51 protein-coding genes and 3 tRNA genes (2 of these 54 running past the window's edge) are annotated in these 57,068 nt (G+C 63.0%); 37 read left to right on the forward strand and 17 right to left on the reverse strand.

Going from position 1 to position 57,068, the window contains the following annotated elements; translation table 11 throughout:
- The 25 genes from GRI32_RS09370 to GRI32_RS09490 form a co-directional block, all read left to right on the forward strand.
- Positions 1-248: the final stretch of a hypothetical protein gene (locus tag GRI32_RS09370; RefSeq protein ID WP_160591558.1), read on the forward strand. The gene continues 313 nt to the left of window position 1, outside the view; only the last 248 of its 561 coding nucleotides appear in the window; the start codon falls outside the window, past its left edge; the stop codon is at positions 246-248.
- The gene (locus tag GRI32_RS09375; RefSeq protein ID WP_160591560.1) at positions 245-2,002 is read left to right on the forward strand and encodes a penicillin-binding transpeptidase domain-containing protein; all 1,758 of its coding nucleotides are present in this window, start codon (positions 245-247) and stop codon (positions 2,000-2,002) included. The genes GRI32_RS09370 and GRI32_RS09375 overlap by 4 nt, the downstream gene beginning before the upstream one ends.
- Positions 2,002-3,474: a UDP-N-acetylmuramoyl-L-alanyl-D-glutamate--2,6-diaminopimelate ligase gene (locus GRI32_RS09380; RefSeq protein WP_160591562.1), complete on the forward strand. Its 1,473-nt coding sequence runs from the start codon at positions 2,002-2,004 to the stop codon at positions 3,472-3,474. The genes GRI32_RS09375 and GRI32_RS09380 overlap by 1 nt, the downstream gene beginning before the upstream one ends.
- Positions 3,471-4,928, forward strand: a complete 1,458-nt coding sequence (locus GRI32_RS09385; RefSeq protein WP_160591564.1) for a UDP-N-acetylmuramoyl-tripeptide--D-alanyl-D-alanine ligase — start codon at positions 3,471-3,473, stop codon at positions 4,926-4,928. Before GRI32_RS09380 ends, GRI32_RS09385 begins: the two co-directional genes overlap by 4 nt.
- A 13-nt stretch (positions 4,929-4,941) precedes the next feature.
- Positions 4,942-6,012 carry a phospho-N-acetylmuramoyl-pentapeptide-transferase gene (gene mraY, locus GRI32_RS09390; RefSeq protein ID WP_160591566.1) on the forward strand — a complete coding sequence of 357 codons (1,071 nt, stop codon included), beginning with the start codon at positions 4,942-4,944 and terminating at the stop codon, positions 6,010-6,012.
- Entirely contained in the window at positions 6,009-7,364 is a 1,356-nt protein-coding gene (gene murD / locus GRI32_RS09395; protein ID WP_160591568.1) for a UDP-N-acetylmuramoyl-L-alanine--D-glutamate ligase, read from the forward strand. The genes mraY and murD overlap by 4 nt, the downstream gene beginning before the upstream one ends.
- The gene (locus tag GRI32_RS09400) at positions 7,361-8,584 is read left to right on the forward strand and encodes a peptidoglycan glycosyltransferase FtsW (RefSeq protein ID WP_160591570.1); all 1,224 of its coding nucleotides are present in this window, start codon (positions 7,361-7,363) and stop codon (positions 8,582-8,584) included. The genes murD and GRI32_RS09400 overlap by 4 nt, the downstream gene beginning before the upstream one ends.
- On the forward strand, positions 8,581-9,855 hold the full coding sequence (gene murG / locus GRI32_RS09405; protein ID WP_160591572.1) for an undecaprenyldiphospho-muramoylpentapeptide beta-N-acetylglucosaminyltransferase: 1,275 nt from the start codon (positions 8,581-8,583) through the stop codon (positions 9,853-9,855). The genes GRI32_RS09400 and murG overlap by 4 nt, the downstream gene beginning before the upstream one ends.
- A complete protein-coding gene (gene murC / locus GRI32_RS09410) occupies positions 9,852-11,267 on the forward strand; it encodes a UDP-N-acetylmuramate--L-alanine ligase (RefSeq protein ID WP_160591574.1) in 1,416 nt (471 codons plus the stop codon). The genes murG and murC overlap by 4 nt, the downstream gene beginning before the upstream one ends.
- On the forward strand, positions 11,264-12,244 hold the full coding sequence (gene murB / locus GRI32_RS09415; RefSeq protein WP_160591576.1) for a UDP-N-acetylmuramate dehydrogenase: 981 nt from the start codon (positions 11,264-11,266) through the stop codon (positions 12,242-12,244). Before murC ends, murB begins: the two co-directional genes overlap by 4 nt.
- Positions 12,241-13,206: a D-alanine--D-alanine ligase gene (locus GRI32_RS09420; protein ID WP_160591578.1), complete on the forward strand. Its 966-nt coding sequence runs from the start codon at positions 12,241-12,243 to the stop codon at positions 13,204-13,206. The genes murB and GRI32_RS09420 overlap by 4 nt, the downstream gene beginning before the upstream one ends.
- Positions 13,206-14,114 carry a cell division protein FtsQ/DivIB gene (locus GRI32_RS09425; protein WP_160591580.1) on the forward strand — a complete coding sequence of 303 codons (909 nt, stop codon included), beginning with the start codon at positions 13,206-13,208 and terminating at the stop codon, positions 14,112-14,114. The genes GRI32_RS09420 and GRI32_RS09425 overlap by 1 nt, the downstream gene beginning before the upstream one ends.
- Positions 14,114-15,403 (forward strand): cell division protein FtsA, encoded by a 1,290-nt coding sequence (gene ftsA, locus GRI32_RS09430; protein WP_160591582.1) that lies wholly within the window; start codon positions 14,114-14,116, stop codon positions 15,401-15,403. The genes GRI32_RS09425 and ftsA overlap by 1 nt, the downstream gene beginning before the upstream one ends.
- 118 nt (positions 15,404-15,521) lie before the next feature.
- The gene (gene ftsZ, locus GRI32_RS09435) at positions 15,522-17,219 is read left to right on the forward strand and encodes a cell division protein FtsZ (RefSeq protein ID WP_160591584.1); all 1,698 of its coding nucleotides are present in this window, start codon (positions 15,522-15,524) and stop codon (positions 17,217-17,219) included.
- 46 nt (positions 17,220-17,265) lie between these two features.
- Entirely contained in the window at positions 17,266-18,795 is a 1,530-nt protein-coding gene (locus GRI32_RS09440; RefSeq protein ID WP_160591586.1) for a tetratricopeptide repeat protein, read from the forward strand.
- A 174-nt stretch (positions 18,796-18,969) separates the two neighbouring features.
- Entirely contained in the window at positions 18,970-19,476 is a 507-nt protein-coding gene (locus GRI32_RS09445) for a type III secretion system chaperone family protein (RefSeq protein ID WP_160591589.1), read from the forward strand.
- A gap of 8 nt (positions 19,477-19,484) precedes the next feature.
- Positions 19,485-20,288 (forward strand): pyrroline-5-carboxylate reductase family protein, encoded by an 804-nt coding sequence (locus GRI32_RS09450; RefSeq protein ID WP_337190196.1) that lies wholly within the window; start codon positions 19,485-19,487, stop codon positions 20,286-20,288.
- A 119-nt stretch (positions 20,289-20,407) separates the two neighbouring features.
- On the forward strand, positions 20,408-21,199 hold the full coding sequence (locus tag GRI32_RS09455; RefSeq protein WP_160591595.1) for a Bax inhibitor-1/YccA family protein: 792 nt from the start codon (positions 20,408-20,410) through the stop codon (positions 21,197-21,199).
- 169 nt (positions 21,200-21,368) lie between these two features.
- Entirely contained in the window at positions 21,369-22,250 is an 882-nt protein-coding gene (locus GRI32_RS09460) for a hypothetical protein (RefSeq protein ID WP_160591597.1), read from the forward strand.
- Between the two features lie 112 nt (positions 22,251-22,362).
- Positions 22,363-22,438 (forward strand) — tRNA-Ala (locus GRI32_RS09465).
- A 233-nt stretch (positions 22,439-22,671) separates the two neighbouring features.
- Complete coding sequence (gene obgE / locus GRI32_RS09470) at positions 22,672-23,742, forward strand: GTPase ObgE (protein WP_160591599.1); 1,071 nt, start codon at positions 22,672-22,674, stop codon at positions 23,740-23,742.
- A gap of 46 nt (positions 23,743-23,788) precedes the next feature.
- Entirely contained in the window at positions 23,789-24,922 is a 1,134-nt protein-coding gene (gene proB / locus GRI32_RS09475) for a glutamate 5-kinase (RefSeq protein ID WP_160591601.1), read from the forward strand.
- Positions 24,919-25,827: an NAD-dependent epimerase/dehydratase family protein gene (locus GRI32_RS09480; RefSeq protein WP_160591603.1), complete on the forward strand. Its 909-nt coding sequence runs from the start codon at positions 24,919-24,921 to the stop codon at positions 25,825-25,827. Before proB ends, GRI32_RS09480 begins: the two co-directional genes overlap by 4 nt.
- A 175-nt stretch (positions 25,828-26,002) precedes the next feature.
- A complete protein-coding gene (locus GRI32_RS09485; RefSeq protein WP_160591605.1) occupies positions 26,003-26,512 on the forward strand; it encodes a hypothetical protein in 510 nt (169 codons plus the stop codon).
- Between the two features lie 102 nt (positions 26,513-26,614).
- Positions 26,615-27,805 carry a cupin domain-containing protein gene (locus GRI32_RS09490; protein WP_160591607.1) on the forward strand — a complete coding sequence of 397 codons (1,191 nt, stop codon included), beginning with the start codon at positions 26,615-26,617 and terminating at the stop codon, positions 27,803-27,805.
- A gap of 195 nt (positions 27,806-28,000) precedes the next feature.
- Here the strand turns inward: GRI32_RS09490 and GRI32_RS09495 are convergent, their stop codons facing one another.
- From GRI32_RS09495 to GRI32_RS09530, 8 genes are all read right to left on the reverse strand, one after another.
- Positions 28,001-28,798: a phosphoadenylyl-sulfate reductase gene (locus tag GRI32_RS09495; RefSeq protein ID WP_160591609.1), complete on the reverse strand. Its 798-nt coding sequence runs from the start codon at positions 28,796-28,798 to the stop codon at positions 28,001-28,003.
- The gene (locus tag GRI32_RS09500) at positions 28,791-29,237 is read right to left on the reverse strand and encodes a DUF934 domain-containing protein (RefSeq protein WP_160591611.1); all 447 of its coding nucleotides are present in this window, start codon (positions 29,235-29,237) and stop codon (positions 28,791-28,793) included. Before GRI32_RS09500 ends, GRI32_RS09495 begins: the two co-directional genes overlap by 8 nt.
- On the reverse strand, positions 29,230-30,864 hold the full coding sequence (locus GRI32_RS09505; RefSeq protein WP_160591613.1) for a nitrite/sulfite reductase: 1,635 nt from the start codon (positions 30,862-30,864) through the stop codon (positions 29,230-29,232). Before GRI32_RS09505 ends, GRI32_RS09500 begins: the two co-directional genes overlap by 8 nt.
- A complete protein-coding gene (locus tag GRI32_RS09510; RefSeq protein ID WP_160591615.1) occupies positions 30,864-31,160 on the reverse strand; it encodes a DUF2849 domain-containing protein in 297 nt (98 codons plus the stop codon). Before GRI32_RS09510 ends, GRI32_RS09505 begins: the two co-directional genes overlap by 1 nt.
- The gene (cobA, locus tag GRI32_RS09515) at positions 31,157-31,930 is read right to left on the reverse strand and encodes a uroporphyrinogen-III C-methyltransferase (RefSeq protein ID WP_160591618.1); all 774 of its coding nucleotides are present in this window, start codon (positions 31,928-31,930) and stop codon (positions 31,157-31,159) included. The genes GRI32_RS09510 and cobA overlap by 4 nt, the downstream gene beginning before the upstream one ends.
- Before the next feature lie 92 nt (positions 31,931-32,022).
- Positions 32,023-33,036, reverse strand: a complete 1,014-nt coding sequence (locus GRI32_RS09520; protein ID WP_160591620.1) for a mechanosensitive ion channel family protein — start codon at positions 33,034-33,036, stop codon at positions 32,023-32,025.
- On the reverse strand, positions 33,033-34,289 hold the full coding sequence (gene metC, locus GRI32_RS09525) for a cystathionine beta-lyase (protein WP_160591622.1): 1,257 nt from the start codon (positions 34,287-34,289) through the stop codon (positions 33,033-33,035). The genes GRI32_RS09520 and metC overlap by 4 nt, the downstream gene beginning before the upstream one ends.
- Positions 34,241-35,089: a sulfurtransferase gene (locus GRI32_RS09530; RefSeq protein ID WP_160591624.1), complete on the reverse strand. Its 849-nt coding sequence runs from the start codon at positions 35,087-35,089 to the stop codon at positions 34,241-34,243. The genes metC and GRI32_RS09530 overlap by 49 nt, the downstream gene beginning before the upstream one ends.
- A gap of 105 nt (positions 35,090-35,194) precedes the next feature.
- Here GRI32_RS09530 and queF point away from each other — a divergent pair, with 105 nt between their 5' ends.
- From queF to GRI32_RS09555, 5 genes are all read left to right on the forward strand, one after another.
- Complete coding sequence (gene queF, locus GRI32_RS09535; RefSeq protein ID WP_160591626.1) at positions 35,195-35,662, forward strand: preQ(1) synthase; 468 nt, start codon at positions 35,195-35,197, stop codon at positions 35,660-35,662.
- Between the two features lie 97 nt (positions 35,663-35,759).
- On the forward strand, positions 35,760-37,061 hold the full coding sequence (locus tag GRI32_RS09540) for a UDP-glucose dehydrogenase family protein (RefSeq protein ID WP_160591628.1): 1,302 nt from the start codon (positions 35,760-35,762) through the stop codon (positions 37,059-37,061).
- Positions 37,062-37,242: 181 nt separating this feature from the next.
- Positions 37,243-39,099, forward strand: a complete 1,857-nt coding sequence (locus tag GRI32_RS09545; protein ID WP_202386010.1) for a DUF3604 domain-containing protein — start codon at positions 37,243-37,245, stop codon at positions 39,097-39,099.
- Positions 39,100-40,020 (forward strand): peptidyl-prolyl cis-trans isomerase, encoded by a 921-nt coding sequence (locus GRI32_RS09550; RefSeq protein WP_160591630.1) that lies wholly within the window; start codon positions 39,100-39,102, stop codon positions 40,018-40,020. It begins immediately after the preceding gene.
- Positions 40,020-41,042 (forward strand): HupE/UreJ family protein, encoded by a 1,023-nt coding sequence (locus GRI32_RS09555; RefSeq protein ID WP_160591632.1) that lies wholly within the window; start codon positions 40,020-40,022, stop codon positions 41,040-41,042. Before GRI32_RS09550 ends, GRI32_RS09555 begins: the two co-directional genes overlap by 1 nt.
- Before the next feature lie 60 nt (positions 41,043-41,102).
- Here GRI32_RS09555 and GRI32_RS09560 read toward each other — a convergent pair.
- The 4 genes from GRI32_RS09560 to GRI32_RS09575 all read right to left on the reverse strand — a co-directional run bounded on the left by GRI32_RS09560 (position 41,103) and on the right by GRI32_RS09575 (position 44,614).
- Positions 41,103-41,178: transfer RNA gene (locus GRI32_RS09560), tRNA-Thr, on the reverse strand.
- A 20-nt stretch (positions 41,179-41,198) separates the two neighbouring features.
- Positions 41,199-42,068, reverse strand: coding sequence for a hypothetical protein (locus GRI32_RS09565; RefSeq protein WP_160591634.1), 870 nt, complete (start codon positions 42,066-42,068; stop codon positions 41,199-41,201).
- Positions 42,061-43,380 carry a replication-associated recombination protein A gene (locus GRI32_RS09570; protein ID WP_160591636.1) on the reverse strand — a complete coding sequence of 440 codons (1,320 nt, stop codon included), beginning with the start codon at positions 43,378-43,380 and terminating at the stop codon, positions 42,061-42,063. Before GRI32_RS09570 ends, GRI32_RS09565 begins: the two co-directional genes overlap by 8 nt.
- A 76-nt stretch (positions 43,381-43,456) precedes the next feature.
- Entirely contained in the window at positions 43,457-44,614 is a 1,158-nt protein-coding gene (locus GRI32_RS09575; RefSeq protein ID WP_160591638.1) for a glycosyltransferase family 4 protein, read from the reverse strand.
- Between the two features lie 96 nt (positions 44,615-44,710).
- Here GRI32_RS09575 and GRI32_RS09580 point away from each other — a divergent pair, with 96 nt between their 5' ends.
- Together GRI32_RS09580 and GRI32_RS09585 are read left to right on the forward strand one after the other, a co-directional pair.
- Positions 44,711-45,016, forward strand: coding sequence for a metalloregulator ArsR/SmtB family transcription factor (locus tag GRI32_RS09580; protein ID WP_160591640.1), 306 nt, complete (start codon positions 44,711-44,713; stop codon positions 45,014-45,016).
- Positions 45,013-45,675 (forward strand): SdpI family protein, encoded by a 663-nt coding sequence (locus tag GRI32_RS09585; RefSeq protein ID WP_160591642.1) that lies wholly within the window; start codon positions 45,013-45,015, stop codon positions 45,673-45,675. The genes GRI32_RS09580 and GRI32_RS09585 overlap by 4 nt, the downstream gene beginning before the upstream one ends.
- On the opposite strand, the gene typA is transcribed toward GRI32_RS09585, so the two are convergent.
- Positions 45,672-47,498: a translational GTPase TypA gene (typA, locus tag GRI32_RS09590; protein ID WP_160591643.1), complete on the reverse strand. Its 1,827-nt coding sequence runs from the start codon at positions 47,496-47,498 to the stop codon at positions 45,672-45,674. The genes GRI32_RS09585 and typA overlap by 4 nt on opposite strands.
- Positions 47,499-47,825: 327 nt before the next feature.
- Between typA and GRI32_RS09595 the strand changes: the two genes are divergently transcribed.
- The gene (locus GRI32_RS09595) at positions 47,826-50,522 is read left to right on the forward strand and encodes a TonB-dependent receptor (RefSeq protein WP_202386011.1); all 2,697 of its coding nucleotides are present in this window, start codon (positions 47,826-47,828) and stop codon (positions 50,520-50,522) included.
- Positions 50,523-50,591: 69 nt separating this feature from the next.
- On the opposite strand, the gene GRI32_RS09600 is transcribed toward GRI32_RS09595, so the two are convergent.
- A complete protein-coding gene (locus GRI32_RS09600) occupies positions 50,592-53,126 on the reverse strand; it encodes an ABC transporter permease (protein WP_160591645.1) in 2,535 nt (844 codons plus the stop codon).
- Positions 53,123-53,839, reverse strand: coding sequence for an ATP-binding cassette domain-containing protein (locus GRI32_RS09605; RefSeq protein ID WP_160591647.1), 717 nt, complete (start codon positions 53,837-53,839; stop codon positions 53,123-53,125). The genes GRI32_RS09600 and GRI32_RS09605 overlap by 4 nt, the downstream gene beginning before the upstream one ends.
- A gap of 57 nt (positions 53,840-53,896) precedes the next feature.
- On the opposite strand from GRI32_RS09605, the gene GRI32_RS09610 reads away from it, so the two are divergent.
- A complete protein-coding gene (locus GRI32_RS09610; protein WP_202386012.1) occupies positions 53,897-54,595 on the forward strand; it encodes an arylesterase in 699 nt (232 codons plus the stop codon).
- On the opposite strand, the gene recF is transcribed toward GRI32_RS09610, so the two are convergent.
- Entirely contained in the window at positions 54,592-55,677 is a 1,086-nt protein-coding gene (gene recF, locus GRI32_RS09615) for a DNA replication/repair protein RecF (protein WP_160591649.1), read from the reverse strand. The two genes, GRI32_RS09610 and recF, sit on opposite strands and share 4 nt — an antisense overlap.
- 223 nt (positions 55,678-55,900) lie before the next feature.
- Between recF and GRI32_RS10880 the strand changes: the two genes are divergently transcribed.
- The gene (locus tag GRI32_RS10880; RefSeq protein ID WP_272916792.1) at positions 55,901-56,029 is read left to right on the forward strand and encodes a hypothetical protein; all 129 of its coding nucleotides are present in this window, start codon (positions 55,901-55,903) and stop codon (positions 56,027-56,029) included.
- Entirely contained in the window at positions 56,026-56,238 is a 213-nt protein-coding gene (locus GRI32_RS09620; protein ID WP_160591651.1) for a PspC domain-containing protein, read from the forward strand. Before GRI32_RS10880 ends, GRI32_RS09620 begins: the two co-directional genes overlap by 4 nt.
- Positions 56,239-56,266: 28 nt before the next feature.
- Here the strand turns inward: GRI32_RS09620 and GRI32_RS09625 are convergent, their stop codons facing one another.
- A complete protein-coding gene (locus GRI32_RS09625) occupies positions 56,267-57,004 on the reverse strand; it encodes a queuosine precursor transporter (protein WP_160591653.1) in 738 nt (245 codons plus the stop codon).
- A gap of 59 nt (positions 57,005-57,063) precedes the next feature.
- Here GRI32_RS09625 and GRI32_RS09630 point away from each other — a divergent pair.
- Positions 57,064-57,068: transfer RNA gene (locus GRI32_RS09630), tRNA-Arg, on the forward strand (it continues 72 nt past the right edge of the window).

Raw genomic sequence — 57,068 nt, forward strand, 5'->3', positions numbered from 1 at the left:
CACCGATCCGCCTTGCCGGGCAGACCGCGCAGGACGAGGTGAAGCCGTTCCCGCGGCTGGTTTCTCCATTGACCGGCCGTCCGGTGGATGTCGCGCTGGTGGAAACTGGCGGCGGCGGCGCACCGCACACAACGCCGCTGGTCGCCCGCATCGCCCAGCAGACGCTGAGAATTCCGCTTAATGCCAATGCCAGTGCCAGCGCATCGGCTCCGGTAGTGAGAATTGCCCTGGGAGATACCGGGCAGTGAACGCCTATGCCGCCCCAAGCCCGCTGGGCACCGGGCGCATCCGCCTTGTCGATTATCGCCGCCGCTCGCTGCTGGTTGCGCGGCTGCGCGCGTTGCTGGTGCTGCTGGCGTTTCTGCTGATCGCGGTGACGGCGCTGATGCGCATTGCCTATCTCGGCGTTGTCCAGCCGGCCCCGACCCAGCAAAGCATGGCAGAGGCATTGCTGCCCCCGCGCGGGGAGATCACCGATCGCAACGGCGTGCCGCTGGCGCGCGCATTTCCCGCCTATGCCTTGTGGTATAATCCCGCAGCGATGGATGATGGCGGCCCGCCGCTGGTCCATTCGGCCGATGATGTCGCGCGCCGCCTGCATGCGATCTTCCCCGATCTGGACCCGGTCGATGTCGCGCAGAAACTGCGGGCCGGACGCAAGACCTATCTGCGCCGCAGGGTATTGCCCGAAGATGCCAACAAGGTGATGGAAATCGGTGAACTCGCGCTGGAACTGCCGCGTGAGAATGATCGTCATTATCCGCAAGGCTCTCTGGCCGCGCACGTGCTGGGCTATGTGAAGGATGGCCACGGCGCATTGGGCATGGAGGCTGTGCTGGATGATTATCTGATCGACCATGCGCAGCGCAGTGTGCCTTCGGCGCTGTCTATCGATGTGCGCGTGCAAGGCGCGCTGGAAGACGAACTGCGCCGCGGAATGCTGGCGGTGAATGCGGTGGGCGCAGCCGGAATTGTGCTGGATGTGGATACTGGCGAAGTGCTGGCCCTGGCCTCTCTGCCCGATTTCGATCCCAACCAGGTTACCCAGGCCGATCTGGTGCGCACCGAACAGATGGTGGCCAACGGTCAGATGCCCGCAGTGTTCAACCGCGTGACCAACCAGGTGTATGAACTGGGTTCGATCTTCAAGCCACTGACCGTGGCTGCGGCAATCGATGCGGGCAGCATCACCGACCTTTCCCGCACCTATCGCGCCGACCGGCCGATCGAGATGAGCGGCATGCGCATTCGCGACAGTCACGTTATTGGCACCTATCTTAACGCGCCGCAGTCGCTGATCCATTCATCCAATATCGTGACCGCGCAAATCGCCGATAATCTGGGGCCGGACAAGCTGCGCCAGTACATGATGGACCTGGGCATGAATGAGCGGCCCTATATCGAATTGTCAGGACGCGGCATGCCGCTGTGGCCCTCAGGCGACTGGTCGCGCCTTACCGGCATGACGGTTGGCTTCGGGCATGGCCTGGCGGTCAGCCCGCTGCATCTGGCCAGTGCCTATTCCGCCATGGTCAACGGCGGTATCTGGCGCCCGGCCACGTTGCGCCGGGTTGAACCGGGCAATGCCGCGCGCGGCCGCCGCGTGTTCAAGGCCAGCACCAGCGCGCGGATGAACCAGCTGCTGCGCATGATCGCGGTCTATGGCACGGGTCGAAACGCCAATGCGCCCGGCTTCCGCGTGGGGGGCAAGACCGGCTCCGCCGAAAAGCCCAAGAACGGCAGCTATGCCCGCTCCACGCTGGTTTCCACCTTTGCCGCCGCCTTCCCGATGGACCGCCCGCGCTATGTGGTGATCGCCATGCTGGATGAGCCGCAGGGCACGGTCGCCAGTTCATACCAGCGCACCGCCGCCTGGAATGCTGCCCCGATCGTGGGCAATCTGATCCCGCGCATCGGCCCGCAACTGGGCGTGTTGCCCGATGACAGCCGCGACATCGACCTGACAGATCTGCAACCGCTGGTCGCGGGCGAGGCGCACTGATGAAGCTTGCACAGCTTGCCGCAGCCATCGGTCAGGATGCAGGGGCGGCGGGTGAAAGCCGTGTCACGGGTTTTGCCATCGATCATCGCAAGGTCGCTCCCGGCAATATATTCGGCGCGTTCCAGGGCGTTAAGGTGAACGGCGAAGATTATATCTCTGCTGCCGTCGCCTCTGGCGCGGTGGCCGTTGTCGCGCGGCCAGAGGCGCAAGTGGTTGGCGCCGTACATCTGGCCGATCCACTGCCGCGCCGCGCCTTTGCCCGCATCGCCGCGCGTTTCTTCACCCCTGTTCCCGAAACCATCGTTGCCGTCACCGGCACCAATGGCAAAACCTCCACCGTGGAAATGACCCGGCAGATATGGCGCATGTGCGGATGCCGCGCGGCCTCGATCGGTACGCTGGGTGTGACCACTCCCGATGAAAGCGTCTCCACCGGACTGACTACGCCCGACATCGTGACTTTCCTGTCCAACATGACCGGTCTGGCGCGCGAAGGCGTGACGCATGTGGCCTATGAAGCATCGAGCCACGGCCTTGCCCAATATCGCAACGAAGGCCTGCCCGTGCGCGCCGGGGCATTTACCAATCTCAGCCGCGACCACCTCGATTACCATGCCGACATGGAGGACTATTTCGCCGCCAAGATGCGGCTGTTTTCCGAGATTGTGGACGATGGCGGCGCTGCCGTGATCTGGGCGGATGACGCATGGTCAGCGCGGGCGATAGAGGTCGCCAGCGCGCGCGGCCTGTCACTGTTCACTGTGGGTGAGGCGGGTGACCAGCTGCGGCTGATTACCCGCAAGCCCAGCCAGCTGGGGCAGGAACTTGAGATTGTCTATGAAGACAACAGCTACAAGGTTCGCCTGCCGCTGATCGGCGCATATCAGGTTGCCAATGCGCTGGTTTCTGCCGGTCTGGCACTGGCCACGGGCTCTCCCGTGGCGCAGGTGATGGATGCGCTGGGCCGGTTGCAGCCAGTGCGCGGGCGACTGGAACGCGCGGCAATCGCGCAGAGCGGCGCACCGGTCTATGTCGATTATGCCCATACGCCCGACGCGCTGGAGGCCGCGATTGCAGCCTTGCGCCCACATGTTACAGGCCGGCTGATCACCGTGTTCGGTGCTGGCGGAGACCGCGATACCGGCAAGCGTGCGCCGATGGGCGCTGCTGCCGTGGCCGGATCGGACATGGTCATCGTCACCGATGACAATCCACGCGGGGAGGACCCGGCGGCGATCCGCGCGGCCATCCTGCAGGGTGCAGCGGGGGCGCAGGAAATTGGCGACCGGCGTCAGGCCATCGCTGCGGCCATCGCTGCGGCAGGTGCGGACGATATCGTGCTGATCGCCGGCAAGGGACACGAACAGGGACAGATTGTGGGCACAGGGGACAATATGCGCGTTCTGGCTTTCGACGATGTGACCGTTGCGCGCGAATGCGCCGCACAATTGGCAGGAGCTGCCGGACAATGAATGCCGTTGCACAGATATTGCGCTGGCCCCAGGCCGATGCCGACCGCCTGCGCCTTGCGTTGTGGAGTGCGCAGGAAATCGCCCGGGCAACCGGCGGCAAGGCGAGCGGGGACTTTCAGGTCTCCGGCGTGGAAATGGATTCGCGCGATGTGCGGTCCGGCGATCTGTTCGTGGCGCTCAAGGGTGAGGCGATGGACGGACACAAGTTCATCGACAAGGCCTTTGCCAGCGGCGCCGCTGCGGCATTGGTGGAGCGTCCGATCGATCAGCCGCATGTGCTGGTAAAAGACACCTCAAGCGCACTTGAGCTTCTTGCCAAAGCCGCACGAAAGCGCGCTTCTGCGACAATTCTGGGGGTGACGGGATCGGTTGGCAAGACCGGCGTAAAGGAAGCGATATTCGCAGCCCTCGAACGTTCCAGCAAGGGCGCGGCGCACCGTTCCATAAGGTCATACAACAATCACGTGGGCGTTCCGCTCAGCCTTTCCCGCATGCCCCCGCGCAGCAGGTTCGGCGTGTTCGAGATGGGCATGAACCATGCCGGCGAAATCTCCGGCCTCACCGCGCAGGTGCGTCCGCATGTGGCGGTGATCACCACCATTGCGCCTGCCCATATCGAAAACCTTGGCAGTGAAGAGGCGATTGCCGATGCCAAGGCCGAAATCTTCGAAGGCCTGCAAAAGGGCGGCACTGCGGTGATCCCGGCAGACAGCGCGCATTTCGACCGGCTGCGAGATGCGGCGCTGGCCAAGGGCGCGAAGGTGATTTCCTTCGGGCGGGCGCCGCACGCAGACATGCGCCTGCTCGATGCCATTCCCATGGCGCATGGCGGGTCTCTGGTCACGGCAGCCTTTGGCGACCATCGCCTGTGCTTCAATGTTGCCGAGCCGGGCGATCACTGGATATCGAACGCGCTGTGCGTGATGGCTGCCGTCCATGCTGCGGGCGGAGACATGGGGTCCGCCGGGCTGGCTCTGGCGGAGATGGGCGGCCTGAAGGGCCGCGGGGCGCGTTTGCGCATTCCTGTTCCGGGCGGCCATGCCTTGCTGATCGATGAAAGTTACAACGCCAATCCCGCATCGATGCGCGCTACGCTGGCGCAATTGGGCCAGACCCCGGCCACGCGCCGTGTGGCGGTGCTGGGCGCGATGAAGGAATTGGGAGACTTTTCAGAGGGTTTCCATGCCCAGCTGGCAGAGCCTCTGCTGGCAGCCGATGTCGATTTCGTCGTGCTGGTGGGCGAGGAGATGACCGCGCTGGCACGTGAGTTGGGGAAAGGCCTTGCCAATGTGCTTGGCAAGCCCCTGCACTTTGCCCATTGCGAAAATACGGGTGAGGCGATTGCTGCACTGGAGGAATTCGGCATGGCCGGCGGAGACGCCGTGCTGGTGAAGGGTTCCAATTCGGTGGGCCTGTCGCGCCTGGTGGCGCATTTTGGCGCCAGGGAAGGCTGATTCAAGCGGAACAATGCTGTATTTTCTTGCACAATTACTGGATTTCGAAGGCCTGCTAAACCTGATCAGGTACCAGACCTTCCGTTCGGGTGCGGCCATGATGACAGCGCTGGTCATTGGTCTGCTGATCGGTCCCAAATTCATCGCCATGCTGCGCGTGCGCCAGGGCAAGGGACAGCCGATCCGCGCCGACGGCCCGGCCAGCCATCAGGCCAAGGTCGGCACGCCCACCATGGGCGGGCTGATGATCCTGATCGCCCTGATCCTTTCGATGCTGCTGTGGATGGACCTGTCCAACCCGTTCGTATGGGCCTGCCTGGCAGTGACTGCCGGTTTCGGCGTGATCGGCTTTGTCGATGATTTCGACAAGGTGACCAAGCGCAGCCACAAGGGCGTTTCGGGCCGTGTGCGGCTGCTGGCGGAATTCATCGTCGCCGGAATTGCCGCCTATCTGATTGTCGGGGAAATCAACACCAACCTCTATGTGCCCTTCCTGTCCGACCGATCAATTCCGCTCGGCTGGCTGTATTATGTGTTTGCCGCCACGGTGATTGTGGGCGCGGGCAATGCGGTCAATCTGACAGACGGGCTGGACGGCCTTGCCACCATGCCGGTGGTGATCGCGGCGGGCGCTTTCATGCTGATCTGCTATCTGGTGGGCCGCGTCGATTATTCCGAATATCTGGGCATTCCGCACGTTCCGCAAGCAGGCGAACTGGCGATATTATGCGCAGCGATCATGGGGGCAGGCCTTGCCTTCCTGTGGTTCAACGCCCCGCCGGCAGCGGTGTTCATGGGCGATACCGGCAGTCTGGCACTGGGCGGCGCATTGGGTGCGATTGCCGTGGCCAGTCATCACGAGATCGTGCTGGCCATCGTTGGCGGCCTGTTCGTTCTTGAAGCTGTCAGCGTCATCATCCAGGTGTTCTGGTTCAAGCGCACGGGCAAGCGGGTGTTCCGCATGGCCCCGATCCACCATCATTTCGAACAGCTCGGCTGGAAGGAATCGACTGTGGTGATCCGCTTCTGGATTATCTCGATCGTTCTGGCCGTTATCGGTCTTGCAACGTTGAAGCTCAGGTGATCACGGCCAACGCCTTTTCCGGAAAGAAATTTGCCGTCCTCGGCCTTGCCCGATCGGGAATGGCGGTGGCGGAGAGCCTGCTTGCCAGCGGAGCGCAGGTTACTGCATGGGACCGGCAGGATACGCCCCGCCGCAAGCTGGAAGGGCGCGCGACCATTGCCGATCCGATGGAGATCGAACTGGCACAGTTCGATGCCATCGTGGTCTCTCCCGGTGTCCCGCTCAACACCCATCCGCTGACCGAAAAGGCGCGCGCGGCCGGCGTGCCGATCATCGGCGACATAGAGCTGTTCGCCATGGCCCGCAGCGAATTGCCCGCCCACAAGGTGGTGGGCATCACCGGCACCAATGGCAAATCCACCACTACCGCGCTGGTTCATCACCTGCTCGATCAGGCCGGTGTTCCGGCGCGCATGGGCGGCAATATCGGCCTGCCCGTGCTGGGCAGTGATCCACTGCCTGTTGGCGGTGTCTATGTGCTGGAGCTTTCCAGCTACCAGATCGACCTGACCCGTTCGCTGGCCTGCGAAGCTGCTGCGCTGATCAATATCACGCCCGATCATCTGGACAGGTATGATGGCTTTGCCGCCTATGCCGCATCCAAGGCGCGCTTGCTGGCCATGCAGGATGAAGGCCAGTTCGCCGTGTTCGGCTGCGACGATGATGAAACGCGCGCGGTGCAGGCCGTGGAAGCTGGCCGCCGCGCTGCCGGACGCGCCGTGTGCGCTTCGGCCTCCGGGCTGGCACAGCATCAGGGTGACTGGCCCAGCCTGCAGGGGCCACATAATCTGCAGAACGCCGCCATCGCCGCTGCGCTGGTGGAGGAACTGGGGCTGACCCGCGCACAGGTGCTGGAAGGGCTGGCCAGCTTTGCCGGACTGCCGCACCGCATGGAAGTGCTCGGCACGTTCGATGGCGTGCTGGTGATCAATGACAGCAAGGCCACCAATCCTGCGTCCACCGCGCCCGCGCTGGCCGCCTATGCTCCGGGACCGGAACCGCGCATTCACTGGATTTGCGGCGGATTGCCCAAGGCGGACAATCTGGACGAATGCATACCGTTCTTCGGCAATGTCGTCGCCGCCTACACTATTGGCGAGGCGGGCGTGCTGTTCACCCAATTGCTGTCTCCGTACATGCCGGTGCACAATTGCGAGATGCTGTGCGAAGCCACCACGCGGGCACTGGATGCGGCCAAGCCGGGCGACGTTGTCCTGCTCTCGCCTGCCTGCGCCAGTTTTGACCAGTTCCGCGATTATGAAGTGCGCGGCGATACGTTCCGCGAAATCGTGGCCGGACTTACCGGCAGCGATCCTGCGAAAGCCGGATTTTCCGCGAGGTCCGCAGCATGACGACGGCGCGCCCGTATATTCCCCGGCCCGGCAAGCCTGCACCTCAGACCGCGCGCTTCCCGCGTGATCGCAAGCGCCAGTTGCAGGTGTGGTGGCGGGAGATTGACCGCGTGCTGCTGATGCTGGTGCTCGCCTTGATGACGCTGGGGACGATTGCCGTGCTGGCCGCATCTCCTGCCAGTGCAGACAGGCTTTCGACCGCAGATCAAACGCTGGACCCGCTGTATTTCTTCATGCGGCACATCATCTGGCAGGTGGCTGCGCTTGGCGTGATGCTGGGTACGTCCCTGCTGCCGCAGGATATGGCACGGCGTGAAGCCATCCTGCTGTCGGCAGCGATGCTGGTGATGCTGTTGCTGGTGCCGTTGATCGGGGTGGAGAAGAACGGCGCCACGCGCTGGCTCAATCTGGGAATCGTTTTCCAGCCCTCGGAATTCCTCAAACCGGCCTTTGCGGTGACGCTGGCGTGGATCTTGTCGTGGAAGATCCGCGATCCCAGCCTGCCCGTCATCGGCATTTCGGCGGCGCTGGTCGGCACCATCGTATTCCTGCTGATGGCGCAGCCCAATTTCGGCGAAGCGATCCTGTTTGTGGGCAGCTGGTTTGTGCTGGTGATGCTGGCGGGCCTGCCCCTGCAGCGCATCGGCATTCTGGCCGGTGTTGGCCTTGCGGGACTCGTGCTGGCCTACAGTTTCTATGAAAACGCCCGTAACCGCATCGATTCCTTCCTTGGCGGGGGCAGTGCCTTTGACCAGGTGGATCTTGCCAGCCGCACGCTGATGGGCGGCGGCTGGACAGGAACCGGGCTGGGGCTGGGCAGGCAGAAGATGAACCTGCCAGAGGCGCATACGGATTATATCTTCTCGGTCATCGGCGAGGAATTCGGCCTGCTTGCGTGCATGGTGATCGTCGCCCTCTATCTCGCCATCGTGGTGCGCGTTCTGGTGCGGCTGATGGATGAGGACCGGCTGTTCAACATTCTGGCCGCCAGCGGGCTGATTGCCCTGTTTGGCGGGCAGGCTTTCATCAATATTCTCGTCAACCTGCAACTTTTCCCGTCCAAGGGCATGACCTTGCCTTTGGTGAGTTATGGCGGATCGTCTACCATCGCCCAGTGCTTCACAATTGGCATGTTGCTGACCATTACCAGGCGCAACCCATATCTCAGCCGCGAAGCATTCGATCTGCGCGGCTCGCTGGAGAAAGAGACGAGGCCATGAGTTCGGTTAGCTGTCATTATGTTCTGGCCGCAGGTGGTACCGGCGGACATCTGACACCTGCCTTCGCGCTGGCGGCAGAGCTGGAGAAGCGCGGCCATCACGTGGCGCTGATCACGGACAAGCGCGGATCGGAAATTCCCGGAAAGCCCGATTTCCTGCCCGCCCATGTCCTGCCGGCGGGGCGTTTCGGCAAGAACCCGCTGCGCTGGCCGACGGGCATTTCCGCCGTGTTGCAAGGGCGCGGAATGGCAAAACGCCTGTATGAGACATTTCAGCCCAGCGCGGTGATCGGCTTTGGCGGCTATCCCGCCTTGCCCGCGCTGCTGGCGGCGAGTTCAGCCGGAATTCCCACCATTATTCACGAGCAGAATGCCGTTCTGGGCCGGGTCAACCGGCTGCTGTCAGGACGGGTGAGCGCCATCGCCACCGCCTATCCCGATGTGCAGCGGCTGAAGGGCAAATATGCGCCCAAGACCCATCTGGTGGGCAATCCGGTGCGGCCCGAAGTGCTGGCGCTGCGCGATGAGGAATTTCCCGCCTTCACCGCCGATGGCCTGTTTCGCGTGCTGGTGACGGGCGGCAGCCAGGGCGCGCGGATCTTGTCCGAAGTGGTGCCCGATGCGCTGTCCATGTTGCAACCCGCGCTGCGCAGCCGCCTGCAGATTACCCAGCAATGCCGCCCGGAAGATCTGGAACGGGTGCGGGATCGCTATGCCGAATATGCGATACCGGCGGAGCTTGGCACCTATTTCGAGGATATGCAGAACCGGCTTGCCGATACGCATCTGTTTATCGGCCGTGCAGGGGCATCCACCATTGCCGAACTGACTGCCGTGGGTCGTCCGGCGATCCTGATCCCGCTGCCCATTGCCACAGACGATCATCAGACCGCCAATGCCCGCGAAATGGTCAAGGCTGGCGGCGCGCGGTCCATTCGCCAGGCGATGGCGACCGTGCCCAATCCCGATGATGCATCCGGCACCAAGGCCAATGCCATGCGCCACCGTCAGGCCGACCTGTTCCAGAAAATGGCCAAGGATATCTCCAAGCAGATACAGGCGATGGCGCAGCATCCCGAAACGCTTGCCACGGCTGCCCATGCGGCGTGGAACTGCGGTCGCCCCGATGCCGCGGAAAAACTTGCCGATCTGGTTGAAAGCTTCGGCGCCACGCCCATTCAGGACGTGATCCGCGTTGGCGCAAAGACCGCGCGCGGTTCCACCAGGAATGCCACCGCATCGCAGGGCGCAGCAAAGGACAGCAACTCGTGAAGGCGATCGGCACCGATATCGGCACGATCCATTTCGTGGGCATTGGCGGCATCGGCATGTCCGGCATTGCCGAGGTGATGCACAATCTGGGCTACCACGTGCAGGGCTCCGACATTGCCGAAAGCGCCAGCGTGGAAAGGCTGCGCGCGCGCGGCATTTCCGTGATGATCGGCCAGCGGGCGGAAAATCTGGGCGATGCGGCGGTCGTCGTCACCTCCACCGCAGTCAAGCGCGACAATCCGGAGGTTGCCGCGGCACTGGAATCGCGCATCCCTGTGGTGCGCCGGGCGGAGATGCTGGCAGAGCTGATGCGCCTGAAGCGCACCGTCGCCGTTGCCGGCACGCATGGCAAGACCACCACCACATCGATGGTGGCGGCGCTGCTGGATGCGGGCGGGATCGACCCCACGGTCATCAATGGCGGGATCATCGAAAGCTACGGTTCCAACGCCAGGCTTGGTGCCAGTGACTGGATGGTGGTGGAGGCGGATGAGAGCGACGGCTCCTTCCTGCGGCTGGACGGCACGATTGCGGTCGTCACCAATATCGATCCGGAGCACCTCGACCATTACGGCACTTTCGATGCGGTGAAGGAAGCCTTCCTGCAATTTATCGAGAATGTGCCCTTCTATGGTGCGGCTGTGCTGTGCGTGGACCACCCTGAAGTGCAAAACGTGATTGCCCGCGTGCGTGATCGCCGCGTCATCACCTATGGCTTTTCCCCTCATGCAGACGTGCGGGCGGAAAACATCGCCAGCGAAGGCGGCTCCACCCGTTTCGATGCCGTGCAGCGCGACCGCGACGGGAATGAACGGCGCATCGCCAATATCGTGCTGCCCATGCCCGGGCGTCACAATGTCCAGAACGCGCTGGCGGCGATTGCCGTGGCGGTGGAAATGGGCTGCGACGATGACACCATCCGCACTGGCTTTGCCCGGTTTGGCGGAGTGCGCAGGCGCTTCACGCTGGTGGGCGAGGTGGACGGTGTTCGCGTGATCGACGACTATGCCCATCACCCGGTTGAAATCCGCGCGGTCCTCTCGGCTGCGCGCGAAGCGGCAAAGGGGCGGGTGATCGCGGTCGCCCAGCCGCATCGCTATACCAGGCTGCGCGATCTGCTGGCAGAGTTCCAGGGCGCCTTTGCCGATGCCGATATCGTCTTTGCCGCGCCCGTCTATGCTGCGGGCGAACAGCCGATCGCCGGGGCGGACAGCACCGCCCTTGTCGCTGGCCTCAAGGCGCGCGGCCATCGCAATGCCAGCGAGATCGCCGGGCCAGAGGAACTGGCGAGCGAACTCGCCGGAATAATCGAGACAGGAGACATCATCGTGTGCCTTGGCGCGGGCGATATCACCAAATGGGCGGCGGGACTTGCCGCATCCATCAAGGCAGCAAGGTCAAAAGCGGCATGAACTGGCGCACGCAAACGGGCGATGAACTGCTGGGCGCCAACGCGCCGGGATCGGATGAGGACGTGGGCCAGCCCGATGTCGTCACCTCACCCGTGCGCGGCAAGCTGGTCAAGGATGCCCCGCTGGACAGGCTGGTGTGGTTCAAGAGCGGCGGTGCGGCGGATTACCTGTTCGAACCTGCCGATCTGGACGATCTTACCCGTTTCCTGTCCGGGCTGGACGAAGGCACGCCGGTCATGGCGCTGGGTCTGGGATCGAACCTGATCATCCGCGATGGCGGGGTGCCGGGCGTGGTGGTGCGGCTGGGCAAGCCCTTTGCCAGCGTGGAAGTGCGGCGGGACAATATCATCGAATGCGGCGGCGGTGCGCCGGGCATTCTGGTTGCATCAACCGCGCGCGATGCGGGCATTGCCGGTCTGGAGTTCCTGCGCGGAATACCCGGTACGGTGGGCGGTTTCGTGCGCATGAACGGCGGAGCCTACGGGCGCGAAGTGGCGGATATATTGATCGATTGCGATGTGGTGATGCCGGGCGGCGAATGCGTGAATATCCCGGCACAGGACCTTGGCTACAGCTATCGTCATTCCAAACTGCCCGATGGGGCGATTGTGGTGGCAGCCCGTTTCCAGGGCGATCCGGGCGATCCGGTGGCTATCGGCAAGGAAATGGACCGCATCGCCGCCGAACGCGAGGCATCGCAACCATTGCGTTCCAAAACCGGCGGTTCGACTTTCAAGAACCCTGACCCTGCTGCGGCAGGCGGGCGCAAGGCATGGCAACTGGTGGACGAGGCCGGCTGCCGTGGCCTGAAGATGGGCGGCGCACAGGTGAGTGAGAAACACGCCAATTTCCTGATCAACACCGGCGATGCCACCAGCAGCGATATCGAAGGGCTGGGAGAGGAAATTCGCCGCCGCGTTTCTGAAAAGACGGGCGTGGCGCTGGAATGGGAAATTCAGCGGGTGGGCAGACCATGAGCCTTCTGCCGCACCTGCATGTCGTCGTCCTGATGGGCGGCTGGGCCAATGAGCGCGAGGTTTCGCTGATGTCGGGCAATGGCGTGGCCAATGCTCTTGAAGGGCTGGGCCACCGCGTCACCCGCATCGATCTGGACCGCGACATAGCCGCCAGATTGCGTGAGGCCGCGCCCGATGTGGTGTTCAATGCGCTGCACGGCGTGCCGGGTGAAGATGGCACGGTGCAGGGCATGATGGACCTGATGGGCATTCCCTATACACACTCGGGCCTCGCCACTTCGGTTGTCGCCATCGACAAGGAACTGACCAAGCAGGCGCTGGTGCCGCATGGCATTCCGATGCCGGGCGGGCGCATCGTGCACAGCGAAGACCTGTATGCCGGCGATCCGATCGCGCGGCCCTATGTGCTCAAGCCGCTCAACGAAGGATCTTCCGTGGGTGTTGCGATCATCACGGATGAGAGCAATTGCGGCAATCCCATCCGCCGCGATGCCGAAGGGCCGTGGCAGAAGTTCGAAACGCTGCTGGCAGAACCGTATATTCGCGGGCGCGAGCTGACCACGGCGGTGCTGGGTGACCGCGCCCTGATGGTGACCGAGCTGGTGCCCAAGAGCGGCTTTTACGATTTCACCGCGAAATATACCGATGGCATGACAGAGCATGTATGCCCCGCGCATATTCCGCCGGAAATCGAGAAATTGTGCCTCGAATATGCGTTGCAGGCGCATCGCAGGCTGGGATGCCGCGGTGTCAGCCGATCCGACTTCCGCTGGGATGACGAGCGCGGGGAAGACGGGCTGTTCCTGCTGGAAACCAACACCCAGCCGGGCATGACCCCGCTCAGCCTGGTGCCCGAGCAGGCCTTGCATTGCGGTATTGCCTATCCTGAACTGGTGGAAATCATCATCAAGGATGCGCTGGACCATTTCGCCAAATTGTCACCGGGGGGAGCGTCCTCCTGATGGCCCAGACAATCCGCCGCAACGCCACCGGGGTTCGCCGTCAGGCCAAGGCGCAGGGACGCCAGGGCCAGGTGCGCAAGGCACGGGCGAAGACCACGTCGGTGCTCGACCGGATCATGCAGGCATTGCCCTTCACCGAAGAGCAGTGGCACCGCTTCTTCATCGTCCTGATATTCGCCTTCGTGCTGGCGCTGGTGGTGGTGGTGGCGCGGGTCACGGGAGTCAGCGAAATCGCCTCGCAGCGGTTCGCGCGGACCGCGGCCAATGCCGGTTACAAGGTTCGCCATGTGGAGGTGCTGGGCACCAATCGCCTCAACGAGATGGAAGTCTATGCGCTTGCCATCGGCAATGAGGACCTGGCCATGCCTCTGGTCGATCTGGAGGAATTGCGCGGCAGGATCGAAGCGCTCGACTGGGTCAAGGATGCGCGTGTCTCGCGCCAACTGCCCGATGCGCTGGTGATCGATATCGTCGAGCGGGAGCCGCATGCGGTGCTGCGCCGGGCAGACCGGCTGATGCTGATCGACCCCACCGGCGTGGAACTGGACCCGATCTCTCCCGCCGATGCGGAGGGCATGCTGGTGATTGCCGGTGAAGGTGCGCAGTCGCAGGTGGAAGCGCTGACCCGGCTGCTCGATACAGCGCCTGCCCTGCGTCCGCAGGTTGTGGGCGCGGAATGGGTTGGCAATCGCCGCTGGAACCTGACTTTCCGCACCGATCAGCAACTGGCCCTGCCCGAAGGGGAGGACCGCGCCGCAGCCGCCCTGATCAGCTTTGCCCGGGCAGACGGACTGCACCGCCTGATTGGCGGCGAAGTGGCCGGTTTCGACATGCGCAATCCGCCGCGCATGTATCTGCGCGTGCCGGGACGGGCCGATCGCGAACTCGATTTGCAGGAGGACAGCTGATGGCCAGCCAGCCACGGATCACGCAGGTCATCGGCGCCGTGAACATCGGCTCTTTCCGCATTTCCGCCATGATCGCGGGCCTGACCGAGAACGGTGAGCTGCACGTACTGGGCAGCGGCCACCGCGCGGCGCAGGGCATAAAGCGCGGCTATGTCACCGATATGGCGGCGGCCACCTATGCCGTGCGCGATGCGATCGAACGGGCGGAGAAGCTGGCCGGGGTCAATGTCACCAGCGTCTGGATCGGCTGTTCAGGGGCGGGCCTGTATTCCACCATCAGTCCGGTGGAGATCGAGATTGGCGGCAGGCGGATCGAGGAAGAGGATATCGAGCACCTGCTCGTCTCCGCGCGAGAGGGGCTGGAGCCGGACGGGCGCATGGTGCTGCACGCACAGCCCGCGTGCTATTTCCTTGATGGCGCAGACGGCGTGGCCAATCCCAAGGGGCTGCATGCAGACCGGCTGGGCGTGGATATCCACGTGATGCTGGCCGACGGCGCGCCCATGCGCAATGTCACCGAAGCAGTGCAGAATGCCCATCTGGAAGTGGAGGGGATTGTCGCCTCGCCGCTGGCTGCCGGTTATGCCTGCCTCACGCCGGAAGAGCGCGACCTGGGTGTGGCGCTGGTGGAATTTGGCGGAGAAGTGACCAATGTCGCCGTTTACGCCGGCGGCATGCTGGTGGGGCTGCATTCCATCTCACGCGGGTCTGCCGACATCACCGATGCGATTGCATCTGCCTTTGGCATCAGGCGGTTCCAGGCAGAGCGGCTGAAGTGCGTTTCAGGCTCGGCCATTGCCAGCCCGTCCGATCACCGCGAGATGATTAGCGTGACCGGTCCTGACGACGATGGCACCGGCCATGTGGCGCGCGGCGCCGATGATCGCGGCAGAATTCCGCGCGCGGAACTGATCTCCGTCATCACGGCCGAGCTTGACGGATTGATGAGCGATGTTGGCCGCGCGCTGGAGAAAATGGGCTTCACCGGCAGTAAATCTGCTGCCAGGCAGGTTGTGCTGACCGGCGGCGGTGCGGAACTGGCAGGCCTTGCCGATTACGCGCAAAGCGTGCTGGGCACACCGGTGCGGATTGGAAAATCACCGCAGTTGCGCGGGCTTCCCGAAGCGCATGGCGTGCCCGGATTCGCCACGCTGGCGGGGCTGGTGCTGTATGCTGCGGAGGACCCGGTCGATATTCGTTCGGTCGGTTCACGCTTCACCAGCACCACAAGGGTGAGCGGATTTTCGCTTGTCAGGCACGTCTGGTCGGCGATGAAGGACTATTTTTAGACACATCGCCATGCGCGCATGGCTGTGGATACATCCTATTACCTATTAACGGCTGGAATCGCTTTGTGGCACAAGCGAAATATCAATTTTTGTACAGGCTCCTCAGGAGAGCATCGAGATGAGCATCAATATCGGACCCCCCTCGGTTGAAGAACTGCGCCCCCGGATCACCGTGATCGGTGTTGGCGGCGCTGGCGGCAATGCCATTGCCAACATGATCGAATCAGAGATCGAGGGCGTGGATTTCATCGTCGCCAACACAGATGCGCAGGCGCTGAACAACGCGCTTGCGGAACATCGCATCCAGCTTGGCCCGGACATTACCCAGGGCCTGGGTGCCGGTTCGCGCCCGGAAGTGGGCCGCGCGGCGGCAGAGGAAACGATTGCCGAGATCGAGCGCGCGCTGGAAGGCGTGAACATGGTCTTCATCGCTGCCGGCATGGGCGGCGGTACGGGCACTGGCGCTGCGCCGGTGATTGCAGAGATCGCCCGCCGCAACGGTATCCTGACCGTGGGCGTGGTGACCAAGCCGTTCCTGTTCGAAGGCACGCGCCGCATGCGCGCAGCCGAGGCCGGCATTGATGAGCTGCAGAAGAACGTCGATACGCTGATCGTCATTCCCAACCAGAACCTGTTCCTGGTGGCCAAGGCGGAAACCACCTTCAAGGAAGCTTTCATCCTGGCCGATGAAGTGCTCCAGCAGGGTGTGCGCTCGATCACCGATCTGATGGTGATGCCGGGCCTGATCAACCTCGATTTCGCCGATATTCGCTCCGTCATGAACGAGATGGGCAAGGCGATGATGGGCACGGGTGAAGGCGAAGGCCCCAACCGCGCGCTGGAAGCGGCCGAACGCGCCATTGCCAACCCGCTGCTCGATGGCGTGTCGATGCAGGGTGCCAAGGGCGTGATCATCTCCATCATCGGCGGTGAGGACATGAAGCTGCTGGAAGTGGATGAGGCTGCAAACCACATTCGCGAGCTGGTCGATCCCGAAGCCAACATCATCTGGGGCTCAGCCTTCAATCCCGACCTCGATGGCAAGATCCGCGTTTCCGTGGTGGCAACCGGCATAGAGCAAGGCTCCGAACAGGCGCATTCCGCCGGGCAGCCGCTCAACCTGGGTGCGTCGCGCGGGCCGAAGAAGCCCGTTCTGCCGCTTCCCACCGCAGCTGAAATCGGTGCGGATTCGACCGACGAAGATGACCGGGATGATGGCCTGAACGCCTCGTTCGACCTGCCCGAGTCCGAAACGGACGACGGTGATGCCTATTCCTTGCGGGAGGAGGATGAAGCCTCCGACGCGGGTGCCTTGCCTGATGATGGCGAAGACGATGGCTTCACCGGTTCCGTGACCGAGAATTTCGCGGCCATGTCGGCCCGGTCCGGCGATCAGGGCGGTGATGCACCAGGCAGCGATGATATGTTCGAACTGACGCAGGAGGCGCAACCCGCTTCTGAAACTGGCGATGCCGGTGCGGCAGAAACGGGCGATGCGCGCGGGCAGGATGAGCTGCTGCTCGATGCCTCGCGTCTGGCCGAAGCCAATCAGCCGATCCCTGACCCTCAGGCAAACAGGCGCCGCCGGTTCTTCGGCGGTCCCGATGATGCTGCTCCACAGGCTGAGGCTGCTCCGGCAGAACCGAAACCGGCTGCTGCGTCAGCTGCTGCCCCTGCCGGTGGAAGTACGCTGTTTGAACGGATGGCCAACCTCTCGCGCGCAGGCATGGAAGATGAGAACGAGGAAGATGACGAGGAAGAGCAGAGCTCGGCCATGCGTATTCCCCGCTTTCTTGGCCGCCAGAACAATCAATAGCCGGTCATTTTTCCGGCGTTCAGGCCGGGATGTGTATTCGGCAGCGATGATCGTAAAAACCAACCGGGTCCGCCCTCATCGCGCACTGCTGCTGTGCGCGGTGGGTGCGTTCCAATGTCTTTGCGCCCCGTTTGCTGTGCAGGCACAGGAAGTGGTTCAGCAATTGCCCAATCCCGCGTCGGAGCGCCTGAATGAGGCGTTGCGGCGTCTTTCACGCGCACCCGAATCGCTCCCCGCGCTCATCGCTGCAGGGCGCGCCTCACTGGAACTGGGCGATGTGGATGCGGCTGCGGGCTTCTTTGTCCGCGCGCGCGCCGTTTCGCCCGATGATGGTGCGGTGCTATCCGGCCTGGCGCTAGTTTCCCTGCGCCAGGAAGACCCGGTTGCGGCGCTCGACCTGTTCGACCGGGCGCAGGCCGCAGGCGAAAATCTGGATGGCTATGCTGCGGATCGCGGGCTGGCGTTCGACCTGATCGGTCAGAATGCCCGCGCGCAGGAACTATATGGGCAGGCATTATCACGCGATGAAAATGCCGAAACGGTGCGGCGCCTTGCCCTCAGCTACGCCATTGCCGGCGATCAGGCCGCGTCCGAAGCGATCCTGCTCCCCTTGTTGCAGCGCCGCGACCTTGCCGCCTATCGCACGCGCGCCTTCGCGCTGGCGATTCTGGGCCGGGAGGATGAAGCGGTCTCGATTGCCGAGACGATGCTGCCACCACGCATATCGCGCCGGATGGGGCCGTACCTGCGCTATATGCAGCGGCTGACCCCGGCACAGCAGGCGGCTGCAGCCAATCTGGGTTCGTTCCCCAGGGCGGCAGACATTGGCCGTGATGAGCCGCGCCTTGCCCGCAATGCCGCCACGCCGCTGCCATCGTCACCGTCCAGCAATGTCGATGCGCGGCTGATCCCCGGCGGTCCGGCACTGGGTAGCGCGGCCCTGGGTAGCGCTGCTGAAGAACTGCCCGCCCTGGCAAGCGCTGAACCGGTGGTGCCAGAGCCTGAGGCCCAGCCTTCCTTCTCCATCAGCGAGGAAGTGCCTGCACAGGCGGCAGTTGTGGCAGTCGCCGATCCCGCACCAACACCCGCAGCAACACCGGCCCCGACTCCAACTCCAACTCCTTCTCCAACTCCCGCCGCAACCGTGGTGGCCGAGGAGGAGCCGGTCAGCCTGGCCGATGTGTTTGCTGATTTCTCACTCGAGGAGGAAGCCGCCGCACCGGTTGCTGCACCGGGCGCGGTGGATATCACCGCCATTGTACCTGTGCGTGAGCAGAAGGCACCCGAACCGCCGCCACCGCCCGCACATCCCAGTCGCCACTGGGTGCAGGTCGCTACCGGGCAGGATCTGGCAGCATTCCGCTTTGACTGGCGCCGTCTGGTGCGCAATGCCGATGGCCTGCTGGACAACCGGTCGGCCTATCGCGCGCGCTGGAATCAGACCAACAGGCTGCTGACCGGGCCTTTCGATTCTGCCCGCGCGGCGCAGGAGTTCGTTACCGCACTGGGCAACGCCGGTGTTGATGCGTTTCGGTTCACCAGCGCCGAAGGGGAGGAAGTAACCGCGCTCAACTAGGCGTAAATACGCAGTTGTCCCCAAGCTATCCCCGCCATTCTCCAGCTATTTTTGCACACCTTGCCAACAGCCTTGTCGAGTTCTCCCCGATGACGTCATGGCTCCCCCATTGCGCTTATTCGCCCGGCGCGCGATTTGACTGGCAGAGCAATCCGAGAACGGGATCCCAGTTGTATGAACACCGGGCGTGAGCCGATGCAAGAAGCCGAAGATGCCGCCCCGGTAGAGATGCTGGCGGCGCTGTTCGAGGCGCATGGATGGCCCTGCGAATTCGTCAATGATGACGAAATTTGCGGAGAAATTCAGGGAAGCTGGACGACTTACCAGCTGCGCGGAATCTGGCGTCGAGAAGACCGTGTGCTGCAATTGCTGTGCCTGCCCGAAGTGCGCGTGCCCGATGACAAGAAGCGCGCCGCCTATGAATTGCTGGCGATGATCAACGAACAGCTCTGGCTCGGCCATTTCGATATCTGGACGCAAGGCGGCGTGCTGCTTTATCGCCACGGCCTGATGCTGGGTGACGATGGCATGCTGGGGCTTTCGGTCGCCCAGCTGGCGGTGGAAAGCGCGGTTGCCGAATGCGACCGTTTCTATCCCGCATTCCAGTTTGTGCTGTGGGGAGACAAGAGTGCCCGCGATGCGCTGGATTCCGCTTTGGTGGATGCAGCGGGCGAAGCCTGATATCGGGCATTCCCATGTTCGATTCCATTCTCCTTGTCGGTTGCGGCAATATGGCCGGGGCCATGCTGGAAGGCTGGCTGGCGGCTGGCCGTGATCCGTCCGGCTTCACCGTCGTCGATCCGGTGCGCGATGGTGCGCCGGGCGATATTCCGGTTGCCAGGCAATTGCCGCAAGCGGGTGAATTCGACGCGATATTGCTGGGCGTGAAACCGCAGAACCTGCCCGATGTGGCGCCGCAGGTGGCCCCTCTGGCAGGCAGCGGCACGGTGATCCTGTCGCTGCTGGCGGGGGTTGAACTGGACGTTCTGGCGCAGCATTTTCCAACGGCCCGCGCCCATGTGCGGGTGATGCCCAATCTGGCAGTCTCTCTGGGCAAGGCGCCGGTTGCGCTTGCGCAGGCAGGGCTGGATGAAGCGGGCCGCGATGGCGTGATCGCCCTGATGGCCCCGCTGGGCACGCCCGAATGGATTGGTGAGGACAAGTTCGATCTTGTCACTGCGCTGGCAGGAAGCGGCCCGGCGTTTGTCTATCGCTTTATCGATGCGCTGGGCGGTGCGGCCACTCGTCTGGGCCTGCCCGAAGATCAGGCGCGCCGTCTGGCCATTGCAATGGTGGAAGGCGCAGCGTCGCTGGCGGCGGCATCGCCGCATGATCCGGGCAAGCTGGCAGACATGGTCGCCAGCAAGGGCGGGGTAACCCGCGCCGGGCTGGATGTGCTGGACGATGACGAGGCGCTTAGCCGCCTGATCACCGAATGCCTGCGGGCCGCGCGTGATCGCAGCGCCCAGATGGTGCGCGAAGCCCGCAAATGACGGCTTTGCGCCGTTAACCACAGCGCATACGGTTTCCCTTGAAAATTCCCACCGCACACTCGATATTGGACACATTCCGGCCCGCTATGTGAGGCCGGACAAACGGAGTTTTGGATCAAATGGCAAATTGGAACGACGACCGTGCGACCCGGCAGGGCTTCGGGGTGTCGCCGAGCCAGACGGGTGATGTCGCTGGCCGCTCGACTTTCGACGCAGGCCTGCGCAAGCACATGCTCTCGATCTACAATTACATGTCCTCGGGCGTATTGCTCACGGGCATTGTAGCGATGCTGTTCGCGCGTGGCGGGGACCAGTCGATGGCGGCGCAGGTGTTCACCACCGGCGGCCTGCTGAGCTGGATCATCATGCTGTCACCGCTGGCCATCGTGTTTGCGATGAGCTTTGGCCGCAACAAGTTTTCCACCAGCACTCTCCAGATGATGTTCTGGGGCTTTGCGGTGCTGATGGGCCTTTCGCTGTCCTCGATCTTCCTAGTCTATACCGGCGGATCGATCGCGGCGACGTTCTTCGCCACGGCGGGCGCTTTTGCGGGTCTCAGCCTGTTTGGCTACACCACCAAGAAGGACCTGTCCGCCATGGGCAGCTTCCTGATCATGGGTGTGGTTGGCCTGATTATCGCTTCGGTGATCAACATCTTCATCGGATCGACCGCTCTGGAACTGGCAATCAGCTTCCTTGGCGTGCTGATCTTCGCGGGTCTTACCGCTTATGATACGCAGCGCCTGAAGTCCGAGTACATGCAGATCCAGCAGCTGAAGGTGACCAATCCGGGTGTTGCCGCATCTTACCCGCTGGGCAAGATGGTCGTGCTCGGGGCGCTCAGCCTCTACCTCGATTTCATCAACATGTTCCTGTTCCTGCTGCGTTTCATGGGCGCATCACGCAACTGATAACTCGCCTGATCGCAATCAGGATTCACTTCATCGTGCCCGGGGTGCATAGCTGCACTCCGGGCATTTCTTTTGCGTTGTTCGCAAGCTAGTTAGTCGGTCACAAGACATTCAGGCGCGATTGGCTATGCAAAAGCCCTGGCGCTGCGAGAGAGGAATCGGGAAGAGCATGCTGACCATTCGCTGGAAACCCATTGCCGTGGTTTTGGGCCTGAGCCTGCTGGCAGGCTGTGCCACGCCGCCGCCACCGCCGCCGCCCCCTCCGCCTCCTCCTCCTCCGCCTGTGGTGATTGCACCCGAACCGATCCCTTACCGCCCGATTCCGCCTGCGGGCGCGGCCTATGTGATGGATGTGCCTGCCAAGAGCGCGGATGGTGAGCGCCTTTCCGTGAACTACGGCATCGATGAGAAGACGGCCGTGTGGCACTTCCGCTCCGGCTGGAATGTGGCTGCGCTCAATTGCACCGGGCCTGATGACGCTCAGATCACCGATTCCTATGGCCTGTTCCTGCGCATGTTCGCGCGCGAGCTGACCTCTGTGAATGAAGAGCTTGATCGCCGCTATCGGCGGCAGGCAGATTCCAGCCGCGCCGCCATTCGGGCGCGTGAGGCCGACCTGACGCAGGTTTACAATTACTTCGCCCTGCCGGCTGCGCGCAATGGCTTCTGCAATGTGGCGCGCACGCTGGCCAGCCAGCTCGTGACCACACCGCCAGAGGACCTGACCGCATATGCCGTGGCCAATCTGGCCTTGTTCGAAAATGCGTTTGAGCAGTTCTTCGACGATTACGAGCGTTATCAGATGGCCTCGGCCGACTGGGACCGGCGCTATGGTTCGCAATATGGCGCGTCGCAGCCCGGTTATGTGGCAGTTTACGGTGCGCAGGGCGGCGGTGTATCCTCCAGCCTGATCGCCGGTCAGTCCGGTGAACTGCTGGGCGAAGTGATCGACCCGGAGACGGGCGTGGGCATACCGGTCATTCCGGTCTCGGAAGGCAGTGTGGCGACGCCGGTGGTGCAACCTGTGCCCAACACGGCTGTGGCGGAGTAGGCTGGACGGAATTGGCGGGATGGTCGGGTGCAACTTCCCCCTTCCAAGCGCCGCGGCGTTTCGCTATTAGCCGCCGTCCCTGAGGCAGGTTTTCCTGCGCCGGGGCGCAAACGGGGCCGTAGCTCAGTTGGGAGAGCGCGTCGTTCGCAATGACGAGGTCAGCGGTTCGATCCCGCTCGGCTCCACCAGTTTTCCCAGGCGCGTTCCTTCGCAGGGCGCGGGCAAACCGGCCCGCACGCCGCCGGCCATGCTGGCCGATCACACACCGAAACCGTGACAGTGGCCGGAGACTGGACTAGATCGGGTCCACAAAGGCGCCAGCGCGCGCGTTCAGCCGCCCCTTGCACCTGCATAGGGATCAGCGGCGATGATAGCCGGCGGGCCGCATGGTCCTGCTGGCACTTGAGGTTAAACAGTTACAATGCATTTTCTCGACCAGGCAAAAGTTCACATCAAATCGGGCGCGGGCGGACCGGGCGCGGTCAGCTTCCGGCGTGAAAAATACATCGAATATGGCGGCCCCGACGGCGGCAATGGCGGAAAGGGCGGCGATGTCGTGTTCGTGGCTGTTCCCGGCCTCAATACACTGATCGATTTTCGCTATCACCAGCACTTCAAGGCCAAGCGCGGCGGACATGGCATGGGCCGTGATCGTACCGGCAAGGGCGCGGAGGATCTGGTGATCGAAGTGCCCGTGGGCACGCAGATCCTGGACGAGGACCGCGAAACCGTGCTGGCGGATTTCACCCACGAAGGTCAGCGCGTGGTGCTGCTGGAAGGCGGGCTGGGCGGACGCGGTAACGCCAGTTACAAGACATCCACCAATCGCGCCCCGCGCCAGCACCAGCCCGGAGAGCCGGCGCAGGAGCTGGCGGTCTGGCTGCGGCTGAAGCTGCTGGCGGACGTTGGACTGGTCGGCCTGCCCAATGCCGGCAAATCCACCTTCATCAATGCCGTATCCAATGCCGGTGCCAAGGTGGGCGCATACGCCTTCACCACGCTGGTGCCCAAGCTGGGCGTTGTCCATCACAAGGGCCGCGAATTCGTGATCGCCGATATTCCCGGCCTGATCGAAGGCGCCGCCGAAGGTGCCGGAATTGGCGACCGTTTCCTTGGCCATATTGAGCGCTGCCGCGCGCTGATCCACCTGATCGACATTTCGGGCGATGATCCGGTCGAAGCCATGCGCATCGTGGAGGGCGAGCTGGAGGCCTATGGCGCGGCGCTGGAAGACAAGGTGCGGCTGGTTGCGCTCAACAAGACCGATCTGGCCGATGCCGAACTGGTGGAGGGCTTCTCTGCCGAACTGATCGCTGCCGGAGCGGAAAAGGTGTTCCCCATTTCGGGTGCCACGGGGGCGGGTATTCCCCATCTGCTTGATGCCGTTCTTGGCTATCTGCCCACGCAGACCACTACTGAAACGCCCGGTCGCCTGCCTGCCGAAGTTGGCGAGGAGGAGCCCGAGGAACAGCCCTGGTCACCACTGGGCTGACGCTGGGCCATTTGCCTGCGGCTCACCTTTCGCTAAGCGAAGCAGCATGACTATCACGCGCCTTGCCGACCTCGCCGATCCTGCCAAGACACCGCGCCTCGTGGTGAAGGTTGGCTCGGCCCTGCTTGTGGGCAAGGACGGCCAGCCCAACCGTGCCTGGCTGGAGGCGCTGTGTGAGGAAATTGCCCAGGCGCGAAAGCGCGGCCAGCAGGTCATCGTCGTCAGTTCCGGGGCAATTGCGCTGGGTGCGGCAAAGCTGGGGCTGGCCCGGGGAGGCCGCTCCAATCTGGCCGATGCGCAGGCCGCCGCAGCCGTGGGGCAGATCGCGCTGGCAGGCCTGTGGTCGCAATTGCTGGGCAAATGCGGGCTGACAGCGGCACAATTGCTGGTGACGCTGGAAGACCTCGACGATCGCCGCCGTTATCTCAATGCCGCTGCCACCATCGGCAAGTTGCTGCAGGCGGGCGCGGTGCCGGTCATCAATGAGAATGACTCGGTCGCTACCGAGGAAATCCGCTTTGGCGACAATGACCGGCTGGCCGCGCGCGCCGCGCAGGCCGCGCGTGCCGATGCCGTGGTCCTGCTGTCCGATATCGATGGCCTGTATGATCGCGACCCCGCCGATCCGGATGCGCGCATGCTGCCGCTGGTCGAAGGGGTGACACGGGACATTCACGACATGGCCACCGGCGGCTCCAGCTCCGGGCTTGGATCGGGCGGCATGACATCCAAGCTGCAGGCAGCCGAAATTGCCGAGCGTGCGGGCATTGTGCTGGCGATCATCAACGGCACGCATGTGCGACCGTTTGAGCGGGCATTCCAGCATGATCGGGGGACGCTGTTCCTGCCGCGCCGCAACGATGGCGCGCTCAAGTCATGGCTGGGCGGCCGTCAGCGGATGAAGGGCGTGCTGGTTGTCGATACCGGTTGCGCCAAGGCGCTGGCCAAGGGCGGAAGCCTGCTGGCGACTGGCATTACCCTGATCGAAGGCGATTTTCGCCGGGGCGATCCGGTTGCGGTGCGCGATGCACAGGGACGGGCGCTGGGGCAGGGCCTGGTCGAATATGATGCTGACGAAATTGCCCGCATCAAGGGCTATCGAAGCGAGGAGTTGCAGGCGCTGCTGGGGTATTCCCCGCGCTCTGCAGTGATCCACCGCGATCAGCTGGTATTGCTGTGACCATCGCCATCACCGGCGGCACCGGGTTTGTCGGCCAGAGCGTGCTCGATGAAGCGCGCCGGCGGGGGCTGGCGGTACGCGCGCTGACCCGCAAGCAGCAGGAACCGCGCGATCTGGTGGAATGGGTCGGCGGCGATCTGGAAGACAAGGCTGCCCTCTCCCGCCTGGTGGACGGTGCGCGCGCCGTGCTGCACATTGCCGGCGTGGTCAATGCGCCCGATGCCGCAGGTTTCGAACATGGGAATGTGGCGGGGACGCAAAACCTCCTGACCGCAGCCAGGGGCGTGCAGGCGCAGCGCATGCTGTTCGTGTCCTCGCTGTCCGCGCGCGAGCCGGCATTGTCCGATTATGGCCGGTCAAAGCGGCTGGCGGAGGAGGCAGTGCAGGTCAGCGGCCTGGACTGGACGATCATCCGGCCCCCGGCGATTTACGGCCCGCGCGATACCGAGATGCTCGATCTGTTCCGCGCCGCCAAATTCGGCGTGGTGCCAATGCCCGGCAACGGCCGCGCGTCTATCATCCATGTCGAGGATCTTGCCCGCCTGCTGCTGGATCTGGTGGAGGGAACGCCCGCCACATTGAACCGCATGTTTGAGCCTGACGATGGGCGCGAAGGCGGCTGGAGCCACACCGATCTTGCCCGCTCCATCGGGGCGGCGATGGGCCGCAGGGTCTGGACCCCGCAGCTCCCGCCCTGGGCCGTGCTGGCAGCCGCCCGGCTTGACCGCATGGTTCGCGGCGGAAAGGCCAAGCTGACACTCGACCGGGCCCGCTACATGATCCATCCTGATTGGGTCAGCAGCCAGGACAAGCGCGTTCCGCCCGAATTGTGGCAGGCGCAGGTGGCAACGCAGCGTGGTCTTGCGGCTACCGGGCAATGGTACCGGGACAAGGGCTGGCTGTAATTTCCTGCCTGATGGATGTCATTGTCGCCGCTGCAAACTTTCTCGCAATGGCGCAAACCTATCATAAAATTTCATCCATCTTTCGCGAATTGTGCTTATAGTGCTATGGGAGATGTGAGGGTCACGTTCTACCTGGCTGAAATGGCATGTCGGGCAGAATATCGGGGGAAGAAGAATGCCGAAAAAAACCAGCCGGGTATCGCGCCGCTCCTTTGTTGCACTGGTCACCGGTGCTGCTGCCAGCACGATGATAACCTCACCAGCCAAGGCGCAAAACACCGGGCGCACGGATTCCGATCCCAATGACCGATCCGGCTATGGCCGCACCGGCACGACCGACTCCGATCCCAATGACAGCGCTTCGCACGGCCGCACTGGCTATACTGACGCCGATTCGAATGACCGCGCCAGCTATGGCCGTGGCGGCGGCGGCACCGGCTATACCGATGCCGATTCCAACGATCGCGCCAATTATGGCCGCGGTGGCGGCGGCGGGCGGTCATCCGGCCTGACGGACAGCGATTCGGGCACCAATTCGGATTCACCGGGTCGTGGTCGCGGCAGCGGCACCGGCTACACCGATAGCGATTCGAATGATCGTTCCGGTTATGGCCGTAGCGGCCTGACCGATGGCGATGATTCGGATTCTGCCCGTTATGGCCGGGGTCGTGGCACCGGCCGCTGAGGCCGCAACACCAACGCATTCGCTGGCAACTCATTGGCTCCAGCCCATTGGTTGATTGTGTGTAGTGCCGCCTGTTCGGGCGCCTTGGGACATTGTGGATAGATGAAATCGGTAACGGCCCGGGGGCCGCAGGAGAGTCCGCTTGAGAGCCTGATAGCTCCATTGAGCCCTCAGGAATTCTTCGATTCCTGGTATGAGCGGGAATATTACCGCACGCCCGGCCCGGTTGCCGCCGTGCAGGATTTGCTGAGCATCGACCGGATTGACGAGATCATTTCCGATTCCGAACTGCCGCCAACATCGCTGACCATGGCCAAGTCCGGGCAGGGTCTGCCGGCAGAGGAGTATACTTTTGCCAATGGCGTGATCGATCGCGGCAGCGTGCTCGATAACTTCCGCAATGGGGCCACTATCGTCCTGCCGCAGCTGCACTTTGCCGATGGCAAGCTGTACACATTCTGCCTTGCGCTGGAGCGGGAATTTGGCGCGCGGATACAGACCAATATCTATCTCACGCCCAGCAATGCGCATGGTTTCGGCATCCATTACGATGACCATGACGTGTTCGTGATCCAGGTGTCGGGTTCCAAGAAATGGGAAATCTACGGCAACCGCGAGCAATTGCCGTTCAAGGGCGAGGGCTTCCGCCGCGAGCGTGACGATGTGGGTGAACTGCGGGAAAGCTTCACGCTCAATCCCGGAGAGTGCCTGTATGTCCCGCGCGGCATGGCGCACCGGGCACCCAATGAAGGGGACGAGGTCAGCCTGCACATCACCGTGGGCATCATTGTTCAGACCTGGGCGGAATTCATGCTGGAGGCGGTGGCGGAGGCCAGCCTGCGCATCCCTGAAATGCGCCACTCGCTGCCGCGAACGCTCTATTTCAACGAGGGCGAACGCGCCGCGAACGAGGCGATTTTCCGCTCGCTGGTGGACCAGCTACGCGACAAGGCGAATTTTGAAGCGACGCTCTCGGTATTCGGCAGCAATTTCATCATGGACCAGGGCACGCGCGTGCGCGGTGCACTCAATACGCTCGCTGCCGGCATCGCGGCGGATGACAGGTTCCGCGTACGTGAGGGCATTCTCTATTCGATGGAGCTGGAGGGCGAAGAGCCGCAGGTGACGCTGGCGGGGTCCGCCATCACCCTGAAGCCGGACCTCGCACCGCAACTGGCTGAGCGACTGGCTGCCGGAAATCTGGCGATCAGCGATTTCAGCGTGGAGGATGCGGAAGATTTGCGTGACACGGTGGAAACGCTGGTCGCCTTCGGCCTGCTTGAACGCGCCTGAGCCGCCAGTCCTGAGCCGCCACCCCCAAACACCAACAAAAAAGCCCGACCGAATGAACGGCCGGGCTGGAAGTTTTTGGGAGAGGATGCCTGAAAGGCACCCCCTCTATGTGCGGGCGCGGCCCATCACACAAACGCGATTACTGCACCAGCCATTGCGCTTTTTGCACGTGACTGAATTTTCAGGTGAATCGACTCAGAAAGCGGGTTCGTAGCCGGGGGGCAGATCGCCCTCATCGCCGTCCTGCGAGGCGCCGGGAACGTGGATGCCGCATTCGGTCTTGTCCCATCCGCGCCAGCGTCCGGCACGCGGGTCCTCGCCCGGTTTCACGGTGCTGGTGCACGGCGCGCAACCGACCGAAAGATAGCCTTGAGCCTCCAGCGGGTGGCGCGGCAGATCGTGCAGGTCGAAGTAGGCTTCCAGATCGTCCTTGGTCCAGTCACCCAGCGGGTTGATCTTGAGCCGGCCGTCCTCAACTTCGAAACGCGGCAGGTTTTCACGGGTAACGGACTGGAAGGCCTTGCGGCCCGAAATCCACGCATCGAGGCCGGACTTGGCGCGCGCCAGCGGCTCCACCTTGCGAATCTCGCAGCAGCCATCGGGGTCCCAGCTCCAGCGCAGGCCGTTCTCGTCCTTCGCCGCCAGCACGGCGGCATCAGGGGTGACGACGGAGGAATTGGTCAGGCCCAGCAGGCTGGTCAGCGTGTCACGGTACTCCAGCGTCTCGTCAAACATCTTGAGCGTATCGACAAAGATCACCGGCACCGATGCATCGGCGCTGGCCACCAGGTGCAGCAGGACCGCGCTCTCCGTTCCGAAGGAGGAGACAACCGCCACGCGGCCAAGCTCTCCCTCGGCGAACAGCTGGCCCAGCATGGTGGACACATCCACGCCCTTGAAGCGCAGGTTGAGGCGATCGGCATCGGTCTGCGTATAAGCAGGCGCGGTGTCGATCACGTCGCGCTGACGGGCAATGGGATCGGCTTCAGCCATGGCGCAGGGTCCAGATCGGCACGCGCGCATCGGTGGTGGGCTGATAGACATCGGGAAAGCGCGCAAGGGCGGCTTCCACGTCGCCTGCATCCAGCGGCTGGGCAGGGGCGAAACTGTCAAAACCGCAGCGCTGCATATAGGCGATCTGGTCCACCAGCACATCGCCCACGGCGCGCAGTTCGCCGGTGTATCCGGCCTCACGCAGGATGCGCGATGCGGAATAGCCGCGTCCGTCGCCAAAGGCGGGGAAGTTGACTTCCACCAGCCGGATGCGGCCCAGATGCGGCAGCAGGTCGCGGGCGTCATCGCCCGGCTCTATGCGGACGGCCAGCGCGTTGGACTGGCCGACGAAGGCCTCAACCGTGACGGCGGGATCGCCGACGGGATCATCGTTGCGAAAGCGAATTTGCGCGGTCTCACTTGTAAGGGTCTCAGTCATAAAGAGCCTCCTTGAAAGGGGCCATGCCGATCCGGCGATAGGTATCGAGGAAACGCTCCCCCTCGGTGCGCTGGGCGAGATAGACGTCGGTGGCCTTTTCGACCGCATCGACAATGCCGTCCTCGTCAAAGCCGGGGCCGGTGATCTTGCCGATGGAGGTATCCTCCGCCTCCGACCCGCCGAGCAGCAGCTGGTAGTTTTCAGTGCCCTTCTTGTCGACGCCGAGAATGCCGATGTGGCCCGCGTGATGATGCCCGCAGGCGTTGATGCAGCCGGAGATCTTCAGCTTCAGCTGGCCCAGCTCATCGCCCTTGCCATTGGCGGCAAAGCGCTGCGAAATCTTCTGCGCCACCGGGATCGACCGGGCATTGGCCAGGCTGCAATAATCGAGGCCGGGGCAGGCGATGATATCGTCGATCTGGTCGAGATTTGGCGTGCCCAGACCGGCCGCGTCCAGCGCCGTCCACAGATCATGCAGGCGACCGATTTCGACATGCGGCAGGACGATGTTCTGCGTGTGCATCACGCGGCATTCGTCAAAGCTGAACTCGCGCGCCAGATCGGCCATCAGGTGCATCTGCTGCGCCGTGGCATCGCCCGGAATGCCGCCCACCGGCTTCAGGCTGATGACGGCGGAGACATAGCCCGGCGCCTTGTGCGGATGGGTATTGCGATCCATCCACAGCGCGAAATTGGGATCGCTGCGGTCGGCACTTGTCGGCAGGCCGGTCTTGAAGGCGGGATCGGCGAAGTAGGTGCGGATGCGCTCCAGCTCGGCAAAGGGCGGTTCGATGCCCTGTTCCAGCAGGTGGGCGAATTCGCCCTCCACCTGCCGCGCATATTCCTGCGCGCCCATTTCATGGACCAGGATCTTGATGCGCGCCTTGTACTTGTTGTCGCGCCGGCCATAGCGGTTGTAGACCCGCAGGCAGGCCTCGCAATAGGTGACCAGCTGGTCCAGATCGACCCATTCGCGGATGCACGGGGCGATCATCGGGGTGCGGCCCATGCCGCCGCCGACAAAGAACTTCGCGCCCAGCTCGCCTGCGTCATTCTTCACGATCTGGATGCCGATATCGTGCAGCTTCATGGCCGCGCGATCGCTTTCGCTGGCGATCACCGCGATCTTGAACTTGCGCGGCAGATAGCTGAATTCAGGGTGGAAGCTGGACCACTGGCGCAGGATCTCCGCATAGGGGCGCGGATCGACCACTTCATCCGCCGCAGCCCCTGCAAAATGGTCCGAGCTGATGTTGCGGATGCAATTGCCGCTGGTCTGGATGGCGTGCATTTCCACCTTGGCGAGGTCCGCCAGAATGTCACCGGCATCCTCCAGCTTGATCCAGTTGTACTGGATGTTCTGGCGGGTGGTGAAATGGCCATAGCCGCGATCATACTTGTCGGCGATGTCGGCCAGCGCGTGCATCTGCGCACCGCTCAGCGTGCCATAGGGCACCGCCACGCGCAGCATATAGGCATGCAGTTGCAGATAGAGGCCGTTCATCAGTCGCAGCGGCTTGAACTGGTCTTCGGTCAGCTTGCCTTCAATGCGGCGCTGCGCCTGATCGCGAAATTCGGCCACGCGGGCATCGACCATCGCCTGGTCATATTGGTCGTACAGATACATCAGATCACCTTTGCGATGGCCGCAGCGTCATCGGGTTTGAGGGTCAGGTCGGGGCGCACGGTCGGGCCAAGTGCGCGCACGCGGTCCTTGATATGGGCGGGGCGGGGGCCTTCCGGCGTGGCTTCGGCGGCAATTGCATAGGATGCATTGACCCGGCGCGCGGCTTCCTCGCGGGCAAGGATCGCCTCACCCTGATCGCCGACATCGACCGCGTCTTCCACATGGAGTGACCAGTTCTGGCCATCCCACCATACGACAGCACCGGTCTTCAGGTCGTTTCCGGTCAGGATATTCACTGCTGCATCACTCCAATTGTCTGTATTGCCGCTTTTTCAATGAGTTGAGCGGTCACTTCTGCGGTCACTTCGCCGATCACGATCAGCGCGGGGCTTTTCACCCGTTCACGTTCCACCAGATCGGGCAGGGCGGCGAGTGGTCCGCGCAGCACGCGCATGTTGGCGCGCGCGCCATTCTCGATCACCGCGAGCGGCATGTCCGGGGCAAGCCCGTCCGCCATCAGTTTCTCGGCAATCTGCGGTGCGGTCTTGACCCCCATGTAGATCACCAGCGTGCGGCCCTGTCCGGCCAGACCGGCCCAGTTCTGCTCGGTCAGGCCCTTGCACTGCCCGGCCACGAAGGTGACGATGGAGGAATGATCGCGGTGGGTCAGCGGTATCTGCGCTGCGGCTGCTGCACCATTGGCGGCGCTGATGCCGGGGACCACTTCCACGCGGACACCGGCGGCATTGGCAGCCTCTGCCTCTTCGCCGCCGCGCCCGAAAATGAACGGATCGCCGCCTTTCAGCCGGACCACATCATGCCCCGCCAGCGCCTCGCGAACGAGCAGGGCGCAGATGTCTTCCTGCGCCATGGTGTGGCGCGCGCGCTGCTTTGCGACGCTGATCAGCCGGGCATCGGGACGCGCCAACTGCAGTATTTCAGGATCGACCAGCCCGTCATGCACGATCAGCCGGGCAGACCCGATCAGCCTGGCTGCGCGCACGGTCAGCAGGTCCGCTGAACCCGGACCTGCGCCGACGAGATAGATCGTGCCATGGTTTTCCATGGCGGCTAAATGATGCCAGTGGCCTTTTCAGGCCAGTGAGAATGAGTGTTGCGGGGCTAAGGTGAACTTTACCGCCCCCTCAAGTACGGCTTTCAGTCGGCCTGTTCGCGCTTGTCCATCCGCTGCGAAATTGCTGCCACCAATTGCTGGAACTGGGCGTTGTCGCGCAGGTTGAGATCGCGCTGAGGGAAGGGGATCTCGATGTCGTTTTCCTGGAACAGGTCCCACAATCGCTTGAGCACGGCAGAGCGGACATTGCCCACGCCTTCCTCCGGATCATCGATCCAGCAGTGGATCACGAAATTGACCGAGCTGTCGCCATATTCGCTCATCCACACGCTGGGCGGCGGATTCTTGAGCACGCGGTCCACGCTTCGGGCGGCCTCCAGCATCAGTTGCTCGGCCTTGTTCATGTCGCAGCCGTAGGACACGCCAACGCTCACCTGCATGCGTACCTGGCGCGAGGAGTAGGACCAGTTTTCCACCTGATTGATCATCAGGTTTTCATTGGGAATCAGATATTCACGCTCATCCCTCGTGGTCACGGACACGGCGCGAATGCCGATCTTGCGGATCTGGCCGAACGTCTCGTTGCCCGCCTGATCGGCAATGGCGATCACGTCCCCCGGCTTGATCGACCGGTCCATCAACAGGATGATCCCGGCGATCAGATTGCCGAACGTCTTCTGCAGGCCAAAACCGATGGCGAGGCCGAATGCGCCCGAGAACACCGCCAGAGCGGTAAGATCGATACCCAGCATGTCTATGCCGATCATGATGGCGATGGCCCAGACGGCAACGCTCAGCAGCTTTTCCGCCAGCAGTCGCTGCGACGGGTCGAGCTTGGTCGCGCGCCGCAGCAGGCTGTGGGCAAATTTCGTGAACAGCCGCGCGAAGAGCAGAATGCCGACCACAACCAGCACCACCACCAGCGCTGTCCAGATCGAAAAGCGCGTATCGGCGAAGGTGAAGCCCCATGCATCGAGCTGGTGAACGATTTCGGCAAAAGTGCCGCTCTTTTCGGCGACAGCGTCTTTCAGCGCCTCGGCTCCGGCGACGACTTCTTCTCCCGTGGAGGATGGTTGCGGCTGGCTTATCTGGCTCATAATTTTCCCATTGCATCAAGGGCCTGGTGCAGATCCTGAATTAAATCAGCAGGATCCTCCAGGCCGATGGACAATCTAATGCCATGTCTGTCCTCCTGTTGCCACCCGGCAGGGGGCCACGGTGTTTCGCTGCGCGCGCGGCTGGGGTCAAAGGGGATGGCCAGGCTTTCAAATCCGCCCCAGCTGTAACCGATGCCGAACAGCTCCAGCGCATCGATGAAGGCGGCGCTTTGGGCCGGGCTGGCACCGCGCAGCACAAAGCTGAACAGGCCGCAGCCGCCGGTGAAGTCGCGTTGCCACAGTGCATGGCCGGGCGCGCCGGGCAGCAGCGGGCACAGCACATGCGCCACTTGCTGCTGGTCTGTCAGCCAGCGGGCGATTTGCAGTGCACTGGCCGTGCTGCGTTCCAGCCGCAGCGGCATGGTTCGCAGGCCGCGCAGCGCCAGGGCTGCATCATCGGGAGAGACCACCACGCCCAGTGCCTGGCTCTTGTGCCGCAGCTTGCGATAGAATTTCTCGTCCGCAGAAGCAGAACCCATCATCAGGTCCGAATGGCCGCCAACGTGCTTGGTCAGGCTCATGATGGAAATATCGCAGCCGCGCTCCAGCGCGGGAAAGCCCAGTGCGGATGCCCAGGTGTTGTCGATCAGGCTGACCGCGCCCTTTTCCCGCGCGGTGGCGGCCATGGCGGGGACATCGCCCACTTCCATGGTCAGGCTGCCCGGACATTCGAACAGCACGGCTTTGGTCCGATCACAAAACTGGCCGGCGAAGCCTGCGGTATCGAGTGGATCGAAAAAACGCGTCTCAATGCCGCAATCGGCCAGCACGGCGCGCGCCATCATGCGGCTTGGCTCATAGGCATTGTCAGTCACCAGCAGCACATCGCCTGCACGAAGCACCGCCAGCAGCGCGCCGGAAATGGCGGAGACGCCGCTGGGATAGAGCACGGTTCCTGCCGCTCCCGGCTCAAGCTGCGTCAGCGCATCGGCCAGCGCCCATTGCGTGGGTGATCCGCGGCGACCGTAATAGAAATGCCCGTCTTCATCGGGACGGCCTGCGGCCAGGTCTGCGCTGTCGGCATAAAGATGCGTGCTGGCCCGCCAGATCGGCGGATTGACCACCGCGCCTGTCCATTGCTTGCGGCGGCCGGCCTCTACGGCCCTGGTTGCCGGCCCACGGCTTTTCCCCTTGCCGCCTTCTTTCACACAGCCTCGCCCATTTCCTTGGGCAGGGCGGGATCGGCGCCCCATTCGCTCCAGCTGCCGTCATACAGGGCAACATCGTCCTTGCCGGCAAGATGCAGCGCGAACAGCAGCACCGATGCCGTCACTCCGCCGCCACAGGTGGTGACGATGGGGGAGGTCAGGTCCACGCCTGCCGCCTTGAAGGCCGCTTCAATAGCCGCCGGGTCCTTGTATGTTCCGTCTGGGTTGAGCACCTGATCGAACACCACATTGCGCGATCCGGGGATGTGGCCGCTGGCGATATTGGGGCGGAAATCGCCTTCCTCACCCGTAAATCTCTTGGCGCCGCGCGCATCCACCAGCTGTTCTGCCCCGCTGTCGATATTGGCCAGCACCTGCGCCTTGGTGCGCAGGCGGTCCGTGCCAGCCGGGGTGGGCGCATAATCGCCGGGAGCGCTGGTGACATCGCCGCTTTCCAGCGGGCGGCCTTCGCTGCGCCATTTGCCCAGCCCGCCGTCCAGCACGGCAACCTGCTTCACGCCGTTCAGGCGGCAGATGAACCATGCGCGCGCCGAGGTTTTGACATAGGAATCGTCATAGATGACCAGTCGCTGGTCATTGCTGATGCCCAGCTTTGCCATGCGCGCGGCGAATTGCTGCGGTGTGGGGACTGCGCCGGGCACGGGCGATTCCGGATCGAACAGGCTGGCCAGATCCAGAAAGCGCGCGCCGGGAATATGCTCCTTGGCGAAATCCGCGGCGGGATCGCGCCCGGCATCGGGCAGATGGGTCGATGCATCCAGAATGACCAGATCGGGTGAGCCAAGCTCGCGTGCGAGCCATTGGGTTGAGACGAGACTATCCATGTGCACGGCGTAGAACATGGCTGCGCTCAGGTAAATGTGTCGCAGCGTCAGGGCGCAAAAACCTATGACTTGTAACGCCGGTGTGAAAGCGGCATCAGGCGGGCCATGACCAAGGATGTATCTTCGTCCGCCCCGCTGCATCTGGGGCAGCACAGCGCGCTCCCGGCATCACCCGATGAAGCGGTGCTGGATTATGTGCCCAATCCGCGCGCCGGATCTTTGTATCTTGTGCGCTTTGCCGCGCCTGAATTCACATCGCTGTGCCCGGTGACCGGCCAGCCCGATTTTGCCCATCTGGTGATCGATTATGCGCCGGGGGACACGATCGTGGAATCCAAGAGCCTCAAGCTGTTCCTGGGAGCTTTTCGCAACCATAATGGCTTTCATGAGGATGTGACCGTGGGCATCGGCCAGCGGTTGTTCGAAGAAATGCAGCCGCAATGGCTGCGGATCGGCGGCTATTGGTATCCGCGCGGCGGCATTCCGATCGACGTTTTCTGGCAAAGCGGGAAACCGCCCGAAGCCCTGTGGCTGCCCGATCAGGGTGTGCCTTCCTATCGCGGACGGGGCTGACACTTGCCTCCTCTCCAACGCTTCGACTAGGACCGGCCAGGACTTTCGAAAACCGCATAAGGGCATTGGACGCCCATCACAAAATAGGGATTCATGGATGCGTATCGTTATGATCGGGACGGGCTATGTCGGCCTTGTTTCAGGTGCCTGCTTTGCCGATTTCGGGCATCATGTCACCTGCGTGGACAAGGACAAGTCCAAGATCGACGCGCTGCTCGATGGCCGTATTCCAATTTTCGAGCCGGGGCTCGATGCGCTGGTGGAAGCCAATGTCGAGGCTGGCCGGCTCAGCTTCACGCTGGATATCGCCGAAGTCCTGCCACACGCCGATGCGGTGTTCATTGCAGTGGGCACGCCTTCCCGCCGCGGCGATGGTCATGCCGATCTGTCCTATGTCTATGCAGCTGCTGCGGAAATGGCCCCGCTGCTGCGCGATGGCGCCGTGGTGGTGGACAAATCCACCGTTCCTGTCGGCACGGGTGACGAGGTTGAGCGGATCATTGCAGAGACAAGCCCGGGCCTGAAGTTTTCCGTAGCTTCCAACCCCGAATTCCTGCGCGAAGGTGCGGCAATCGACGATTTCAAGCATCCGGACCGGGTGGTGATCGGTGTCAACGATGACCATGCCGAGCAGGTGTTGCAGGAGATTTATCGCCCGCTCACCCGCAATGAATCGCCAATCCTTTCGATGAGCAGGCGCGCAGCGGAGCTGACCAAATATGCCGCCAACGCCTTCCTCGCGACCAAGATCAGCTTCATTAACGAAATCGCCGATTTGTGCGAGAAGGTGGACGCCGATGTGAGCGATGTCGCCAAGGGCATCGGTCTGGACAGCCGCATCGGTTCGCGCTTCCTCCAGCCGGGGCCGGGCTATGGCGGATCATGTTTCCCCAAGGACACGCTGGCACTGCTCCAGACGGGCCAGCAATATGGCGCTGTCTTGCAGATCGTGCAGTCGGTGGTGGACGTGAACAACCGGCGCAAGATGGCCATGGGGCAAAAGGTGATCGATGCCATGGGCGGCGATGTTGCGGGCAAGACCGTGGCGCTGCTGGGGCTGACCTTCAAGGCCAATACCGATGACATGCGCGATTCGCCCGCCATCGATATCGCCAAGGCATTGCAGGAGGCGGGCATCACCGTGCGCGCCTATGATCCCGAAGGCATGGAAACATCCAGGGCCGTGATCGAGGGCCTGACCTATTGCGAGAATTCCTATGACGCGATGACCGGCGCCGATGCGGCTGTTATCGTCACCGAATGGGATGCCTTCCGCGCGCTGGACCTTGTCCGCGCCCGCGAAGTGCTCAACGATCCGCTGCTGGTGGACCTGCGCAATCTTTACAGCCGTACGGATGTGGAGAAGCAGGGCCTGCGCTATGTTGCGGTAGGGCGCTGACAGCGGAACGCTCGCCATCCTGCATCAATCGATTCCAGTGACCGATTGACGCAGCTTCAATAGCACCGGCCCGCATTGACAAGGCCTGTACCCATCATCATCCTGCCCACGTGGTGGAGAGCGATGTATGTCCAAGGGGGGAGTGCGACCGATGAGTGCGAACGGTCCGGAGCGAGCGCGAATGAGTATCCGTCAGCTGGTGCTGGGCGGAGCGGCGGTTTTTTCGCTGGCCATGGTGCCTCTCGCGCAATCGGTTGCGCAGGGTAACGGGCCCAGTGCAACCCAGCTGTTCTGGGGTGAGCTGCACCTGCACACCAATCACTCGCTCGATGCCTATATAACCGCCAATACCACCGTCACGCCGGACATGGCCTATCGCTATGCGCGCGGCATTCCGATCCAGCAGCCGGGCCTTGATCGCAAGATCCAGATTCGTCGCCCGCTGGATTTCATGGCGGTCACCGACCATGCGGAGATGATGGGCCTGTTCACCCTGCTCAACCGCGCGGATGAGACCTTGCTGGCAACCCCCTGGGGGCGGCGCGCGATGGCAGCCCATGTGCGCGATCCGGGCCGTGGCGGTGCGATGAGCGTGACCACCGCGGGCATGGCTGGCCCGCCTGCGCCCGAATTGCAGGAAATGATGAGCCAGGTCTATTCCGATGCGGTGCGCAGCACGGCCTGGAGCGTGGAGATCGAGGCGGCTGAGCGCAATTACATCCCCGGCACCTTCACTACCATGTTCGGCTGGGAATGGTCCTCTGTTGTCGATGGCGGCAAGAACCTGCACCGCGTGGTGGTGGCCAATACCGATGCCGAAGGTGCGGCCAGCTTCATCCCCTACAGCAGCCAGGACAGCCAGCGTCCGGAGGACCTGTGGGCATGGATGTCCGCAACTCGCGAGCGAACCGGTGTCGACTTCCTCGCCATCCCGCATAATTCGAATATTTCCGGCGGTTTGATGTTCCAGATGACCGACAGCGACGGGCAGCCGATTTCGGCCGCCTATGCCCGCGCCCGGCAAAGCTGGGAGCCATTGGTGGAAGTGACCCAGGCCAAGGGCACGTCCGAAGTCCATCCGGAGATCGCCACCAATGACGAATTTGCCGATTTTGAAATCCGCCGCAAATTGCTGATCGGCACGCCGACCCCGGCGGATGAAGGCGATTACGCCCGGTCCGCCCTGCTGCGCGGCCTGCAGATCCAGGACCGCACCGGGGTCAATCCCTACAATTTCGGCATGATCGGTTCGACCGACAGCCACACCGGTCTCAGTTCGGTGCAGGAGAACGATTTCTACGGCAAGCTGGTGTCTGATATCCCGCTCAGCCAGCATGTCATCGGACCGCGTCCGGTCATTTTCCCGGCATGGGAAATGGGCGCATCGGGCCGGGTGGCCGCCTGGGCGGAGGAGAACACGCGCGCTGGCATCTTTGCTGCCCTGCGGCGCAAGGAAGTCTATGCCACCACCGGACCGCGCATTGCGCTGCGGATGTTCGGCGGCTTCAATTTCACCGCCGCCGATGCCGATGCGCGCGATATTGCCGCGGTCGGCTATGCGCGCGGCATACCGATGGGCGGGGACCTGACGGCTGCACCTGCGGGAAGAGCGCCGGAACTGTTGATCCACGCGGTCAAGGACCCGCTCAGCGGCAATCTTGACCGGGTGCAGGTGGTCAAGGGCTGGATCGACGATGACGGCGAAGCGCATGAGCGCATTTATGACGTGGCATGGTCCGATGGCAGGCAGAAGGATCGCGCCGGTCATCTTCCCGCCGTGGGAAACACCGTCGATCTGGAAACGGGCCTTTACACCAATTCCATCGGTGCAGTGCAGCTCGCCACCGTGTGGACCGATCCGGATTTCAAGGCCGATCAGGCGGCATTCTACTATGTTCGCGTGCTGGAAATCCCCACGCCGCGCCATTCGCTGCTGGATGCGATCGCGCTGGGCATCGATGTGGCGCAGACGGGCCAGCCGGCCACCATCCAGGAACGCGCTTACTCTTCGCCCATCTGGTATACGCCGGTCCGTTAAATGAACCTCCTGCGACTGCTCCTCAAGGAGCCGCTTACCCATTTCGTGTTGCTGGGCGGCTTGCTGTTTGCGGCCTATTCACTGGTGACGGAGCGGGACGTGCTGGATGCGGATTCACGCGTGATCACCGTCGATCGCGAGGCGTTGACGAATTTCCTGCAATACCGCTCCTCGGCATTCGAGCCGGGCTTTTTCACGGCGCAATATGACTCCATGTCGGACGAGCAGCTGGCCGAGCTGGCGCGCAGCTACGTGCGTGAGGAGGCGATGGCCCGCGAGGCGAGTGCGCTGGGTCTGGACAAGAACGACTATGTCATCAGGCGGCGCATGGTGCAGAAGATCGAATATCTCGTCGCCGGTGCCGATCTCAATCCCCGGCCGCCCACCGAACAGGAACTGCGCACCTATTTCGAGGCGCACATGGATGACTTCCGGCAGGATGCAGAGTTCACCTTCACCCATGTGTTTGTCGATGCGGAGAAGGACCATCCCGGCGGAATGGAAGCCGAGGCGCGGCGCCTGCTGGCCCGGTTGCGCTCTGCCCATGCGGGCTTCAACGATGCCCCCGCCTATGGTGACCGGTTCCCCTATCAGCGCAATTATGTGCGCCAGTTCCTTGGGCCGATAGCCAATGAGCTGGGGCCTCAATTCGCGGCCAGGCTTGCAGCCTTGCAGCCGGGTGAGAACTGGCAGGGGCCGTTTGCGGGCAATTACGGCCTTCACCTGATCCTGTTCACCGACCGCACGCAGGCGCGGGAGCCGGACTTCTCCGAAGTGCGCGAACAGGTGCTTGCCGCCGTGCAGGAGGAGCGCCGCACAAGCACCAGGGAAGCGCTGCTGGACGAGCTCGTGGACCAGTATGAACTGCGCTATGTCGGCGTGCCGTCGATCGAGAGCCTTGCCGGTAATGGGGACTCCTGATGCAGCGGGCGGTGCTGCGGGTCTTGCTGTGCCTGCTGGCCTGCATGGCTGCCAGCCTGTCGGTCATTCCCGCAAAGGCCCATGATGCGCGCCCGGTTTCGGTCCTGATCCGTGAGCTGCCGGGCGATCGCTTCGCCCTGAGAGTGCGCGCGCCGGATAGTGTGACGATGGACAATCGGCCGCATCTGCTGCCTCCTGCCGGGTGTCAGCCCGTCACCATCGGTGATGAGGGGGAGGGTAACCGCGCGACCGACATGATCATTGCCTGCACGGGCGGAGTGCAGGGCCGCGAGTTCGAGCTGGTTTTCCCGATCTACAACCCGTCATTGTCCACTCTGTACCGACTGGAGCAGCTTGGAGCGCCGACAATTTCAGCGCTTCTCCCGCCCAGTGAAGCGGTGTGGCAAGTGCCTCAGGAGCCGTCGAGGCTGCAGCTGTTCGGCGATTATCTTCGCCTTGGCATGGAGCATATTTTTGGCGGTTTCGACCATCTGCTGTTTATCGCCGGGCTGCTGATCATCGCGGCAACATGGCGGCGGACGCTGATTGCGCTGACAGGGTTTACCGTGGCCCATTCGGTCACGCTGGCGCTGTCCACGCTGGAACTTGTGCGCCTTCCGTCTGCCCCGGTGGAGGCGGCCATTGCCCTGTCGATCCTGTTCCTGGCGGCGGAGATCGTGCGGGGCCGCAAGGACAGCCTGACCTATCGTTACCCAACCGTGGTCGCATCGCTGTTTGGCCTGCTGCATGGCTTTGGCTTTGCCAGCGTGCTGCGCGAGATCGGCATTCCCGGCGCAGAGATCGGCACCGCGCTGCTGGCATTCAACCTTGGCGTGGAAGCGGGGCAGATTGTCTTTGTCGCTGCCATTCTTGGCATCGCGGCGCTGGCATCGCGCCTTGCCCGCAGCCAGCCCCGCCTTCAGCGCGTATTGGCCCGGCCGCTGGCGACGCGTGTGGCAGCCTATGCCCTGGGCACCATCTCGGTGTTCTGGCTGTTCGAACGCGTCAGCAATTTTGCCTGAGGCGTTCTGCCCGGTCGATCCAGCAGCGGCCCGGTGGCGTCAGGTCGCAAAAAGGGGTGATGGTGCCGGCTGCAGGAGTCGAACCCGCGGCCTGATGATTACAAATCAACTGCTCTACCAACTGAGCTAAGCCGGCCCACTGCCGCGCCCTTTGGCTCAAGAGACGCCGAAGGTCCAGCCCTCTGTTTGCGCAATGTGCGGGGTCAGGGCGGATGGCGCCCATAAGTTGCTGCGTGAGTGACTGGCGCGCAGCCATGCGGCGGTGATCAGCGCGTCGCTGGAATGGTCGTCTATCGCACCGCTGCCACCCACGGCTTCGCTGCCCAGCGCGATCAGCGCCGCGTCCAGTTCCTCATGACTGCGGATCTTGCTGCGCGAAGCGGAGCGGCCCGCCGCAATGGCTGCCAGCGAGGTGTAAATCTCCACCAGCACCGATCCGGTTTGCGGCAATGGGTCGATCGGCCAGACGGGCAGGTGACCGCGAAGCCGGTTCAGCAGCCGCATTCCGGTGAGGCTGGATTTGCCGACCTGCGCCGCGCCCACCAGGTTGAAATTGCTGTATGGCTTGCAGCCTTGGGCCGCCTGCAATGTCTCGGTCACCCGGAACCGGCCGCGCCCGCCGCCAAAGCGTTCCCCCTCACGCCCGCCATGACGGCGGAAATAGCGGCTGAGCTGATGGTGATCGACAAAGGCGGAGGCGGCGTAATGGTCGTCCCCCTCGCAGATATTATCGATCAACGCCCACAGCGCCGGAGCATCGGGAGGGCTGGCATCCCAGCCGGGGAAATAGGCGCCGTGGTCGGCAAAGGGCAGGGCGATGCCCAGGTCGAGGCCCACCAAAGTGTCTGGCGGAAGGTCATTGCGCAGGATCTCCAGCACCTCGCTGCGGTTCCAGCCGTTGCGGCGTTCCACCAGCACCGGCGGTCCGCCATCTGCGTGGGCAATGGCCATCGCAATCGCCTTGTGCCGCTCACCCTGCGCGCCGGACCAGTCTATCGCGATGAAATGCGAGAAGGGCCTAGGCACCGCGCTCCTCGCGCAGGCGGTTCCAATAGGCGATGCGCTCGTTCACCTTGCGCTCAAAGCCGCGTTCCACCGGCTCGTAATAGGTTTGCGGCTGCATCTCGTCGGGCCAGTAATTGTCGCCCGAAAAGCCGTGCTCGGCCTCATGGTCATAGGAATAGCCTGTCCCGTAGCCGATATCCTTCATCAGCTTGGTCGGCGCGTTGAGGATGTTTTGCGGCGGCATCAGGCTGCCGGTCTCCTTCGCGCTTTTCCACGCAGCCTTTTGCGCCTTGTACACGGCGTTCGATTTGGGCGCGGTGGCGAGGTAGAGGCAGGCCTGTACCAGCGCCAGCTCCCCCTCAGGGCTGCCGAGGAACTGGTAGGCGTCCTTGGCCGCAAGGCATTGCGGCAGCGCATTGGGATCAGCCATGCCGATATCCTCCACCGCCATGCGCACCAGCCTGCGCGCCAGGAACAGCGGTTCCTCCCCCGCCACCAGCATGCGCGCCAGATAATACAGCGCTGCCTGCGGATCGGAGCCGCGCACGGATTTGTGCAGCGCTGAGATGAGGTTGTAATGCCCCTCCCGGTCCTTGTCATAAACTGCCATGCGCCGCTGGAGGAATTCGCCCAGCGCGGCGGGATCGAGCGGCTCGGCGATGTTTGCCGCATACAGTGTTTCAGCCTGGTTGAGCAGGAAGCGGCCATCGCCATCGGCAGAGGCGATCAGCGCGTCACGCGCCGCCGCCGTCACGGGCAGGGGGCCTTCCAGCTCCTCCGCCCGGTCCAGCAGCTGGCCCAGCGCCCGCGCATCGAGCCGGTGCAGGATCAGCACCTGCGCGCGGCTGAGCAGGGCGGCGTTGAGTTCGAAGCTGGGGTTTTCGGTGGTTGCGCCCACCAGCGTGACAGTGCCGCGTTCCACAAAGGGCAGGAAGCCGTCTTGCTGGGCGCGGTTGAAGCGGTGAATCTCGTCCACGAACAGCAGCGTGCGTTGCCCTGCCTCGCGCGCCTTTTCGGCGGCGGCAAAGGCTTTGCGCAGGTCCGCCACGCCAGAGAATACCGCGCTGACGGCTTCGTAACGCATGCCCACGCTGTCTGCCAGAAGGCGCGCAATGCTGGTCTTTCCGGTGCCGGGAGGTCCCCACAGGATCATGCTGGATAGTTTGCCGGCGTTGACCATGCGGCCAATCGCGCCTTCCGGCCCGGTCAGATGGTCCTGCCCGATAATCTCGTCCAGCGAGGCGGGGCGCAGGCGATCGGCCAGCGGGGCATCGGCGTCTGGCTGGTCGCTGCGCCGGGGCTGCTCCTGATTGTCTTCGAACAGGTCTGTCATGGGATTGGCAGATAGGGGCCCAGTGCCCGCATTGCCAAGACAACATCGCGCACGCAGAAATCCACCTCAGGGCGCATTACGCTGATTTGGCGGCAGCCTGACCGACCAGCCGCAGATAGGCGTCCGCCACAGCGCTGTTGATCGCATCCCAGGAAAATTCCCGGCTGCGAACCTCGCCCGCCGCGCCATGCGCGCGGCGCAGGTCGGGATCGGCGATATAGGTTTCCAGCACATCGGCAAAATCGCTGATGCGGCCGGGTTCCACCAGCCGCCCGGTTTCCCCGTCGCGGACCAGGCTGGTGCTGCCCGTGGCGCGCGCGGCGATGACGGGAATGCCGCTGGCCATCGCTTCCAGCGTTACATTGCCAAATGTCTCGGTAACCGAAGGATTGAGCAGCAGATCCATGCTGGCCACCGCCTTGCCCAGAGCCGGTCCGCGCTGGAAGCCGGCAAAGATGGCGCCGGGCACGTGTTCGGCGAAGAATTCCCTGGCCGGGCCTTCACCCACCACCAGCACCTTGTGCGCAGTGCCGCGCTTTTTCAGTTCGGCGATGGCATCGGAAAAGACGTCCAGCCCCTTTTCCATCACCAGACGGCCAAGGAAGCCGATCGCCACCTCTTCATCGGCGATGCCATATTCGCGCCGCCAGGCCAGATCGCGGCGAGCGGGATCGAACACATCGCGGTCCACTCCGCGTGACCAGATGGAGATATCCTCGTTCATGCCCTGCTCTCGCAGCACCGCCGCCATGCTTTCGGACGGAGCGACCAGCGCATCGCAGCGATTGTAGAAGCGCCGCAGGATCGATTCGGCAACAGGCTCCAGAAAAGCCATGTTGTAATATCGCGGATAGGTCTCAAACCGGGTGTGGACCGACGCCAGGATCGGCAATTTGCGTTCGCGCGCCCAGGTTACGGCCCTGTGTCCGGCAATATCGGGAGAGGCCACGTGCACCAGATTGGGCGCAAACTTGGCCAGGTCCCGTTTAACCGAGGCCGACAGGGCCAGCGGAATGCGATATTCGCCGCGCCCGGGGATGGGCAGGTTGGGCAGACCCACCAGCTCTCCCGCCGGTTCGAATGCGGGATCTTCCACCTTGGGGGAATAGACGCGCACCGACGCCCCCTGCCGAAGCAGGAAATCAACCAGCCTGTTCAGCGCCTGATTGGCGCCATCGCGGACGTAATTATAGTTTCCGCTGAACAGGGCAACGCGCAGATCGGCGATATCCATCAATGCCCCTTATGACAGGCTGCGCCCGATTGCGAGAGGCTGAGACAATGAAATCGCCTTGCAAAATCGTTCATTTAGCCTATTCGCTAAATAGCTATGCATGATGTCTTCGACGCTTTGTCCCATCCGATTCGCCGTCAGGTGCTCGAACTGCTCAAGCAGGGCGGCATGTCTGCGGGCGATCTGGCAGACCATTTCCCGGTCTCCAAGCCGACCATGTCGGGCCATTTCGCCAAGCTCAAGGCCGCCGGGCTGATCCTGGGCGAGAACCGGGGCGGGTCGATCATCTACACGCTCAACATGACCACGCTGGAAGAGGCGGTGATGGGCTTCATGGGGCGGATGGGGCATCGCAATGCCATGCATGAAGACCTGCCTGTTGGAGAAGGAAAGAAGACATGAGGGTAAGGGGATTGCTGATCGCTTCGCTGCTGGTGGTGGCCGCGATGGTGGGTTTTGCGTTCTATATGGATGCAACCTTGCCCGAAGGAGGGATGTTGCCCGTCCACTTCAACGCCGCCGGTCAGCCGGACCGTTATGACAAGGCGCTGACCGCCCTGCTGGTGGCGCCAGTCTCGCTGCTGGTGGTGTCGCTGATCATGGCTGCCACGCCTTTTCTGGAGCCGTTGCAGAACAAGCTGGAGCAATCCGCGCCGCTGCTGCGCGCGGTGTGGATTGGCATGATCGTGGTGATGATTTTCGTGCAGGTCAGCATCGCCGCGCCCGCACTGGGCTGGCAGCTGCCCCCGCGGATGTTCTACGCGGTGATCGGCATGTTTCTGATATTCCTGGGCAATATGCTGCCCAAGAGCCGACCGAGCTTCTTTGTCGGCATACGCACGCCGTGGACCATCATGGATACCGACAACTGGATCGCCACGCACCGGCTGGGCGGCAAGCTGATGATGGCCGCCGGAGCGGTCATCATCATCAATGCCTTTGTCGAAACCAGCGAGGGCGTGGCCATTGCCTTGCTGCTGGGTCCAATCCTGATCGCCGCCTTCGTTCCCTTCGTCTACAGCTGGTGGCTGTGGCACCAGAAGAAGGCGAGCGGCAGTTAGCTCGCCTTGGCGGAGCGGCTGGCCTTCTTGCGTTCGTTCGGATCGAGGTGACGCTTGCGCAGGCGGATGGAAGTCGGCGTGACTTCGACCAGCTCATCATCATCGATATAGGCAATCGCCTGTTCCAGCGTCATCGTCCGCGGCGGGGTCAGGCGAATGGCATCGTCCTTGCCCGATGAGCGGATGTTGGTCAGCTGCTTGGCCTTCATCGGGTTAACCTCAAGGTCACCCGGCTTGGCGTTCTCGCCGATGATCATGCCTTCGTACAGGGGCACGCCGTGGCCGACGAACAGGATGCCGCGATCTTCCAGCGAATTGAGCGAATAGGCATTCGCCTCGCCCGTACCGTTGGAGATCAGCACGCCGTTCTTGCGGCCTTCGATCTTGCCCTTGTGCGGGCCATACTTCTCGAACAGGCGGTTCATGATGCCGGTGCCGCGCGTGTCGGACAGGAATTCACCGTGATAGCCGATCATGCCGCGTGACGGGGCAGAGAAGGTGATGCGGGTCTTGCCGCCGCCGGACGGACGCATGTCGGTCAGTTCACCCTTGCGCACAGCCATCTTCTCGACAACCGTGCCCGAATGTTCGTCATCCACATCGATGATGACGGTTTCATACGGCTCGGTCTTCTTGCCGTTCTCGTCTTCGCCAAACAGCACGCGCGGGCGGCTGATGCCCAGCTCGAACCCTTCGCGGCGCATCGTTTCGATCAGCACGCCCAGCTGAAGTTCTCCGCGTCCGGCAACTTCGAAGCTGTCCTTGTCGTCTGCTTCGGTCACGCGGATGGCGACGTTGGATTCAGCTTCGCGCAGCAGGCGGTCACGGATCATGCGCGATGTGACCTTGGTGCCTTCACGGCCGGCCATCGGCGAATCGTTCACGGCAAAGCGCATGGACAATGTCGGCGGATCGATTGGCTGCGCGTGCAGCGGCTCGGTAACTTCAGGATCGCAGATGGTGTTGGAAACCGTGGTGGTGGTCAGGCCCGCAATGGAAATGATGTCACCGGCATTGGCTTCGTCCACAGGCACGCGCTCGAGCCCGCGGAAAGACATGATCTTGGATGCGCGGCCGGTCTCAACGACATTGCCGTCATTATCCAGGCTGTGGATCGGGCTGTTGATCTTGAGCGAGCCGGAGAACACCAGGCCGGTAAGAATACGGCCAAGGAAGTTGTCGCGATCGAGCAGCGTCACCAGGAATTTGAACGGGCCGTCGGGATCTGCCGAGGGAGGCGGCACGTGATCGACGATCTTCTGGAACAGCGGCGTCAGCGTGCCTTCGCGCGACTGCGGGTTCTCACTGGCATAGCCGTTGCGGCCAGACGCGTAGAGGACCGGGAAATCGAGCTGTTCGTCACTGGCGTCCAGGCTCACGAACAGGTCGAAAACCTCGTCCAGCACTTCCTGGATACGCTCGTCAGGGCGGTCGACCTTGTTGACCACGACAATTGGCTTGAGGCCAAGGGCCAGTGCCTTGCCGGTTACGAACTTGGTCTGCGGCATTGCGCCTTCGGAGGAATCGACCAGCAGGATCACGCCATCGACCATCGACAGGATACGCTCCACCTCGCCGCCGAAATCGGCGTGGCCCGGCGTATCGACGATGTTGATCCGCGTACCTTCCCAATCCACGCTGGTACATTTTGCCAGAATGGTAATGCCGCGTTCCTTCTCCAGGTCATTGCTGTCCATGGCGCGTTCTTCAACGCGCTGGTTTTCACGGAAGGTGCCGGACTGGCGGAACAACTGGTCGACGAGCGTGGTTTTGCCGTGGTCGACATGGGCGATGATCGCCACATTGCGTAAGGGCGCGGACATAAAATAGGACCTTGGATTTGCGGGAGCAGGATTCTTGGCAAATTGCCTCTGCTGACGGGCAAGCCCCTAGCGGAGCATGGCTGCGGCTGCAAGGCGCAAGAAAACCGCGGAAACCGTGGGATTATGCCAGAAAACCCTCCGGTGCCTCCTCAGGCGTGTGATGTTTTTGCACCATCAGTAGTTTCTTGCGCAACTTATTTCCATATGCGGATTGTTCTTACCGATTGCGCAAACTAATCCGCGCGGCCAAACTACAGACACTCAGGTCCGCCAAACAGATGCCGAAACAAGGCACAAACGGACCGAGAGGGAGAGATGGAGAAACACATGAAGATCAGGAACGCCGGCACCGCCGGTTATACCCGCATGTTTCTTTGCGGGGTCGCAGCCGTTGCACTTACAGCCCCTGTGGCTGTCCAGGCGCAGGATCAGGATGCAGCCCAGCAGGAAGCTGAAGATGCCGACGCCAGCACCGGCAATTCCATTATCGTTACCGCCACCAAGCGCGAAACCACGTTGCAGGAAACACCCGTTGCCGTCAGCGTGACGACGGCCGAGACGCTTGAACGCGGCCAGATCCGCGATTTGCGCGACCTGCAGAGCGTGGTCCCCTCGCTCCAGGTCGGTCAGCGCCAGAGCGTGGCCAACACCAATTTCTTCATCCGCGGCTTTGGCAATGGCGCCAATAATGCCGGTATCGAGCCCTCGGTAGGCGTGTTTGTGGACGGCGTATATCGTTCGCGCACGGCCGCCCAGATTACCGATCTGCCCAACGTCAGCCGCATCGAAGTGCTGCGCGGTCCGCAATCAACGCTGTTTGGCAAGAATGCCTCTGCCGGTGTGATCTCGATCACCACGCAGGAACCGCAGTTCGATCTAGAGGCGATGGGTGAATTCACCTATGGCAATCGCGACATGGTGATTGCCAGGGGTTTTGTGACCGGGCCGCTGTCCGATACGGTTGCAGCCAGCATCTCCGGCGGCATCAACCAGCGCGACGGCTACCTGCAGGACCTTGGCACGGGCGACAAGACCAACAACCGTGATCGCTGGTTCGTGCGCAGCCAGTTGCTGTTCGACAATCACGATAATTTCTCGGCCCGCTTCATTGCCGATTACGATTCGATCGATGAAAACTGCTGCGGCGTCGTCAACGTGCGCAGCAGCCCGGCCACCGGCGCCATTCTGGCGCTTGGCGGCAAGGTCACCGATCCGGCCGATCCGTTCGCCGGCGTGGTCTACAACAATTTCAATTCGACCAATGATATCGAGAACTACGGCTTCTCCGGCCAGCTCGATTACGACTTTGGCGGCTTCACGCTGACTTCGATCACGGCCTATCGCAACACCAATGCGGTGACCGCGCAGGATTCGGATTTTTCCAGCGCGAACCTGATCTATCCCAATGCGCAGGACCTCACGATTGACACGTTCACGCAGGAAGTGCGCCTGGCAGGTGAGCTGACAGACGGCATCGATATGCTGGTTGGCGTCTTCTATCTTGCCGAGGATGTCGATCAGACCAACGACCTGCTGTTTGCCAACCAGTTCCGTCCCTATGCCAACCTGCTGATACAGGCTGGCACGGGCGGGGTGTTTGACGTGCCGACGCTCGAAGCCACTTTCAGCTTCTTCGACGGGGTCAATTACGCCGGACAGTTCTTCGCCGATGGTCAGGGTTTCGATGAGGCCTACACGCTCAAGTCCGATGCGGTGTCCATCTTCGGCCAGTTCGATTTCGAGATCGCCGACGGGCTGGTGCTGACGCTGGGCGGCAATTACACCGATGACAGCAAGACCTTTACGGCCAATGCGATTTCCAGCGACGTGTTCTCGTCAATCGATCTGGACGCGCCGCAATATGCGGCCTTCCGCAATCAGGTGCTGTATGAAGGCGGTGTCGCCCAGACCGTTGGCGATGCGCTGGGTCTGGACCGGCTGGCAACCGAGGCCGAGATTTTCGCCTTTGCGACCGACCCGGACACCGCCGCCTTCTTCCCGACCATTCAGGCCGGTGCACAGGCCTATGCCGATGCCAACATGAACAATCCGCTGGCCAATCCGCTGGCGCCGCTGCGGGCCTTGCAGTTCCTGCCGCCGTTCCTGGCTGTTCCCAACCAGGTGGAAAGCGGCAAGGTTGGCGATGACAACTTCAGCTACACCGCCCGGCTGGCCTATGATCTCTCACCCGATGTCAATGTCTATGCCAGCTATGCCACCGGCTTCAAGGCCAGCTCCATCAACCTGTCGCGTGACAGCCGGCCTTTCCTGGCGGATCGCGCGGCGATCCTGAATGCCGATCTGGGCGTCAACAACCTGACCTATGGCAGCCGCTATGCCGCGCCGGAAAAATCGCGAGTGATCGAAGCTGGCATCAAGGCCAATCTGGATGATCTGTCGGTCAATCTGACGGTGTTCGATCAGGTCATCAAGGGCTTCCAGTCCAACATCTTCACCGGCACCGGCTTTGCCCTGCTCAACGCAGGCAAGCAGAGCACATTCGGGATCGAGCTGGACGGCGTGGCGACCTTTGGCGATCTGACGATCAACTTCGGCGGCACCTATCTGGACCCGGTCTATGACGATTTCCAGAACAGCTCCGTCGGCAACCTCACCGGCACGCGTCCGGCCGATGTTCCCGAATTTACCGTGCTGCTGGGCGCGCAATACGAATTCGATATCGGCCATGCCGTTATCGTCCCGCGCGTTTCCTATCTGTGGCAATCGCGCGAGCAGCTGATCGAGGGCCTGCCGGGCTTCCTGGTGCGCGGTCCTGACGGGGCGATTCTGGACAATACCGCGGCGCTTGCCGTGGCGGTTCCCTTCACCCGCGAGGTGAACGACCTGACCGCATCGATTGCCTATGAATGCGAATGCGGCGTGAGCCTGTCTGTCTGGAGCCGCAACCTGCTCAACAAGCAGGATCTCGGCGTGATCTTCGATTCGCCTGCGCAACCGGGTGCGGTTTCGGCCTATCCCAGCGATCCGCGCAGCTATGGCGCAACGGTTCGTTTCCGCTACTGACCGGGCAGAACACCACAACTGAACAAGGGGAAGGGGGCTTTTGCGGCCCCCTTTTTCTTGTCCGTAATCTTACAGGTTGCGCAGTGTGCTGGCTGGTCTGGCGCGCAACAGCGGCAGAGATGCGGCAAAGGCGAAGATCAGCACCAGTGCCAGGCCTGCGCCCAGCACGGCCAGGATACGCGGCCAGTCCGGCAGCCATTCGAATTCGAACATCTGCACGATCACCAGCCAGGCGATACCGCTGCCCAGCGCCAGCGCCACCAACGCCAGGATCGCTGCCAGCAGGCCGAACTCTGCAAATTGCAGGCCCAGAAGCTGCCCCCTGCTGGCGCCCAGTACGCGCAGGATCACCGTGTCATAGATGCGCGCGGCACGCGCTGCGGCAATCGCGCCCAGCAATACGGCGATGCCCGCCAGCACCGCCACCGATGCCGCCGCCAGAATGGCCAGCGCCACCTGATCCAGAATATTGCGCGCCTCTGCCAATATCGGGCCGACCTCGATCACCGAACTGGAAGGGAAGGCCTGCACCAGCTGGCGCAGCAGGTCGCCCGGCTGTGCCCCATCGGCAAAGGCCACGGTGGCGGCAACATTATGCGGCGCATCGGCCAGCGCATTGGGGGAGAAGATGAAGACGTAGTTGAAGCCCAGACTTTCCCAGTCGATCCGGCGGAAATTGGCAATGCGGGCACTGCGTTCCACGCCCAGAATGCCCACGGTGATGATATCGCCCAGTTGCAGACCCGCAGCCTGCGCCGTATCGGCATCGACAGAGACCAGCGGCTCCCCGTCATAAGCGGCAGGCCACCATTCGCCCGCAGTCAGCACGTTGCCCTGCGGCAGCGCGTCGGCATAGGTCAGCCCGCGTTCCCCGCGCAGGCCCCAGGCACCTTCCGGCGCCTCTTCCTGCTGGCTGACGTAGGTGAGGTTGTCTTCAGGCCCATAGGCCAGCACAGCCCCGCGCAATGTGGGCGTGGTCTCCACCGTCGATCCGGGCGCGCGCGCCTCGATCATGGCGGTGAACTGCTCCACGCCATCTCGGGGCAGGTCGAGCACGAAATAATCGGGCGCAATGGCGGGGACGGAGCGCTGGATATTGCCGTTCAGGCTGGTCTGGACGGCCGCCAGCAGCACGAAGGCGGAAAGGCCAAAGCCCAGCGCGGTCACCAGCGATCCGGTGGCAGAGCCGGGGCGGTAGAGATTGGCCAGCGCGGCGCGGATTATCGGGTTGGACGGGCGAGGCCAGTTCTGTGCAGCCTTGCGGATCATGCGGCCCAGCAGGGCCAGCAGCAGCAGCATCGCCACCGCGCCGCCCATGAACACCGCAGACAGGCCCGGCGTGGGCGAGCCGATCAGCACCAGCGCGGTAATCCCGGCAAGTCCCGCAATCACCGGCACAGCCGCGCTGCGCCAGCTGCTGACCAGCGGCGATACGCGCGAACGCATCAGCGCCATTGCAGGAAAATCACGCGCACGCATCAGCGGCGGCGCGGCAAAGATCAGCGCCACCAGCAGGCCGAAGGCGGCGGCGCGCAGCAGGGCAGCGACATCGATCACCAGATCGGTGTTGACCGGTAGCAGCGATCCCAGCGCCTTAGCCAGCAGCGGAGTGACCAGCACGCCCGCAGCCAGTCCCGCCACCGATCCGATGACCGCCGCAGCGCCGATCTGCAGGCCATAGATGCGGGCGATATCGCCGCTGGTCGCGCCCAGAATTTTCAGCGTGGCAATGCTGGCGCGGCGCGCTTCCAGATAGGATGCCACGCCGCCGCCAATGCCGATGCCGGCAATCACCAGCGCCGCCAGCCCCACCAGCGTGAGGAATTCACCCATGCGCGAAACAAAGCGCTCTGCACCCGGAGAAGCGCGGTCCCTCGTGCGCGTATCCAGCCCCGCTTCGGGGAAGGCCTGCGCCACCGCCTCTTCGACAGAGGCGGGGTCGTAATTGCCGTCAAAGCGCAGGCGGGTCTTGGTTTCATACATCGCGCCCGGCGCGGTCAGCCCGGCTTGCTCAGGCACATCGAAGGGCACGATCACTGTCTGGCCCAGCGAAAAGCCCTCGCTCAGCCGGTCAGGCTCGTCCTCGATAATGCCCGCCACCGTCAGCGGCAGGCGGCCCAGCGTGAAGCGATCGCCCGGGCCGATGCCCAGCCTCTGCGCCACGCCCAGCGCGATCCATGCCTGGCCCTGCGGCGGCGCGCCCATGGTGCTGCCGCCATCAAGCGTCAGCTCGCCATAGAGCGGCCAGTTGTCATCCACGGCCTTGAGTTCAATCGGAGCGGTTGCCTCTTCGGTGCTGGCCATCGCCTGCATTCTGAGGCCTTGTGACAGCGTGCCGTAACCTTCGAGGAATTCATTCTCCTCCTGCGTCAGCGGGCGCTGGTAAACCTCGACTTCGAAATCGCCGCCCAGAAGCACCTGCCCCTGCTGGTTCAGCTCACCGCGAATGGCGGAGGTGAGCGATCCGATCGCCGCCAGTGCGCCAACGCCCAGGAACAGGCAGACCAGCAGCAGCCGCAGTCCGCGAAACTGCCGGTGCAGGTCACGCCGGGCAATCCGCCATGCGGTGCCCCAGCCAAGGCTCGCAGAGCCTCGTTCGTTCATGCCGCGCCCGGTGTTGCAGCCATCAGGTCTGTTTCGATGCGGCCGTCTGCCAGCGTGACCACCCGGTCGCATTTCTGCGCCAGCGCCTTGTCATGGGTGATGATCACCAGCGTTGCGCCGGTCTGCGCGCGCCGTTCGAACAGCACGTCGACAATGCTGGTGCCGGTGGTGGTATCCAGATTGCCAGTCGGCTCATCGGCAAAGATCAACGGCGGGCGCGGCGCGATGGCGCGGGCGATGGCGACACGCTGCTGCTCCCCGCCGGAAAGCTGCGCGGGATAATGCGTCAGCCGGTGGCCAAGGCCCACGGCCTCAAGTTCCGCAGCAGCACGCGCCCATGCGTCTTTCTCTCCTGCCAGTTCCAGCGGAGTGGCGACGTTTTCCTGCGCGGTCATGGTCGGCAGCAGATGGAAGGCCTGCAACACAATGCCGATGCGGCCCCGGCGGGCCAGCGCCAGCGCGTCCTCGTTCATGGCTGCAAAATCGGCTCCTGCCACCATCAGCGTGCCTGATGAGGCGCGCTCCAGCCCGGTCAGCACCGCCATCAGCGAGCTTTTGCCCGAACCCGACGGGCCAAGCAGGGCCAGCGTCTCGCCTGCCGGAACGAGAAGGTCGATGCCGCGCAGGATCTCCACGGCAGACGGGCCTTCGCCCAAAGTCAGCCGAAGATCGCGCGCCTCGATAGCGAATTGGTTTTTCTGGGGACTTGTCACAAGCCTGCGATGGCATAGCTATGGTGCACACACAAGATGGCTGGAAGTCGGTATAGTATGCGTATTGGCGGTTTATGGATGGGGTTGGCGGCGCTTTCACTGGCAGGCTGCGGGGCAGAGGCTCCGCCCACCCAGCAGCAGGTGGCCGAACCTGCGCCGATCACGGAAGACCTGCCCGTGATAGGACCGGAGCGGACTATCCTCGCCTTTGGAGACAGCCTGTTCGCCGGCTATAATCTGGCCGAGGATGAGGGATATCCGGAGAAACTGGAAGTGGTGCTGCGCGCCAGCGGCATCAATGCCCGCGTGATCGATGCGGGCGTATCGGGCGATACCACCGCAGCGGGTGCCCAGCGGATCGGCTTCGTGCTCGATAATGAGGCGCAAAAGCCCGATCTGGCAATTGTCGAGCTGGGCGGGAATGATCTGCTGCGCGGGATTACCCCCGATGCCACGCGCGAGAATCTGACCGCCATCATGCAGGAACTGGCCGCTCGCGATATTCCGGTGCTGGTGATGGGCATGCGCGCGCCGCCCAATCTGGGCGTGCAGTATCAGGAGGATTTCGATTCCATCTATCCCGATCTTGCCGCCCGCTTCGATGCCGCGCTGGTGCCCTTTTTCCTTGAAGCGGTTTATGACCAGCCGCGCCTGATCCAGGCCGATCGCATCCATCCAACGGCCGAAGGGATCGAGGCGATTGTGGCAGCCACGGCCGGGTCGGTTGCCGCAGCCCTGCCGGATGCAAAAGACTAGAGCCGCACAACTTTTCCGTCGGTGACCTGCCAGACGGCGGCTCTGCCCTCGATTTCGGCGAATGGGGCGCGTTCTGTGCCCGTCAGCCATATCTGTGCGCCGCTTGACCCCAGCCGTTCGAACAGCGCCGCGCGGCGGACCGGATCGAGGTGAGCCGCCACTTCGTCCAGCAGCAGCACGCCGGGGCGATTGCCCGCAGCCAGCACGGCATGGGCCAGCGTGATGGCGATCAGCATGGCCTTTTGCTCCCCGGTTGAGCACAGCGCGGCGGGCACGTTCTTTCCCGCCATCACCACTTCCAGCTCATCCCGGTGCGGGCCTGACAGCGTGCGGCGGGCGGCCCTGTCGCGTTTGCGATTGCGGTCAAATTCGGCGCGCAAGGCCTGTTCGCCCAGGGGGCCTCCGGGCCGGTATGTCAGGGTGGGCCGGGCAAAGGGCTCTGCCGGCAACACCTCCAGCTGCGTGGCGAGTTGCTGGATCAGCGCGGCGCGTCCCTGTGCCAGCAGGGAACCGCTTTCAGCCATCTGCAATTCAATCGATTCCAGCCAGGTCTTGTCGGGTTCACGATCGTCAGACAGCAGGCGGTTTCTCTCGCGCAGGCTTGCCTCATAGCGGGTGGCATGGCGCGCATGTGCCGGGTCCACGGCCACCGTCAGCCGGTCCAGATAGCGGCGCCTGGTGCCTGCGCTTTCAGCGAACAGGCGATCCATCGCCGGGGTCAGCCAGCCCATGGAAAGCCATTCGCCAAGGCTGATCGCGCTGGCGCTGGTGGAATTGATGTGCACGATGCGCCGTCCGGGCTGCGCTGCCAGCGTGCCGGTTCCCAGCTTGACCGGATCGCTGCCATCGCCCTGATCGAGCGCGGCACTGACCGCAAAGCTGCCATCCCCGCCCTGACCCGCCATTTCCGCCATGGAGGCACGGCGCAGGCCGCGGCCCGGTGAAAACAGTGACAGGGCCTCCAGCACATTGGTCTTTCCCGCGCCGTTCTCTCCCACCAGCAGGTTGAAGCGCGCCGTGCCGTCCAGCCGGGTTTCGGCATGGTTGCGGAAGGTGGAAAGGGTGATCCGGTCGAGTGCCATGGTGCGATCCGGCAATTAGGCGAGGCGGCGGCGCGTGACCATGCAAAATGCCATTTCCAAATATTGGTGAAAAATCCCAACTCTCAGGATTGAGGGCGCTCAAATCTTTCGGCGAGCTGAACGGAAATGGCGGAATTCTGCCATTTTCTGCATTTGGCACACTTGCTGCAGTGTAGTTTGCATCGGGCAAATGAAAGCCCGGCAACCAATCAGGGGAAATGAAATGTCGAACGAAAACAGCTTTTTTCACCGCGCCGCCGCCGCTTTTGGTGCTGTCGCAATGTCCATGGCACTTCTGGTGAGCTACTTTGCAACTCCCGAAGTGCAGGCTGCCGCGACGATGCTGGCATGAGCCAGCTGAGTCAGCAGCCAGTCGGCGGTCCTCCGAAGAAATTCGGGCTCGATCGCCAGAACGGCAAGATCGCAGGTGTCTGCGCCGGTCTTGCCCGTTATTTCAAGATCGATCCGCTGGTGGTTCGATTGATCTTCGTGATCGGTGCGGTTGCCGGTGTCGGCAGTTTCATCCTGATCTATCTTGCGATCTGGGCGCTGGCGGACTGATCCGCCGGCGTCCCGACGCCTGCCGCGCTTAACGCGCCTTGGCGAAAGGCGAAAAGTCGGTTCCCGTGTCGAAAACCTCCACGCCCTCGCGGCGCTTGAGGAAATTGACCACTCCGTAAGTGACCGGCGTCAGCAGCGCCTCCCAGCCGGTCTTCAGCGCCCATTGCGTCAGCGCCACGGTGATCACCAGTTGGGTGGTCCACCCTTCCGCACCCATGAAGGCAAGCGGGTAGAACAGCGCACTGTCCACGCCCTGGCCGACAATGGTCGAACCGATCGTGCGGCTCCACAAAGCCTTGCCCTGTGTCCAGATCTTCATCTTCGCCATCACATAGGAATTGACGAATTCTCCGGCCCAGAAGGCGATGATGGAGGCAAAGACTATGCGCGGGACTTGCCCGAAAACCTGCTCATAGGCGTCCTGCCCGCCCCAGTCGGCGGCCGGTGGCAGGGCGACCACAACCCACGCCATGAAGGCCATGAACAGCAGCGCGGCAAAGCCTGCCCAGATGCAGCGCCTTGCATGGGCATAGCCATAGACTTCGGTCAGTACGTCACCGATCACGTAGGACACCGGGAAGAACAGGATACCTGCGCCAAAGGGCCACAGGCCAACGCCGGGCAGGATGACTTCGGAAACCTTGCCCGCGCCGATCACGTTGGACAGCAGCAGTATGGTGACAAAGGCCGCCATCACATAATCGAAATAGCGAAACTGCCGTCCGGCACCCGCCTTTCCGTCCAGTTGTTGCGGCTGCCTGTTCATCGAAGTGCAGCCTATCGCGATTTGCGCCCGGCGCAAAGCCCGCTATGGACCACCGCGACGCGCC

Origin of the sequence: Alteraurantiacibacter aestuarii (assembly GCF_009827405.1) — a bacterium.
Lineage (GTDB): Bacteria > Pseudomonadota > Alphaproteobacteria > Sphingomonadales > Sphingomonadaceae > Alteraurantiacibacter > Alteraurantiacibacter aestuarii.

Excerpts from the sequence above, each read along its gene's own strand:
- GRI32_RS09380 (WP_160591562.1), top strand. The coding sequence starts at position 2,002 with ATGAAGCTTGCACAGCTTGCCGCAGCCATCGGTCAGGATGCAGGGGCG.
- GRI32_RS09385 (WP_160591564.1), top strand. The coding sequence starts at position 3,471 with ATGAATGCCGTTGCACAGATATTGCGCTGGCCCCAGGCCGATGCCGAC.
- mraY (WP_160591566.1), top strand. The coding sequence starts at position 4,942 with ATGCTGTATTTTCTTGCACAATTACTGGATTTCGAAGGCCTGCTAAAC.
- GRI32_RS09400 (WP_160591570.1), top strand. The coding sequence starts at position 7,361 with ATGACGACGGCGCGCCCGTATATTCCCCGGCCCGGCAAGCCTGCACCT.
- murG (WP_160591572.1), top strand. The coding sequence starts at position 8,581 with ATGAGTTCGGTTAGCTGTCATTATGTTCTGGCCGCAGGTGGTACCGGC.
- murB (WP_160591576.1), top strand. The coding sequence starts at position 11,264 with ATGAACTGGCGCACGCAAACGGGCGATGAACTGCTGGGCGCCAACGCG.
- GRI32_RS09420 (WP_160591578.1), top strand. The coding sequence starts at position 12,241 with ATGAGCCTTCTGCCGCACCTGCATGTCGTCGTCCTGATGGGCGGCTGG.
- GRI32_RS09425 (WP_160591580.1), top strand. The coding sequence starts at position 13,206 with ATGGCCCAGACAATCCGCCGCAACGCCACCGGGGTTCGCCGTCAGGCC.
- ftsA (WP_160591582.1), top strand. The coding sequence starts at position 14,114 with ATGGCCAGCCAGCCACGGATCACGCAGGTCATCGGCGCCGTGAACATC.
- ftsZ (WP_160591584.1), top strand. The coding sequence starts at position 15,522 with ATGAGCATCAATATCGGACCCCCCTCGGTTGAAGAACTGCGCCCCCGG.
- GRI32_RS09440 (WP_160591586.1), top strand. The coding sequence starts at position 17,266 with ATGATCGTAAAAACCAACCGGGTCCGCCCTCATCGCGCACTGCTGCTG.
- GRI32_RS09445 (WP_160591589.1), top strand. The coding sequence starts at position 18,970 with ATGAACACCGGGCGTGAGCCGATGCAAGAAGCCGAAGATGCCGCCCCG.
- GRI32_RS09455 (WP_160591595.1), top strand. The coding sequence starts at position 20,408 with ATGGCAAATTGGAACGACGACCGTGCGACCCGGCAGGGCTTCGGGGTG.
- GRI32_RS09460 (WP_160591597.1), top strand. The coding sequence starts at position 21,369 with ATGCTGACCATTCGCTGGAAACCCATTGCCGTGGTTTTGGGCCTGAGC.
- obgE (WP_160591599.1), top strand. The coding sequence starts at position 22,672 with ATGCATTTTCTCGACCAGGCAAAAGTTCACATCAAATCGGGCGCGGGC.
- proB (WP_160591601.1), top strand. The coding sequence starts at position 23,789 with ATGACTATCACGCGCCTTGCCGACCTCGCCGATCCTGCCAAGACACCG.
- GRI32_RS09485 (WP_160591605.1), top strand. The coding sequence starts at position 26,003 with ATGCCGAAAAAAACCAGCCGGGTATCGCGCCGCTCCTTTGTTGCACTG.
- GRI32_RS09490 (WP_160591607.1), top strand. The coding sequence starts at position 26,615 with ATGAAATCGGTAACGGCCCGGGGGCCGCAGGAGAGTCCGCTTGAGAGC.
- GRI32_RS09495 (WP_160591609.1), bottom strand. The coding sequence starts at position 28,798 with ATGGCTGAAGCCGATCCCATTGCCCGTCAGCGCGACGTGATCGACACC.
- GRI32_RS09500 (WP_160591611.1), bottom strand. The coding sequence starts at position 29,237 with ATGACTGAGACCCTTACAAGTGAGACCGCGCAAATTCGCTTTCGCAAC.
- GRI32_RS09505 (WP_160591613.1), bottom strand. The coding sequence starts at position 30,864 with ATGTATCTGTACGACCAATATGACCAGGCGATGGTCGATGCCCGCGTG.
- cobA (WP_160591618.1), bottom strand. The coding sequence starts at position 31,930 with ATGGAAAACCATGGCACGATCTATCTCGTCGGCGCAGGTCCGGGTTCA.
- GRI32_RS09520 (WP_160591620.1), bottom strand. The coding sequence starts at position 33,036 with ATGAGCCAGATAAGCCAGCCGCAACCATCCTCCACGGGAGAAGAAGTC.
- metC (WP_160591622.1), bottom strand. The coding sequence starts at position 34,289 with ATGGGGCGCCGATCCCGCCCTGCCCAAGGAAATGGGCGAGGCTGTGTG.
- GRI32_RS09530 (WP_160591624.1), bottom strand. The coding sequence starts at position 35,089 with ATGGATAGTCTCGTCTCAACCCAATGGCTCGCACGCGAGCTTGGCTCA.
- queF (WP_160591626.1), top strand. The coding sequence starts at position 35,195 with ATGACCAAGGATGTATCTTCGTCCGCCCCGCTGCATCTGGGGCAGCAC.
- GRI32_RS09540 (WP_160591628.1), top strand. The coding sequence starts at position 35,760 with ATGCGTATCGTTATGATCGGGACGGGCTATGTCGGCCTTGTTTCAGGT.
- GRI32_RS09545 (WP_202386010.1), top strand. The coding sequence starts at position 37,243 with ATGAGTATCCGTCAGCTGGTGCTGGGCGGAGCGGCGGTTTTTTCGCTG.
- GRI32_RS09550 (WP_160591630.1), top strand. The coding sequence starts at position 39,100 with ATGAACCTCCTGCGACTGCTCCTCAAGGAGCCGCTTACCCATTTCGTG.
- GRI32_RS09555 (WP_160591632.1), top strand. The coding sequence starts at position 40,020 with ATGCAGCGGGCGGTGCTGCGGGTCTTGCTGTGCCTGCTGGCCTGCATG.
- GRI32_RS09570 (WP_160591636.1), bottom strand. The coding sequence starts at position 43,380 with ATGACAGACCTGTTCGAAGACAATCAGGAGCAGCCCCGGCGCAGCGAC.
- GRI32_RS09575 (WP_160591638.1), bottom strand. The coding sequence starts at position 44,614 with ATGGATATCGCCGATCTGCGCGTTGCCCTGTTCAGCGGAAACTATAAT.
- GRI32_RS09580 (WP_160591640.1), top strand. The coding sequence starts at position 44,711 with ATGCATGATGTCTTCGACGCTTTGTCCCATCCGATTCGCCGTCAGGTG.
- GRI32_RS09585 (WP_160591642.1), top strand. The coding sequence starts at position 45,013 with ATGAGGGTAAGGGGATTGCTGATCGCTTCGCTGCTGGTGGTGGCCGCG.
- typA (WP_160591643.1), bottom strand. The coding sequence starts at position 47,498 with ATGTCCGCGCCCTTACGCAATGTGGCGATCATCGCCCATGTCGACCAC.
- GRI32_RS09595 (WP_202386011.1), top strand. The coding sequence starts at position 47,826 with ATGAAGATCAGGAACGCCGGCACCGCCGGTTATACCCGCATGTTTCTT.
- GRI32_RS09600 (WP_160591645.1), bottom strand. The coding sequence starts at position 53,126 with ATGAACGAACGAGGCTCTGCGAGCCTTGGCTGGGGCACCGCATGGCGG.
- GRI32_RS09610 (WP_202386012.1), top strand. The coding sequence starts at position 53,897 with ATGCGTATTGGCGGTTTATGGATGGGGTTGGCGGCGCTTTCACTGGCA.
- recF (WP_160591649.1), bottom strand. The coding sequence starts at position 55,677 with ATGGCACTCGACCGGATCACCCTTTCCACCTTCCGCAACCATGCCGAA.
- GRI32_RS10880 (WP_272916792.1), top strand. The coding sequence starts at position 55,901 with ATGTCGAACGAAAACAGCTTTTTTCACCGCGCCGCCGCCGCTTTTGGT.
- GRI32_RS09620 (WP_160591651.1), top strand. The coding sequence starts at position 56,026 with ATGAGCCAGCTGAGTCAGCAGCCAGTCGGCGGTCCTCCGAAGAAATTC.
- GRI32_RS09625 (WP_160591653.1), bottom strand. The coding sequence starts at position 57,004 with ATGAACAGGCAGCCGCAACAACTGGACGGAAAGGCGGGTGCCGGACGG.